Origin of the sequence: Pedobacter sp. UYP1, from assembly GCF_040547305.1 — a bacterium.
Taxonomy (GTDB): domain Bacteria; phylum Bacteroidota; class Bacteroidia; order Sphingobacteriales; family Sphingobacteriaceae; genus Pedobacter.
This window is the reverse complement of sequence record NZ_JBEPPL010000003.1, coordinates 288,358-346,028: the sequence shown is the minus strand read 5'-3', so window position 1 is coordinate 346,028 and position 57,671 is coordinate 288,358. Positions and strand designations below refer to the sequence as shown.

Sequence of the window (57,671 nt, the reverse complement as noted above, 5' to 3'; positions counted from 1 at the left end):
CCAAGAATGAAAATAAGGTCATCTCTTTAATGGAAGGTTTACCGGAATATTCTATGGGTAGTGCGGATGGAGATAATATTCGTTATTTGATAAAAGAAGGGACTAAAATCGGAGATTTTTATACACCAAGTTATACTAAAGTTCCCAGTGGACAGTACGCTGGAGCTGCTTTACTGGATAAAACAGGACACTATATTCGTAATAATGCTGAATATATAAAAGTTGGAAACTATAATCCTGATTTTACCATTGGTTTTAACAATACGTTCAGCTATAAAAACCTGACGCTTAATTTCCTTTTGGACTGGCGAAAAGGTGGCAATTTTTACTCGTATGTAGTTAAAAGTCTCATCAATGCGGGTTTAACGGATAATACCATTGCCGGCAGAGATGAACAAACCGGAGGTTTGCCATGGGTTGATTCGCAGGGTAATAAGCGAAATGACGGAATGATAATTCCTGGTTATATAGCTGGTGCAGATGGTACTTACAATGAAAATAAGGTCATTATTGCAGCATCTGATTTTTACAATAACACTTATAATAAGTATTATGAACGCTTAACCTATTCTGCTTCCTTCCTGAAACTCAGGGAAGCTTCTATAACTTATGTATTTAGTAAAAACGTGTTGGGCAAATTGCCAATAAGCAATCTTTCGATTTCACTGATCGGCAGGAATTTGTATACCTGGACTGCTAATGGCCTGGGATACGATCCTGAAACCACGATGAGTGTAACTGAAGGATTTAAGCTGGGTGTTGGCCATTGGACCTTACCTGGAACACGCTCTTTTGGCTGTAAACTAAGTTGTAATTTTTAATCCGTACCCAAATGAAATTCAGATATAAAACTATCCTGGTATTGTTCATGACCATACTGAGTGCCTGCACTAAAGATTTTGACAAAATCAATACCAATCCAAATTCTCCGGAAACGACCAACACAGAGTTCCTGATGTCTGAGGTCATCTTGTCTACAGCTTATGCTTACCAGGAAAATGCAGTAGGCAGAAGACCTGCTTCAGTGGCAAGGTATCTTACGCTGGTTCGTAATACTGGTTATGACCTGTTTGACTGGGGGCCGGTAGACTGGGACGATGTATATGCCCGTTTATCAGTTAATAAAACTTTGCTGGAAACCGCGCAAAGCCGTTCTGAGAACCAGTATGTTGCGATCAGTAAAATTATGAAAGCTTTTAATTTCGCTTACCTGACCGACTTGTATGGAGATATTCCTTATTCCCAGGCATTGAAATCGAAGGAAAGTAACCTCATTTATCCTGAATATGATCAGCAGCAAGTTATTTATCCTGATTTATTGAGAGAGTTGCAGGAGGCTAACGAACTTCTGAAAGGGAGTACCGGAGAGATTAATGCTAAAGGTGATGCGCTGTTTAACGGCAAGGCATTGCAATGGCGTAAATTTGCCAACACATTGCGTTTAAGGATGTTATTGCGGATTTCTAAAGTATATGGTGCCGCATTTACTGAAATGCAGACCATTGTTAATGACAAGACTACCTGTCCTGTTTTTGAAAGTAGTGCTGACAATGCAGCAGTTGCTTATCTGGGTAATTTAGCTGCATATAGCTGGCCTGGAGGACCACTGGCGATGATTGATTTTGATTATCAAAAGACAAAGGTAAGTAAAGATCTGGTAGACAGGCTTGTCCAAAGAAATGACCCGCGTTTAGGTCTTTGGGTGGAACCGGTTAAAAGTACAACAGGTTCAACTGTAGATCTTAATAAATATGTCGGCGTACCTAATGCGATTGACGCGCCCGCTGCCTACAATGGGGGAGAGGATCATGTTTCTGTTTTCTCTTCTGGTTTCTTTAGAAAAAATGGCGGTTCTTCCAATCCTTTACTGAATGCCAGTCTGATCACCTACACTGAGCAATGTTTTATCCTGGCAGAAGCGATCCAGAAAGGCAAACTCACGGTACCTGGAGAAACTGCTGAATCCATGTATTATAAGGGAATCAAGGAGTCTATGAAAAGCTATGGACTTACGGCTCCCGCAAATTACTTTGACCAGGCTTTGGTTAAATATGATGGTACATTAGAACAATTGATCACTCAGAAATGGATAGCGATGCTGTTTAAAGGATCAGAAGGCTGGTTTGATCAACGCCGGACTGGTTACCCTGCTTTTATTACCGGGCCCTTGGCTGCGGGTAGGGGGATTCCAAAACGTTATATTTTTCCAGATTCTGAAAGTGCTAAAAACAAGGTGAATTACCAGAAGGCTATCGCTGCTTTCGGCCCTGACAAAGAATCCACGCTAATGTGGTACCTGAAATAATTTAAAATTTATCAAATGAACAAATCTATATATACTGCTGCACTGCTTGTTATTGCAGCCTTTACAAATATTCAAGCTCAGGACTTTAGTCCAAAACCTTTTCCAGACCGCGTAATCTTAACCTGGAAAGGCAATACTGCTGTGAGTCAGACAGTAACCTGGCGTACGGATACTACAATTACAGGGGCTAAAGCACAAATTAAAGCCGAAGATTCCAGCCCTGCATTGGAAGAAGCGATTACAGCTTATGACGCAGCCTCCCGTTTATTGTCTGGTGGTCAGAACTATGCGACAGCGAAGTATCACAGTGTTACTTTTAACAACCTGAAACCAGGAACGGTATATGCTTACCGCGTAGGTGCTGGTGAGTATTGGAGTGAGTGGTTTCAATTTACTACTGCATCTGCTGATCAGAATAAGCCTTTTTCTTTCATTTATCTGGGGGATGCACAGAATGATATCCGGTCGAAGTGGTCGCGTGTAATCCGTAAGGCATTTGCTCATGAACCTGACGCACGTTTTATTATCCATACTGGTGACTTGATCAACAGGTCAAACAATGACAAGGAATGGGGTGAATGGCACTATGGTGGTGGTTTTATCAACGGTATGATTCCGAGTATGCCTTCACCAGGAAACCATGAGTATGTTCGTGATGAGAAAAGGAAGCTGATTTTAGACCCGCATTGGGGTGTACAGTATACTTTGCCTGGAAATGGCCCGAAAGGTTTAGAGGAGTCTGTTTATTACATCGATTATCAGAACGTACGTGTCATTTCATTGGATTCTCAAATGATTATCCTGGATGAGGCTTCTGCAAAGGCTGAGTATGAATGGCTGGAGAAAGTTTTAGAGGAAAATACGAAATTATGGACGGTGATCACTTTTCACCATCCTATCTTTTCTACCGCTAAAAGCAGGGACAATAAAGACTTCAGAGAGCGGTTTAAACCTTTATTTGATAAATATCATATAGACCTGGTTTTGCAGGGACATGACCATACTTATAGCCGTGGACAGAATTTACCACGGGGATTATCGGGCAGGGAAGCGAGCGGGCCTGTGTACCTGGTTTCTGTTGCAGGTCCTAAAATGTATAAAGTGGATGGCGCTAAATGGATGAATATTTCTCTGGAAAATACGCAGTTGTTCCAGGTGATTCATGTAGACGGCGAAAACCTGAAGTTTGAAGCGTACAAAACCACCGGAGAATTATTTGATGCTTTTTCTCTGAAAAAATCAAGTAGAGATCATGCGGCGGAATTTACAGATATGAACCCTGCTGCAAAGCAATAATTATTAAATGATGAATTGTAAAACAAACTTACTAGTACTTGTATTCAGCTGTTTTGCTTTGATCACATTTGGGCAGCGGGCGGTAGCTCCGCTTCCCAAATGTAAAAATGGCTTTATTGTAATTGCGCATCGTGGAAGTCATCTGGTCAAACCTGAAAATAGCATAGCTGCAATTGAGGAAGCTATTGAGCTTGGTGCTGATTATGTGGAAATAGACCTGCGTACAACCCGTGATGGTCATCTGGTTTTAATTCACAATGAAACTGTAGACCATACGACTAGTGGCAAAGGCCGGATTCAGGATTTGAGCCTGGACGAGGTGGCGAAGCTGACTTTGAATGCTAAAGATGGTCATTTATATAGCATACCTTCTTTTAGGGAAGCTTTAAAAGTTTGCAAGAACCGGATCAATATTTACCTGGATTTTAAGGAAGCTGATGTAGCACAGGCTTACAAAGAAATTAAGGCTGCAGGAATGGAAAAGCAAGTGCTGGTTTATCTCAATAAAGCCGAGCAATATACTTTATGGAGGGTAGTGGCTCCGCAAATGCCGCTGATGTCTGGTTTGCCTAAGCTGATCAAGAAAGAAGAAATGATCACTTTTCTCGATAAAATGCCATTGGAAGCAACGGATAATATTTCAGATCCGACACTTGTTGCCGCATTGAAGGAAAGCGGGTTGTCTGTGTTTTTAGATGTGCAAATGGCTGATGAAGATCCGGTAAAATGGAAAGCGGCAATGGATAAAGGAGTTCAGGGCGTGCAAACCGACCATCCGGAAGCATTAATCAGGTATTTGAAAACAAATGATTTGCGTGATGGTTTAAAGGTTTCTGGACTTTAGATCTTTCACTGCGAATGAGATTTGAGTCTAATCTCAAATCTCATTTTTATGTTTTTTACTACTCAAATCTTTTGCTTTTGTCTTTCTTCAAGACTGGGCTGCTTAAAGTAAGCAGTGAGTTCTAATGAATAAATCACACTTGTGATCTTCCACTTTCCATCTCTTTTGATCAGGCTCAGATATTTACCGCCCCAATTAGTCATTTTATCATTTGCCCAGAAACTATAATCCATAGTTACTGAGGCTACAGTTCCATCTTCAATGATTTTGATATTATCAAATTTGTCTTCTGTAGATTTATAATGGAACAGGGATTTTAAAAAGCCTTTATAGCTTCCTGAAAAATAACTGCTTCCTACTGCTTTTTTATCTTTTTTCGCTACTTCTCTAGCCTGTGAGCTATCTTTAACAGCAGCACACCAGGTAACATTGCCGTCATTGAACAAACTATAAAATGTAACAGAATCCTTTTCAATGACACTTTTACTGTACTGATTTATAATGTTATTGATCGCTGCTTTATCGTCTGTTTTTTGTTGTGCATATAAATGCTGAGCCGCCAGTAAAAACAGGAATAGCAGTTTTAATTGTCTCATTTTCTGTTAGCTAAGAGGTTTTGTTTTTTGATTATTTATATACTTGTATTCTATAGTTAAACCTTCATAACCATAGGCATCTGCTTTCATCTCCTGAATAGCAGTATAGCTTACCGGATGGATATCACCAAGAATAGCTGTTAATGAGTGATGGACAGCTTCAATATAGCTGGCTTTATCAATTTTTAGATTGGTAGAATCAGAAATCTTAATATGGAGATGGAAACTTTTTGTTTTTAATTCGGCAAGTGATTCTGAATTAACAAACCAGAGCTCATCCGAAATAAAGGAAACATTGACTACTGTGACTTCTGATCTCTTGTTTAAAACATCTTTGGTCAGTTGACTGATGCATTTTGCGAGTTCTTTTGCCAGAACTGGATTTTCCTTACCGCTTACTTGTAAATTGATGAATGGCATACCTCTTGATTTTAATAAATTAATGAGGTACAAAGCTATTGACAAGGCCAGGTCTATTTATTGATGTAGGTTAAGAGTTTGAGTCTGCTTAGCGATTCGGGTTCGATGCCCAGATAAGAAGCAATGTGGTATTGGGAAACACGCTGCTCTATTCCCGGATAAATAGAAGAAAGGTTTTCAAACCTTTCCAGAGCTGAATGTTTTAAAAAGGAAGTTTCCCTTTTACATTTCCTGATGAAATAGGTATCAGAAATATGTTTACTGAGCTTAAGAAAGGCACTGTCATTCGCAATTAAGGCATTGAGCTTTTCATAACTGATTGTATAGATGGTGCTATTTGTTAAGGCTTGTATATTGCAATTAGTAGGCATCTGTGTCAGAAAGCTTGTATAGGCGCTCACCAGGTCATGATCAAGATAAAAATCGTTATTAAATTCTTCTTTTGCATTCTGAACATAGGATCTGAGGGTCCCTGATTCTACAAATCCAATAAATTTACAGACAGCACCTTCGCGAATCAGATATTCCTTTTTCTTAATAGTTTTGAGCTGTAATTCGCCATAAAATGTGTCGAAATGCTTCTTATCTAAGCCTAGCTTTTCGGTGAACAGGGAGATTAATGATTCCATTGCCCTTGCGTATTTGTGAAATATAAGCTAAGGTAAAGCTTATTTGTACTGAAATATTGTTGATTGAGGGTGGATGAGTTATTATTACAAATAATTGTGTAGAATTGATTATAAAAGTTAATACGTGAAAGGTCAGCAAATTGATATTATAAAGTTTCCTCTATCGCCTCTGGCAAAAGCTGGTATCCTGATCAAGAATATGGCGGATAATAGTCATGTTGCTGAACATGATCATTCTAAGCCACATCGTGATGATCATTATCTGCTGATGATCGCTACAGGCGGTCAATTTGTGATTAACATCGACTTTGAGAACCATACAATCATAGCACCGGCTATGCTGCTTATCTTTCCCGGCCAGATTCACCATATTATTTCTGCCAGTAAGCCAGCAGGCTGGGTGCTTAGCATAGACCCGGCATTAATGGACAAAGAATTTCAGCCTATCCTGGAAAAAGGTTTTCGTCTGCCCGTATCATTAGATAAGCAATCTGATTTTTATGAGCATGCGGTTAATTTAACAGCGCAGATTGAAAAATTGCACGCATCCGGAGATAATCTATACACTGTACGAGCCATTCATTCGATATTGGACGCGCTGCTCGGCTTAATTGCGGGTGAAATTGCAACAATCCATCTGGCTGGCAAAACAAAAGCTAACCGGGCAGCTATAATTGAACAGTCCTTTATGCATTTGCTTAAACTACATTATAAGGATTGGAAACAGCCGGCTCTTTATGCTGCTGAACTGCATATCTCAGTTGCGCATTTATACGATACTATTAAGCATACAACTGGTGATTCGGTATCGATTTATATTCAGCAATATTGTATGCTTGAAGCTAAACGATTACTTTGTTTTACCAAACTGACGGTGAAGGAAATCGGTTATCAACTAGGTTATGAAGAACCTGTGTATTTTGGGAAGCTTTTTAAAAAGGTAACAGGGTTAACTCCGCTGCAATTCAGGCAACAATACCACGATTAGGACTATCATTCCAAGGTTTAACTATATTTTGAATTGCTTTTATCCACGTTCTTTGCTGTATAAAATAAGCAAGAATGAATAAGCAGATAAATGTTCAGGCCGTTTTAGATACGGTGAGACAAGCAGGAGACTTGTTTCTTAAACAATATAAGCAAAACACTATCCCAACCAGTAAGGAACAGTTTTTTAAACAATTGGAAGCAATTGACGAACGCTGTATGGCTGTGTTAAAAGCGGGATTAACTCCTGAGTTTCCCGATACTCCCTGGAATACAGTTGATGAATTTGATAACGACGGACAAAAGCAGCCGCTACCATTATCCGAATATTGGTTATGCGACGCAATGGATGGTGCAATACAATATTTGCAGCATATTCCTGGATGGACTATCAACCTGGTACTGATCAGAAATGGGGAATTATATTTTTCGGTGATTTATGATCCGTTATCAAATGAAATGTTCTGGGCTGAGCAGGGGGCGGGTGCGTTTATGAACGGTCAACCTATCCAGCCCTCGGCTAAGATTGATCCTGATATGATGCTTGCCGTTTTTGAATACGGACATCAGGAACCAGCTATACCCGGCTTTAATGAAAAGCACGGCGCTGCGGTGACAACATTGTTAAATAAATTTGGAGTAGTCAGGAATTATGGCCCCCATGGCTTGCAGCTGGCTTATGTTGGTGCTGGCAGGATTGATGTATTTCATCAATTAGGATTGGATACATTCAATTGGCTGGCAGGTATTTTAATTGCAAGGGAGGCTGGTGCAGCTATATTAAATGTTGATGGTGATTGCTGGAAATGGGGTGATGAAAGTCTGGCTGTTTCTGCACCAGGCATTGCAGGTAAGTTCAATAAGTAGAAAATACAAGTTCTCAATTAAACTCATAGACATGAATATTACAATTATAGGGGCATCTGCTGGTGTAGGGCTGGCTACGGTAGGGCAGGCATTAACACAAGGACATAAGGTGACAGCTTTGTCTACCAATACAGCTAGTATACCTCCGCATGCACATTTAACGCTGGTTAACGGCAGTGCGACTTCTGTCAGTGATTTGAAGAAGGTTATGGTTGGTGCCGATGCAGTAATTATTACCATTGGTACTAAAAATAAAAAGCCTAATACTTTGTTCTCTGATACTGCAAATGCGCTGGTTAAAGCTGGTGCAGCCTTGAATTTTAAAGCACCTGTTTTGGTAATTACAGGATTTGGTGCTGGGGATAGTAGCAGGTTTCTAAGTTTTTTTATGCGGATGGTGATCCGGCTTTTTCTGAAACATCAGTATATCAATAAGACACTGATGGAAGAAATCATTGCAAATAGTGAGCTTAACTGGGAAATTGTTCGTCCGGGGATGCTTAGTGACGGTCCTTTAACTAAAAAGTATAAAGCACTGCCGGATCTTTATAAAGGCATTAAAATCGGGAAGATATCAAGGGCCGATGTGGCGTATTTTTTATTGGAGGAAGCAAAAAATCCAACAATGGTTAAGCAGTATCCAGCATTAACTACTTTTGTTTAAAGAAAAAGGCTATGTCTTTCTGCTCTGCCCCAAAATAGTGTCTGATTTTTTGGAGGCAGGGCAGAAAGACGTTGCTCTTTTATGTACTGGTTCTTTAACTTTTACCTAAGTTGATAATTTGCCTTGTCCAATTATTTTCCTCAATAGCATCAAGCAAACATCTTGCACAATCAGCATAGGGTAGCAATTTGAAAGGCATTTTAGTCTTGATTCCTGCTATATATTGTCCTGTCGGCTGGGCGTGGGCTAAACCTGGAGCCCTGACAATAACCCAATTCAATGTGCTTTTTTGAATAGCTGCTTCAGCGATTACTTTGTCTTTGTAAGAATCACTGTAATAAAGACGTAGTATTTTAATGGCCAACCTTGTTAAGAAAGAAAATTCTTCACCATCTGATTGTACAAATCCACTCATAAAAACTAAACGCTTTACTCCTGTTTTTTCACAGGCTTTGACCATGTTAGTTGTTCCCAAAGACATTAAATTACCAACTTTTTTGTGGTTGGAAGGCCCAAAGCAGCTAATTACAAAATCAATGTTTTCGAGTGCTGCTACAAGGCTTTCTAAATCAGTTACATCTCCCTTTATAACTTTTAAGTTTTCCTGGAGTTGCGTAGACCTTGGAGATCTCTCTATAACCGTAACTTTATAGTTCGATTCAAGAGCCAGTCGCACTACCTCTTTGCCAGTGGAACCTGTGCTTCCAATTACTGCTATATGTTTCATTCTAATTGTTCGTTTTAGACTATTGATTTTTGTTTTGACAAAGTTAGACAGTAGTTTTGCTGGATACAACTATAGAGTATAGTCTATACATTAAATAAAGTTATCAACAAATTCAGGAACATGCTAATCAACGAATTATCAAAACGAACAGGGGTTACCATACATACATTGCGATTTTACGAGAATCTTGGTTTGATCAAAGGTAAAACTGATGAAGAGGTAAAATCTAATAAATACAAACAGTATGATGAGTCTCTTATTGAAACTATAAATTGGATTATAGCTTCAAAAAAAGCGGGTTTTACCTTGGCTGAAATCAATATCTTAATACAAGATTGGTTTAATGGAAATCTGACGTTAATTGAAAAGTTAGCAATAGCTAAAAAAAAGATTAATGAAGTTGACCTTAAGATTAAGGAGCTAAAAGAAGTAAGAAGGTTTCTGCTTCAGGCTAAAAAAGATGTGGAGAATGGACTGTGTTTATAATCAATTAGTGAAAGGTAATAGCAATATTTAAGAGGAAATGTAACTGAACTTTAAGCAGCGTGTTTAAGAATTTTATTTAATATTTTTTATATATTAAGTGTCTGTATATCAGCTTTTATTTGTTGTTGAAAAATTAGATGTTTTTGAAATAAATTTGCTGCTGATAAATTATGATTTTGTGCATATTAAACACGATAACCAAATAATAAACTCTTTATGAAAAAACATTCCGTCCTGGCCTGGTCCATGGTTGTAGCTCTTGGTGGCTTTCTGTTTGGGTTTGATACTGCTGTGATTTCTGGTGCAGAAAAATCTATTCAGCAGTTCTGGAATCTTTCTGCTTTCGCCCATGGGCTTACCATCTCTATTGCGCTTATAGGAACAGTAATTGGTTCCCTTATTGGCTCAAAACCCTCAGATCATTTTGGGAGAAAGAATACATTATATTTTGTTGCGGCTGCTTATCTGCTCTCCTCACTGGGAACTGCTTTAGCAGATAACTGGTATATATTTTTGGCATTTAGATTTTTAGGTGGGCTGGGAGTTGGGATTTCTTCAGTTACTGCACCTATCTATATATCTGAAGTTTCTCCTGCGGACCGCAGAGGTCGTTTGGTCGGCTTGTTCCAATTTAACGTTGTACTCGGAATCCTGATCTCTTACCTTTCAAATTACCTGCTGAGCCAGGTAGGAGAAGCATCCTGGAGGTGGATGCTCGGCGTACAGGCATTCCCATCAATTATCTTTTTGGTACTGATCTATTTTATTCCGGAAAGTCCACGGTGGTTAATACTTAAAAGAGGAGCTACAGAAAAAGCGCTGGAAATCCTTAGAATCATCAATCCACTAAATTGCAATGAAGAGCTTGCCTCAATTCAAAAATCTGGTTTAGCTAGTCAGAAGAGTGGATCTTCAGCTGGACTATTTTCTGGCAGGTATAACAAACCAGTGATCCTTGCTGTTTTGTTTGCATTTTTTAACCAGGTGTCGGGTATCAATGCTATTATTTACTATGCTCCAAGAATCTTTGAGATGGCTGGTTTAGGGGCACATTCTTCCCTTCTTTCGACCGTAGGCATTGGTATGGTCAATTTTATCTTTACACTACTAGCCATCAACATTATAGATAAAGTAGGGAGAAGAACCCTGATGTTTATTGGATCTATCGGACTGATCATTTCATTAGGACTTATTGCTTTTACTTTCCTGGGAGCAAAATCCAGTGGTTTTCAGATTCCGCTTTATGTGATGCTTTTTATCGCTTTTTTTGCTTTTTCGCAAGGTGCAGTGATATGGGTTTTTATTGCTGAGATTTTTCCAAATCAAGTCCGGGCAAAAGGGCAGACACTGGGAAGCTCTACACATTGGGTCATGGCTGCATTGATTGCATTTTGTTTCCCTTATCTGGCAGAATCTTTTGGAGGGGCTAACATATTTTTCTTTTTCTGTGCAATGATGGTGCTGCAATTAATATTTGTCTGGAGAATGATGCCTGAAACAAAGGGTCAGTCTTTAGAGCAGATAGAAACTGGAATTCACTAATAAATTAAGATGTTCTGGTTATGAAAATCAAATACATACTACTTCCATTCTTTTTATCTGCTGTAATAATTTCGACCAGATCAATAGCCCAATCTGTTCAACAAGAGAAATACAGACCACAGTTTCATTTCTCCCCAAAAGCACATTGGATGAATGATCCGAACGGAATGGTCTTTTACAATGGGATTTATCATCTTTTCTTTCAATATTATCCTAACGGTACAATATGGGGGCCAATGCATTGGGGGCACGCCACCACGCGTAATTTTTTAAATTGGGATGAAAAACCTATTGCACTTTATCCAGATAGTTTAGGGATGATTTTTTCTGGTAGTGTGATCGTTGATCAGCACAATACCGCGGGCTTTGGAGAAAATGCTTTTGTTGCCATATTTACACACCATAATCAGAAAATTGAGGAAGCTAAAACAGGGCTGCATCAGTATCAAAGTATTGCTTATAGTAATGATGAAGGAAAAAGCTGGACTAAATATAAAGGCAATCCTGTACTGCCGAATCCTGGAATAAGTGACTTTAGAGATCCAAAGGTGATGTGGTACGAGGCTGGTAAAAAATGGATTATGACTTTGGCGACAAAAGACCGGATAACTTTCTATTCCTCAGCAAATTTGAAGAATTGGAAAAGAGAAAGTGACTTTGGTGCAGACCTTGGCGCACATGGAGGGGTTTGGGAATGCCCGGATCTTTTTCCATTGGCACATAATGGCAAAACAGATTGGGTACTTTTAGTCAGTATAAATCCAGGAGGGCCAAATGGAGGTTCCGCAACCCAATATTTTACGGGTGATTTTGATGGCAATAAGTTTACAACAAAATCGAAAGCAGTGAAATGGTTAGACTATGGAACAGACAATTATGCTGGTGTAACCTGGTCTAATACCGGTAAACGTAAAATATTTATTGGTTGGATGAATAATTGGCAATATGCTAATCAGGTACCCACAAAAAAATGGCGTGGAGCCAATACCCTTGCCAGAGACTTGAGTTTAAATGAGGTTAAAGGAGATTTGTTTCTTTGCGCTACTCCGGTAAAGGAAGTATTACCCTTTTTAGAACCAATTTATAAGAAAGCCTTAGTCACATTAAATAAAGAAATAGATCTTTCAACTTATAGTGGCAGTTTAAATGGGAAGCTAAAGCTGGATTTTAATTTTGATAAGGATAAGAGTGTTAAGATCATTTTAAGTAATAAAGAAGCGCAAAAATTGGTTATTGGCTATGATAGTCAAACAGGGTATTACTATATTGATCGTACACAGGCAGGTAAATCTGATTTTGAAAATGGTTTTGCCCAAAAACATATCGCTTTAAGAATAGCCGAAAGCAAAAACATTAAGTTGAGTTTAGTAGTTGACGTTGCATCAGTAGAACTCTTTGCAGATGAAGGATTAACGGTAATGACGGATGTGTTTTTTCCGGAAAGCTTGATGAATGGATTGAAAATTTCATCCGAAAAAAGCGCCAGGCTAAGTGACCTTTCAATCTTCGGTATTAAGAAGGTAAGGTAAGCGTTGATTTTCATCGCAATAAATTAATAATTTATTGCTCTTTATGTATTTATTTATTTTAAAATGAAATGTCTGTGATTTTATTATAGTTATTAAGGAAATTTGATAAAGTGATGTTTTAAAAATATTGCGTGTTCAGGTTAATTTACATAATTTATACAAAACGTTTATCTTTAAAATAAAGTGTTTTTATGTGTGTTTAAACAGCGTTTATCTCCTCGTGTAAAATCTCAGATAAGAAAACAGGTATATATATTCTTGTTCATTTTGTTTTTTTGAGCTCAGTATATTGTTTTTAAGATTTTTATGAAAAAATATGTTAGATTTATTCATACAGAAGAACGCGTAAGAAAAAAAATATAACCATATAAAATATACGTTAATTCCTGCAATTACTATTGTAAATAGACTTTATCTGTTTGATTCAGTCTTTTCTGCACCATACCATCATCACTATTTAAATAACTAACTATGGATACTGTTAACCCAATTTCCCGGCTGTTTGGGAGCGTGCGTAATCTTCAAAAACCACGATGCAGTTCTTATTGCAGAAGAAAGATTCTGCTAAAATATCATCCATAAATCTGATTACCAGAGCGAAATGTAAATTCTGATTATTTCTTTTTAATTAATTCGAGCTGCTTTAAATAGGGGTGCGGCTTTCTTTGCCCCATTTTATAAAGAATAAAATCAAGGCTATGGACAAATACTTATTTAATGAGAATGATTAACCCTGTCTTGTCAAAAAGGATATTTGTTACGTTTTTGACTTTTTTTACTATCATTTGTGTATCGGCTGTTTATCTGGATGACTCTATGCGCAGAAAGCTGAAACATATATCAAAAATATCAGAAAGTGTTAAACTTGACCAATCTGCATCAGATCAGGTTATGTTACGGCTGCACCAGACAGAATTTTTTTTTCAGAAGTCGTTTTTAGATCAGTACGATAATAGAACCGGCCTTAAAATAAAAGTCTATAATGCAAAACTTTTACAAGTTTTTGATGAAATAGATTCAGTGATCAGAAAAAAACCGGAAACGGAGGGACTGTCTACAGAACAAACTAACAAAATGTGGAACTGGTATAGTAGAAAGCTGCAATTGTCAGATCGGTTATATGTACTCAAAAACTCATTAGACCACCTTTTAAGTTCTACTCTGGAAGCAAATTTAAGAAACAGAGTACGCTCGGATACAGACTTAAGGTTTCATTTGCCTAAAAGAAAACCTGAAAATTATGCAGGTATCCTGAAAAAAGTTAAACCAAAAAAAAATAAAGCCTTTTTTGGTAGAATAAAAGATGCCGTTATTAATAAAAATGGTGATAGTGATCGTGCCTTAGTGCTGAATAATAAACGCATATCAGAAGTTGTTGATTCGGTTGTGCGAAAAATCAGTGTAAATGATAAAAATGTCTATGAGAAGAAATTGAAGCAATTGCAGCTGGTCAACTTAAAAGTTATGGGTACTCATAAAAAGTTGATGTCTGTTAATGGTGAAATTATTGATTCACTTGAAAATATTATCAATGATTCCAAAGAAGTCAGTTATAAAATGCAACGCGAGTTTAACTACTCTGCTTTTAAAAGCCTTAAAGAAACGACATTGCTGATCAATAAATTTTTCATTGCAGCTATATTGATGATCTTAATATTTGCTGTTTTGCTAATTGAGTTTTTAATTAAACTTAACCGCTCTGAAGCGATTTTGCTTATGAAAAATGAGCAGTCAATTGTAATGGCGAAACAGAAGATGGATTTGTTGCTTTACATGAGCCATGAGGTACGCCATCCACTTACTGCAATCAAGAGCTTTCTGCATTTATTTGGTAAAGCTGATTTATCACCAGGGCAAATAGAAATGCTCGAATCCATCAGGTTTTCATCAGATATGCTACTGCACACTTTGAGTGATACTTTGGATGCTGCGAAATTGGAAAGCTCAGAAATTAAGGTTAGTCACGCTCCTTTTAATCCTCATGCTTTATTTGGCGAGGTCATGGACGGTTTAAGTTATGGTGCCATTAAAAAGAACCTCAAAATGGATTACCAATTTAAAGGGGACGAACACGCAATTGTACTGGGAGATGCTTTGAGATTAAAACAAGTCTTATATAATTTATTAAGTAACGCTATTAAGTATACTAAGGTTGGAGGTATAAAAATTAAGGCTAACCTATTATCAATTAAGGGTAATTATATCTTATATGTTGATATTATAGATACCGGCGAAGGGATAAGCTTTGAACAGCAGGTAAACTTGTTCTCAAAATACCATCAAACAAATTCGGCCCTTGGAAAGATCGGAACCGGACTTGGCTTATATCTCTGTAAACTGCTGGTCGAGATGCAGGAAGGGAAAATTAATATGACCAGTAGTGTGATTGGTAAGGGGAGTACATTCAGCTTTTATATTCCTTACGAATAAGAAGTTATCATACGCAAAAAAAAATATTCATTTGCCTGGCTGACACATTCAAATAACTGACCCTATAAACTTAATTAATATATTATTATGCCTATAAATTGTTTAGTTGTTGATGATGATGAAATGGCTTTATCCCATCTATGTGATCTTATAAATCAAACACCCTTTTTAAACCTTGTTTCCCATCATAACCATCCGGTTGCTGCATTGAGCGCCTTGGATAGCAATGATCTTCAACTGGTTTTCCTGGATGTTAATATGCCAGATCTTAGCGGTATCGAACTGGCCAGAATAATTAACAGTAAAGGAGAGCGGAATCCACCCCGTATCATACTGACCTCCGGATATGAGCGCTTTGCACTTGACGGATATAAAGTTAATGCTATTGATTACTTACTAAAGCCTGTGGAATATAAAGATTTTATTAACGCAGCTTACCAGGCTAAAAATATAATCGAACAGGAGTCTAATCTTAAAACGCCAAGTAAGGCGGATTATAATGACAATGATTTTGTTTTTCTAAGAGTGGAATACGAACTGGTAAAGGTTTATCTTAAAAACATACTTTATATCGAAGGATTTAAAGATTATGTTAAAATATATACAACAAATACCGATGGTTATATCAAGGCATTGACGACGATGAAAAAAATGGAGGAAAAGTTGCCAGTTAATTCTTTCATCCGTATTCATCGCTCATTTATTGTGTCACTGGATAAGATTGATTCCTTTACCGCTACCACGATAAAAATAAGCAAAGCGATGATACCTGTAAGCACGCAGTACAAGGAGATTTTTAAAAAATTTACTGACCGTTGGTTTTAAACCCTTGATAGTCTTTTTTCAATGCCTTAATTAATTTAAAAATCCGATTAACGGTTTGAATCAACCTTTCATCGGATGAAAACTTAAGCTGAACGGTTCAAACTATCAAATTGTAGGTTATTTAAACGAATGATAAGAACAAATGACTCACATTGTATAATTTATATTTAATTGATTACTTTTTGATTTAATGTTTTGTTTGTCAGGTTTTTATGTTTTTTGTTTGGCGCGCTGTGCCCCTGTGTTTTTAATCCTGTTTTATTTAAATAATTCTAATCATTCTCATTTAGAGAAAATTTTCACTTCAAGGTATTGTGTCTGTTGGTTTGATGTTTCTGTCCGCTCACTTACATCATGTGTCGAAACCATTAGAAGTCGTGAGGTGCATAGTGGTAAATTGTATGTGTAAGAATTTTATTATATGATGATAAATTCTCAGGGTGAATAACCTCGAAAAACTTAGAGTATCAATAAAATAAATCTAACTATGAAAAAACATCTACTTCTGACCTCTGAATCCATCCCTTTTGTCTTAATCCTTACTGCCCGGCAGTGGGTTAAAGACAGGATGGTGAAAAATAACAACTTTCTCAATCAGCTTCCAATTAAAAAAATCCGGCTTACTGAACCTTAAGTAAAAGACTTAGCGCCTGGCGCGATATTCAAATTTTCTTTTTTCCTGGACCTGATGAATTGAACTGATCAATTGCAGGCAAGGGATTTTTTTGCCCCGACTTTTTAAACGCAATATTTCAAAAATTAAATATAACTACCATGGCCACATCATTACGTTCTTTCCGGCTAAAAAACAACAGATTCGCCCGGAATTTGTGTTGCTTGTTTTTTATTTCAATCGGTTTGTTTATTAATCAAAAAGCATCTGCCCAGATTAATTTAGCACTCGGTAAAACAGTAACCTCCTCAAGCACTGCTGCGGGGTCATCAAATAATAACCTGGTAGATGGTAGCTTTTCTACGGTCGCATCTACCAATAATACGCAAACGGGAGCCAATGCCGAATGGTATTTAGTCGATTTAGGTGATGACTACTATATTGAAAATGTAACAATCGGTGCAAATCCAGCAAATCCGGTGGGAGCAAGACGGTTTATGATTGTTTCCTGGTCAAGTGGAGTAGCAGGCCCGGCAGGGCTTGGTATTGTGCCGCCTAATTACCTGACCGGTGGCGCAGCCGGGGGGGGAAGTACTTCCCTTTATAACCGGTTATCTTATCAACTTGGAAGCGCTAATAGCTCAAGCCCGGTATCTAATTTTGATGTCAAACCAGCAGGACAAAATTTAGGTGTTGCATTTACAAATAATAAGTTCGCTTTTAACTTTGGAACTCATAAAGCCAGATATGTATTGCTGCTTAATTTGCAAAGAGCTGCATTTGATATTAGCGAATTACAGGTATTTCAGAGTACAAAAGGTTCGGTAAGGACGTTTACCAATGGTGGATTTGAATCACAAGCCAGTCCGGGGGTAACGCAAACACCTGAAGGAACGGTTGCTGGCTGGAGTTCAACAGAAGTTGTAGGTGCTGTTGTTGATGGAGAACAACCCATAAACGGTGGATTTATAGAAATCTGGCGTGACAATACGGTCAATGGTGGAGCAGGAGTTGTCCGATCACGTACCGGAAATTATTTTGCGGAACTTAACGCGTTTGTGAGTGCTGAGTTAGATCAGGAACCCGTCTGCGTTTTGCAAGGCGAAACATTTACCTGGAGTTTTGCACACAGGGGCAGGCTCGGCGAAGATGTCATGGCTTTAAGGATTGATGATAAGGACGTTGCTACATTCTCTGATAACAATAGCCAGTCAGGTAACCACAACGGAACTTTATTGGCTACCGGCGTGGGTACAACTACCATCAAGGTAGGTGGCAATACACAAGCTACTGCAGGTACTATTGCCGGTAACGCAGACACCAGGGGATGGACACTCTGGACAGGAACATGGGTGAATACCAGTGGTGCCAGCAAAAAAGTTTCATTTGGATTTAGAGCAGTATCGTCTGCCGGAGGACAATTGGGGGCTGGTAATTTTATTGACGATGTAGGGCTAAGCTCACTTTCGGCTTTAGCCTCATTCAATACCTCAACGGCTTTTGGGCCAGAGAGCCAGGCGACTGCAAATCTTCCCAAAATCAGGCTTCAGGGTAATGTAACTCAAGCTAATTCTTCAATTAAACTTAATATTACTGGTGGAACTGCCACAAGAGGGGTAGACTATACCACAAAATTGAATGCAACCGACGCTGATCCAAGCAACACCGGTTTGATTACTATTCCAATACCTATAGGCAATTATGATGGTACCGACGCTACAGCACTCAGTTTAGCTCCATATATTAAAATCTTAACCGACAAAATAAGTCCGGAACCTGATGAAACCATTATAGGTGTTTTGCAAGACGCTGTTGGTTTAGTGGTAATCGGGGATGCAGGAGCATGTACAACTTCTAGTACAGCCGGGAATTTCAATTATACAATTACTGATACTCCGCCAATTGCGATAACCATAACGCCAACGAACGTCAGTTGTTTTGGAAGCAATAATGGGAAAGCAACACCTACTGTAACAGGCGGTACTGGCTCTTATACTTATTCCTGGAATACTACACCAGTACAAACCACAGCAACTGCCATTAACTTAATGCCGGGTACTTATACCTTAACACTAACTGATGCTGTTTCGGGTGAAGTAAATACCGCATCAACAATTATTACCCAACCTTTAGCGGCATTAGCTTCTACTGGTGTAATTACCAATACTACTGCACCAAAAGTCAATGATGGGGCTATAGACCTGACTGTGACCGGGGGCACAGCACCTTATACTTATCTTTGGAGTAATGGGGCTGTCACTGAAGATGTTTCAGGATTAGCTTATGGAACTTACACAGTCAATATAAAAGACGCTAATGGATGCTCGTCCAGTAATTCATTTATTGTAAAGGCTACTCCAAAAGCAACGGACGTTACCAGCGGTACTAAAATTTCCAATGAATCTGCCGGAACTGTAATTTCACCCTTAGCTGGTACTGATGCGGATGGTACAATAGCAAGCTATACGATTACCACCCTTCCACCATCAAATCAAGGAGTTCTGACAATGAGTGATGGGACACCTGTAACAACAAGTACTATTTTAACACCAGCGCAGGCCGCTGAGCTAAAATTTGTACCGAACAGCAGTTACATCGGCACGGTTACTTTCAATTTTACCGTCACAGATAATGACGGTTTAATAGATCCTGCACCAGCAACTTATACGCTGAACGTTGGATCACCTCCGGAAACGAAAGACGTAACCAATCCAACACCAATATCCAATCAGGCAACAGGGACAACCATTGCACCTTTAGAAAGTAGTGATGCTAAAGATGGAGGGACGATCTCCAGTTATACCATCAGTACCTTACCTGCCCCAGCGCAGGGTACGTTAACATTAGCTGACGGGACATTGGTGACCGCCGGGCAGGTTTTAACACCAGCACAGGCATCAGGTTTGAAATTTACAGCGACACCAGGTTATACTGGTCCGGCAACTTTCACTTATACCTCAACAGATAACGATGGTTTTATAGATGCGACTCCGGCAACTTATATTTTAAATGTAGTAAGGCCAACGTCAGATTTAGCGGTTACTAAAACCGCGAGTCCTAAACCGGCTGTAGCAGGGCAAGCCTTAACCTATACCATAACTTTAACCAATAATGGATCAGGTAGTTTGGTGAACAGTGATGCCTTAACCTTAACAGATAATTTGCCAGCTGGATTTACTGCAACAAGTTATCATGCGAGTGCTGGTACTTATACCAGCGCAAATGGCAATTGGACAGGTTTAACTTTAGCCACCGGGCAGTCTGCAACCATCACAGTTGCAGGTAATGTTTCCCCATCAGCTACAGGAACGCTGAATAACTCGGCAACTTTAACTTTACCTCCAAATATAACAGACCCTGCACCAGATAATAATACGGGAACCGATGTTACACCGATAAGCGAAAAACCGGTATTAGTCGTGGAAAAAACCGGCCCTGCCAGTATAACCGCAGGCAATATTGCTCAGTACAAAATTAAAGTGAGCAATACAGGGCCAAGTAATGCAGTAGGGGCGATCATTAGTGATCAGGTTCCAGCTACTTTGACTGGCGTAAGCTGGACAAGTACCGTTGCAGGTAATGCAACAGTAACTACCGGGGCTGTCGGAACAGGAAATAACGTTTCCTTGACAGGGAATATTCCAACCGGAGCTGCCAATTTCATTACCCTTACGGTTACCGGAACGCTGAGCTCAGGTGCTACAGGATCTCTGGTAAATACCGCAACGGCCAAACCAAGTCCGCAGCAACCAAACGGTACAGGTGGTAGTTCTGCATTTACCAGTACGATTAACAATACCACAGGAATTACGATTGCCAAAACGGCGCCGGCAAAGGCCACATCGGGAGGAGCAATCAACTATCAATTGGAAATTGGTAACAATGGGCCAAGTGATGCTGTTGCAGTAAATATTAATGATGCTATATTAGCGCAAATCAGTAATGTAAGCTGGACTACCCAGATAGCTGGAGGTGCTGCCATTATCTCTGGATCATCGGGCAATACAAATACACTAGCCATTGTTGCTAATATTCCAGCAGGATCAACAAACAAAGTTATCGTAAATATTACTGGAAATATAGCTTCATCTTACACAGGCACATTAACCAATACAGCATCAGCTACCCCACAGGGAGGGCCTGCGGTAACAGCAACTGCCACTACAAATGTAACGGCCTTACCAACCTTTGATTTTAGTAAAACAGGGCCTTCCAGTACACTGGCAGGTAGTCAGATTCAGTATATCCTGACTACCAAGAATACAAGTCTGTCTAACAGTACCGCTAGTTTCATTAGTGATGTAGTACCTGCATCCATAACTAATGTAACCTGGACAGCTACTGTGAAATCCGGAACGGCTACCATTACAAATGGTACTACCGGAACCGGGAATAATGTGGCTGTAACTGCAAATACTAATCCTGCCGCAATTATAGAAATTACTATCAATGGAACAATCGATGCTGGCTTTAGCGGGAATGTCTTTAACAGTGCGAAAATTTCGCCAGCAGAAGCAGGAACTATAGAAGTTATCTCTTCAACCAATACCACTGTACAACGTACGCCAAAACTGGCTATTCAGAAAAATGGCCCGGCAAACATAAAAGCAGGTCAGCCTATCACCTATACGATTACTGTAAACAATTCAAGTACAGCCAATGCAATAGGTAGTGTAATTACTGATGCTATTCCGACAGGGATCTTAAATCCAGCCTGGACAAGTACGGTGAATGGCGCAGCAACCATTACAGCAGGTGCCTCTGGAAATTCCAGTAATTTAAGTGTAACCGGAAATATCCCGGCAGGAGCAAGTAACGCTATAGTGATTACGGTAACTGGTATAGTAGATCCATCACAGACTGCTACTTTAGTCAATACCGCTACAGCTACTCCATCCGAACCAGGAAGCACACCTGCAACTTCAACTGCTGTGAATACGCAGGTAACTTTAGCACCTGCTATCAGTCTGAATAAAACCGGCCCTGCCACAATTGCTGCCGGCCAGCAAATTACTTATCAAATTGATGCCATTAATAATGGGCCATCAAACGCAAGTAATCTGGCCATAGCCGACCTGATACCAAATGAACTAACCAATGTGACCTGGACTGCTACTGCTGCCGGAACATCAATCATTAATGGCAATGCAACAGGAACAGGGAACACCCTGAATATCAATGCTGATCTCAAAGCAGGTAACGCCAACAAAGTAAGTATTGTGATTACCGGAGCTATCGCACCAGGGCAAGTTGCCACTGATATTTCGAATACTGCCACAGCAACTCCAGGCGAGCCTGGTATTCCTCCAGTCAATTCAAATACGGTTAACACGGCGATTACTGTGAAAAGCGGACTTTCTGTAGTTAAATCTGGTCCGGCTACTGTAGATGCTGGTGGTCATATTACCTACACCTTATTAGTCGGAAATAACGGGCCGAGTAATGCTGTCGGAGCTTTCCTTCAAGATAAGCTTCCTGCCGGTATTTCTGGTATTACAGCTACCAGCAGTACCAGTGGAACTGCCAGTGTAACCACTCCGGTAAATGTGACTTCTAATTTGTTGACTTTAACAGGAAATATATCCGCAGGAAATGGGAATTCTATTTTAGTCACCATCAACGGGAAAGTAGAAGTGACAATTGCAGCTCCATCAATTACCAATACAGCAACAATAACACCAGCTGGCGGATCGCCAATTCCTTCCAACCCGGTAACCAGTACAATCTCACAAACAGCAGATTTAAAAATCACTAAAACAGGCCCGCAAAAATTGATTGCGGGTGAAAATGTGACCTATACATTGACAGTGAGTAATGCTGGCCCATCAAATGTTACAGGGGCGGCTATTGCAGATGCAGTACCTTCATCAATCATCAATACGACATGGGTGGCAACTGCGACTGCCGGAGCTTCTGTCAGTGCAGCAAATGGTACTGGAAATAACATCAGTATAACAGGTAATTTACCTGCAAGTACCACAGAAAGTATTACTATTACTATTCACGGAAAAGTAGACCCCACCTTTACAGGGACTACAATTGCGAATACAGCAACAGCAACTCCTCCTGCCGGCGTTACCGATCCATCTCCAGCTACTTCTACCGTAACAAGTACAATCACCAGAATTGCCGATGTATCGATGAGTAAATCTGCGCCTGCCAATGCTGGTGCCGGAGAATCAATTATTTATGTATTACATATTACAAATTCGGGTTTAACAACAGCAGTCAATACCCATGTTGTTGATAATTTAGACCCCCGCATTGAATCCGCTACCTGGAATGTGACCAGTATTTCTGCTGGTGCCACTACCACGGTAAACTCAGGGTCAGGTAGTATTGACTTAGCTGCTGATATACCTTTTGGAGGATTTGTAGATATTACCATTAACGGAACTATCGCTGCGGGCGCTTCGGTTGGAGATAATATTCCAAATACTGCTTCTGCTACTGTTGACCCTTCGATTACGGATTCAAACCCCGCTGATAATACCACCACTGTGGGTACCCTGATCAGAGCGAACGCTAACTATAGAATTTCTAAAGCAGGGCCCAGCACTGTAAAAGTTGGCGAGACCATTACTTATACCATTTTAGTTGAAAATACTGGTGTAAGTGATATCACAGGAGCTATTATCAAAGATGATTTGCCAGGAGCGATAATCAATACAACCTGGACAGCCACAGGCGCTAATGGAGCCGTTCCATCAGTAGCGAATGGATCAGGCAATATTGACATCACAGGTAATCTTCCTGCAAATAATGGTAAAATTACCATTGTAGTTACAGGCTTGGTAACCCCTGCGGCCGATATGTCTATCGTCAATGTAGCCACAGTACAAGTTTCTCCGGATCTGCCAATAGAATCTTCTAAAACAACGGCAGTCATTAAATCGGCAGACGTTTCTATTTCGAAAAGCGGGCCGGCAAATGTAGTCTCAGGCGACAATATCACTTATACGCTGGTAGCCGCAAATAACGGCCCGGCAGATGTATCAAACCTGGTTGTCAAAGACGTGATGCCAGCCGCACTGCAAAATGTAACCTGGAGTGTAGTATTAAGTGGAAATTCAAGCTTAGCAGCCGGAGGTACACTGACTGGAAATGGAGATGTCGATCTTCCTTTAAATATTCCAGCAGGAACGTCAAATTTTGTGACCGTCACTATTACTGGAAAAGTCCCTTCTAATACTTCAAACGGTCAATTGGTAAACACTGCAAACATTGATTTAAATGCTGCGGGTGGCATCACAGATTATAATTTAGCAAATAATGCTGCTACAGTAAATACGACAATTACCAGCGATCCAATATTAAATGTTGAAAAAACAGGGCCTGCAAATGCTGATGCTGGAGGTGCAATATTTTATACGATCCGGTTAACAAATAGTGGTTTAAGTGACGCAACAGGTGTTAAGTTATCAGATTTGGTACCAGCACAAGTAAACGTTAGCGGATGGACGACCAGTATGGAAGGAGCCGCAACGATTACTACGGGGGCTACAGGAACCGGAAATGATGTGAACATAACCGGCGATATTCCTGCAGGAAGCGGAAATGCAATTGTTGTAAATATTACAGGCACAATAAACGCCTCATACCGTGGTAATATCAGTAATACAGCCTATGCAGAAACAGCAGATGGGACACCAGTTCCGTCCAATCCTGTAACTACTGTTGTAGGTCTGAAAGCCGGACTAACGATTGTTAAAAATGCACCAGCTCAAATTGCAGCAGGTGAGGCTATAACCTATACTATTCAGGTTAACAATACCGGGCCGAGCGACTTGTCTGCTAACGTAATTACGGATGATGTACCAGCTGCAATAACCAATGTGACCTGGAGTGCCACCGCAAATGGTGGTGCTAAGCTCAATACTGGTGCCACTGGTACAGGTAATACACTCAGCTTAAACGCAGATTTACCTGCAAATAGCGGTGTATTGATAACCATTACTGGTATTGTGCCAGGCAATTATACCGGGACGTTAGAGAACTTTGCAACAATTACACCTCCAACAACCAGTGGTGTACCACCAGTTACTTCAACACCAGCCATTACAACAGTCACTCAGGAATCTAAATTGGTTTTCTCTAAAGGAGCACCAGCAACAATTTCTTCCGGACAAAAAATAGTCTACACTTTAACCCTTGAAAATACAGGGCCATCTGATGCAACAAACAGTATCATTGCCGATGTTGTTCCAAATCAAATATTACCAGCAACCATATCCTGGATAGCGATTGCTACCAATGGCGCAACCATAAACAGTGGAGACAGCGGTAATGGAAGTGCAAATGTGAGCAGCGATGTAAATGTGCCAGTAGGTGGGAAGGTAGAGATCAGAATTGAAGGGACCATAGATCCGGATTATACTGGTAACTTAACTAATACTGCGACCGTTACACCAGACAATGGAACAGGCACACCTATTCCTTCTACAAGTACAACCACTGTAGCTGCCCAGTCAGATCTGGTGATTACAAAATCTGCTCCGGCACAGTTAACAGCAGGGCAGGACATTACTTACAACATTCATGTTAAAAATAATGGGCCAGGTAACGCATCCGGTGTTGATATTTCGGATGTTGTTCCAACTGGTATTGAAAATGTAAACTGGACTGCAAATGCACAAGGACTGGCAACAATTAACGGAGCCAGTACCGGGACAGGAAATGTAACCCTCAATGTGAATATACCAGCAGGTGCAGCTGATGGAATGACGGTGACTATTACCGGAAAAGTGAACGCCGCTTTTTCTGGTGACCTTGTTAACCAGGCCACGGCAGCAGTTTATGGCTTAACACAAACCGCTACGGTAACGACCAGCATTACCCGCAGGCCAGTACTCAGCATCACAAAAACTGGTTCAGCAAGTGTAACCCCAGGTAGTGCCATAACCTATCAGCTTATTGTCAAAAACACGAGCGAAAGTGACGCCTTGCAAGCGGTTATTCTGGATCATATTCCAGCGGGCGTAGAAAATGTAAAATGGATAGCAACTGTTCAGGGATCGGCCAAAATAAACGGGGCTGCCGATGGCACAGGTGATGTAACTGTCAATGCTGATATTCCAGCCGGAGCAGCAAACCTGGTTACTGTTGATATTACAGGCACACTCGCCACTACAGCCACAGGTTATATCGTGAACAGCGCGACTGTTACACCTGCTGAGTCTGCAGGAAAAGATGTCAAAACTTCAACAGAAGTAAATACAGCTGTTAAACCTGCCGGTGAGCCAGATGCAGCGCGGACGCTTACAGCTACTCCTGTAAACATTCCAGTCAAAAGCAATGATGCAAATTCAGACACTTATACTGTAATCAAGGATAGCGATCCTGTACACGGAACAGTAACGGTAAATGCAGACGGTACCATAACATATACACCAGCAGTGGGCTTTACTGGAACTGATAGTTTTACCTATAGGTTGGAGACACCGGAAGGCACACTTTCCGATCCGATAACCGTGGTAGTCACTGTATACAATGCAAGTTTTAGCTTGCAAAAAGTGGCAAGCACAGTTCCAGTGTCCATTGCGAAAGATGTGATTAATTACACTTTAACACTAACGAATACAGGGCAGTCTGTTTTGAATAATATTGCTATAACAGACACTGGCGCAGATGCCGGGTCAATTACGCCAGCGAACATTGCCACACTGGCAATGGGGGCCTCAGCTACAGTAACAGCCAAGCATACTTTGACACAGGCTGAGGTAGACAGTGGAAGCTACAGTAACCAGGCAAGTGGAAATGGTAAAGATGAAGACGGGAACCCTATTTCCTCAAAATCCGACGATCCTTCGACACCTGTAATTGGCGATCCTACCGTGGTCACTATCCAGCAAAAACCTGGACTTACGTTAGTGAAAACAGGCACACAATCAACAAATGGTACTCAAATGGTTTACCAGTTCCTGATTAAGAATACAGGTAATGTTACCCTGAATACTTTTACGCTGAACGATGCCAAACTAGGTATTGCCAATGAAGCGGTCACTATTGATGGAGGATTAGCGCCAGGGGCGAGTACTACAATTAGCAGAACCTACACCCTCACGCAGGCTGATCAGGATTTAGGGACAGTAACCAATACTGCCAGTGTAACTGCTAAAACCCCTTCTGGAGCAGATGTAACTGATATTTCTGGAACTGAAGAAAATAATGATACGCCTACACTAATTAAATTGAAGGCAATACCAGGTGTCTCCATTGTTAAAACAGCCACCTTGTCAACGAATGAAACTCAGCTGGTTTATCAGTTTGTAATTAAGAATACAGGGAATGTTACCCTGAATACTTTTACCCTGACTGATATCAAATTAGGCATCGCCAGCGAGGCGATAATAATTGCGGGTGGACTTGCACCAGGTGCAAGCACTACTTTGAGCAAAACCTACACACTTACACCGGCCGATATTAATTTGGGTACAGTAACCAACACAGCCAGCGTACATGCGAAAAGCCCTGATGGAAAGGATATAAGTGATATCTCCGGAACTGCCGAAAGTAATGATACGCCAACTGTAACTGCCTTGCCATTCCCTGATATCACAGTTCCAAACCTTTTCACCCCAGACGGTGACGGACGGAACGATACATTCGAAATCCGCGGACTGGACAGGTACGAAAAGAATGAGCTTATCATCGTTAATCGTTGGGGAAATGAGGTTTACAAAACCTCTGGTTACAAGAATACCTGGCTGGGAGATGGTTTAAGTGAGGGCACCTACTATTACCTCTTAAAGCTTAAAAAGGATACCAATAGTGAGTGGAAAGTATTGAAAGGGTTCATTACACTAATGAGAAATAAATAAGGACGATGTATAATAAGATTCATATGAAAAAGAGCATATTCATCATTTTGGCAGCTGTGGTACTCATGGGCCATGCTGCCAAAGCCCAGCAAGATGCACAGTACAGCCAGTATATCTTCAATGGGATTTACATTAACCCGGCATACGCAGGATACAAAGAGGTATTAAACCTGCATACTTTTTACAGGAACCAGTGGACAGGTATTGAAGGCTCTCCTAAAACGTTGTCTCTGGCAGTAGATGCGATTGCAAATGATGGAAATGTAGGGCTGGCATTGCAAGTGGTCAATGATAAATTAGGCGCACAAACTAACACTTCTACCTATGCCAGTTATGCTTACCGGTTAAGGATGAATGCCGATGGCAGTTCCAGGCTGGCCTTTGGCTTAAGCGGGGGAATAACGCAATTAGGTTTGGATGCTAGTAAATTGCATCCTAATGACCCGGAATATAGTATAGGAAACGGCAACAATAACGTCATTCTTCCCGATGCCAGGGTAGGTATCTACTTTTCCAACAACCAATTTTTTGCGGGTCTTTCTGCTGATAATCTTATTTCCTCCCGGTATAGTGATTCAAAGTTCAAGGATATTCCTAAGCCGAGCATCCACAGTTACCTGACTGCGGGGATGCTTATTCCTTTGAGTACGGGTATCCAATTGAAGCCGTCTTTCCTTTTTAAAGAGGACTTTAATGGGCCTACCAGCCTTGACCTGAATGCCTTTATGCTATTTGGTGAAAAACTATGGATTGGCGGATCTTATCGGACGGGCGTTAAGCTGTGGGATAAGAAAAACCTGCAAAAAGACCTGAGCAGATTGAATTCTGTGGTGGGGGCGATTGAGGTTTTTCCGACAAGTTCATTGAGAATAGGTTATGCCTACGACTTTAGCGTAGGGCCTTTACAATCTTATAGTGGTGGAACCCATGAAATATCAATTGCCTTTATGTTCCGCAGGGGAGAGATGAGAATGACTACACCAAGGGTATTTTAAGTATTAATCAAATAGAGAACGAACATGAAAAAATATATCATTGCCGCGCTGTTGCTGTTCGCATTCAAGGCACAAGCACAGTATATACTGAAAGAGGCAGACCAGCAATTCAATCTTTATAACTATAGTAAAGCGGTTAAACTATATGCTGCGGCTTATCAAAAGAAACAGACTGCCTACAGCGCTTCTCGTCTGGCAGAAAGTTATCTCAAAGACTTCAATTACACGGAAGCTGAGAAATGGTACACCACCTCGGTGTCTATGCCGGATGCAATATCCGAAAACCGGTTGCAATATGCAAAGATATTGCAGAACAACGGGAAATATGAGGAAGCCAAAGAGCAGTTTAAACAGTATATGTCTACCTCTAATACAACTGATGCTAAACTTTTACAGAATTGGATCGCGTCTTGTGATTCGGCCAAATTGTGGATGCAGCACCCCGCAGATGTGAAAATTAGCAGTGAATCTGGTTTGAACTCTGCTGCCTCAGACTGGGCACCGGTAAGCTATCAGAACGGTATTGTTTTTACATCAGACAGATATTTTACAGCAAGCCATATGGTGGGCAAAAAGCATCGGCCATTCTTGAAGTTTGATGGTAGAATGATCTTACCCAGTGATCAAATTTATTTGTGGACAGGCAGAAACTACAACCACCTTTATTTTAAAGACGAGAATGATAGTTTGACCTTGTTCCCACTTGATCCTGGTACGAATTACCATGTTGGAACTTCGAGCTTTACAGCTGCTGGTGATATGGTTTTCTTCACCTTAACCAGGATACCATCAACAATCAAAAAGTATGAAAAAATAAGAACCATTAATATAGAGATATATTCCAGCCAGAAGGATGGTGCTGGGAAGTGGTCAAAGCCTGTTCCTGTTCCATTCAATAAGGTTTCTGAGTACTCAGTGGGCGACCCGTTTATCACAAAGAAGGGGGATACGCTTTACTTTTCTTCCAATATGCCTGGAGGCCTGGGTGGAACAGATCTTTATAGAGCTATAAAAAGTAGTTCGGGCGATTGGCGTGTGCCACAGAATTTGACTGAACTGAACACGGCTGGCAATGAGCGGAGCCCTGTATTTGATCATTCCGGTAACTTTTATTTTGCGAGTGACGGAAGGGTTGGAATGGGAGGTCTTGACATTTTCAGGTGCAACAATTTTGGCAATGGCAAAAGTCATATAGAGAACCTCAAATATCCGGTCAATTCATCAAAAGATGATTTTGCCTTTTCGGCAGGGAATGACGTTCAATATTTCTCTTCAAATCGGGATGGCGGACTCGGAGCAGACGATATCTATAGCATGAAGATAGCACAGAAGAAACCTGAAGTTGTCATTACACCAGTCATCGTTGCTGACCCGGACCCGAAAATACCAGTAGAGGGGATTGGTGAAGATGAAATCGTACTCAAGCCAATTTATTATAATTTCGACAAATACAATATCAGACCTGAAGCGGCTAAGGAACTGGATAGGTTAGTAGCCATAATGGATGAAAATCCGAATATTGACATTATACTCGGTTCTCATACAGACAGCAGGGGTGTGGATGTGTACAATCTTTGGTTATCACAGAAACGTGCAGAATCGGCGGCGGCTTATCTTGCTTCACATGGTATAGCAAAATCGAGATTAACAGCAAAGGGATATGGGGAGACCAGGTTGGTAAACCGCTGCGCAAATGGGGTGAGCTGTAGTCTAAAAGAGCATCAGGCGAATAGAAGGACTGAATTTAAGATCAGGAAAAAAGACTAAATCAATCATTGCATTTCCATAATTATAGTTTAGTGTTTAAATGAGCAGGCACCGGTTGGTTAGGTGCCTGTTTATTATAAGTACATTAACGAAAAACCAATAGCTAACTAGCTGATGATTTTTTTTAATATAGCCATGAAATAACAGTGTATCTTAAGAAATTGTATTATTGGTGATAATTCCTTCTTTTAAACAGTTATCAACACATCTCATTAGATCATGGTCGTTAAATGGCTTAATCAGATAATTCGTAACGCCCATGGAATTAGCTTTTAGTCTTTCAGAATTTTCTGATTTTGCTGTAGAAAATATAAATGGAATATCTTTTGTTTTTTGTTGTATTCTAAGAGAATCATAAACGGTATAGCCATCCATGTCACACATCACAATATCACAAATCACTAAATCAGGTATATGCAGGTTAGCTAAACTGACACCCATGCCACCGCAAGACGCTGTCAATACATGATAGCCCTCAAGTTCAAGTATTTCTGCGATACTTTCTCTTATATCTTCATTATCCTCAATCAACAAAATTACTTTTTTTGGAATCATGTATTATATTTTAGGAATGAGAAGTTCAGATCTGATAATATTTACGAACTGGATGCGAAATTTTGAAAAGAACAAATTATATGATTCACAAAATAAAGAGGCTGGAAAAAGATAAAGAAGAAGTTACTGATTTTTTATTGAACTAGAAAGAAATGAATCAATTAAAGGCCTGCTTTAGTTGTATTGTACTAATTAAATTAAAATATTGACTATCATTTGTTTATGTGACCGCTGTCATGTTTCTTCTTGTTTTTTTTTCTAAAATTTGTTAGGTGGTTCATAGAAACTAAATAATATATATCATGAAAAAGATCCTGGTACCAACTGATTTTTCTGTGCCAGCCGAAAATGCAGCACGATATGCTGTGCAATTGGCAAAAGCCTTAAATGCTAATATTTTACTGTGTAATGCAATTAAAGCACCTGCTGACACACCTATTGCGGCTCAGGTTACATGGCCTTTAATGGATTACCCTACTTTAAAGGAAGAAGTTACAAGTGATCTGGATGTATTAGTTCAAAAATTATGTGCTTCGACTAATTTGGATAATAATCAAAGTGTATGCCCACGGATAGCTTATGAAAGTGCCAGAGGGAATGTTCATGAGGTAGTAAGTACTTTGGTCAAAGAAAGAGAAATAGATTTGGTGGTGATGGGAATGGCTGGCGCTGGTGGGGTAATTCAATTTCTACTGGGCAGTAATAGCAAGGAAATGATTGAAAAGGCAGATTTCCCTATTTTACTGGTTCCTTATGTAGCTGGTTTTAAGAAAATAAGAAAAATTGTATTTGCGACAAATTTAGATATACATGAATTAGGCCCTTTGAAATCATTGATTAATCTGGCCACATTACTGGATGCTGAAATCACTATTACTCATATCACCTATAGAGAAATTGAGATAGATAGCAAGCAGCAGTATAAAACGGAGGCGTATATGAATGATGTTGTTGCTAAAATAGATCATCCTAAAGTTAAGTATGAGAAAGTTTGGAACACGGATTTTGATAGTGGATTGAACTGGATTATTGATCAGCAGGAAATAGATATGGTAGCTATAGTTCACCATCGGCATCATATTCTGGAAATAATATTTAGCGGAAGTCATACCCAAAGACTTTCGAGGCATACTGAAATACCACTTTTGGTATTTCCGCCAGATGAAGAAAATTAAAAACACTAATTCAAAAATAGATGGAAACACTAATTAAGTTATCCGCGCGTTCGCTTGAATATTACATTAACGCCAAAAGATGGAATGCTGACCTTGAATTTTATAAGGATGAAATTGATTTTCTGAATAAATTACTTAAAGAAAATTTTATACATCTGACAAATTCCAAAAGAAATATTGTAATTATTCACCTGATAGGTAAACTGGCTGAGCTAGTTAATGAGAAACATCAGGTCAAAGAATTACTGGATCATCAACTTAAAGACCTGGAGCTTTTAGCCGAAGATCTGTTTATTGAAAGTAAAGAAGCTATTGCAGGTAAACAAGCTCATTTAGAATATTTGATAAGAGATTTGGTAAATGAATACCGGGAAATAAAAAAAAGCATTTTTGTATTGCTGGATCGAATTCTGACCGAAGACGAGTTAAAAGTTAATTAACTCGTCAAAGATGGGCAGAACAAAGATGCGGCATATAATGTTCTTTGACTTAGTATCTGATATTATGAAAATTACAATGCTATTAACTCTGCTGGTTTTTTCTCCGATATTTTTAATTGGGAAGCCACAAATGGAAAATAACAAGCTAAATCAGGTTAATGGTTCTGTCGAAATAGCAAAACTGATACAAGAGCAGCTCAGGAATAATAAGAATGGCCTGTATTATCCTGAAACTGTAAAAAGGGTTTATGCACAGACTAATTATAGACTTTTATGGGTACTGCCAGATACTGTGAAATATCATACATGGGACGCTATGTTGATGCTGGACTGTGTCTTGCAATTTGGATTAAATCATGCAGATTTTCATCCGGAAAAAATACTATTTGACAAGTTGCATAAGTTGATTGATCATTGATTTATTCTGAAATATGAAAAAGGTAAAAGCCATATCTGAAAAAAACTTCTTAAAGAAGAGCTGGATCGGGAATTTAACCAGGTAAAATTAATAATGGAGATTTTTGGTTTCTGATTAATCTCTTAGCGCTGCCTTCATGAAATAGCTTCCATAAAAAAGAATGTGTTTTATGGACTATTACAAGAAGATCGGCATGGGTTTCTTCTTCAAATTCTATCAGATCCTGAACAATATTCTTTCCCTGTATGTTTTTAAAAGATATTTTTTTGAAGGTCAGCTTGCCCATTTCCTGAATGAATTCAGAGAGATGGTATTCTTCATTAAAATCAATTACGATCGGAGTTGGGGGCGAAATATGACAGACGTGAATATGAAACTTAAACAAATCAGCCTTTTCTGTTAAAAGCTTTAATTGTTTCATGTCTTCAATTTCAAGGTCTGTTGCAAAGATTATGGTTTTTATAGCGTCAGCTAGTATTTTTTCAGAGATCAACAGCACAGGGCAATTACTTTTGTTGACAATAGTATTGATACAGCCACCAAACAGGAATTCGTTACCATGATGTTGACGGCCACCCATAATCACCGCCATTATATTTTTCTCCTTTTTGATTAAAGCTGCTACAGTGGAGAAGGTATGATCTTCATCTGTGATTGTTAAAACTGGTATTCCGGAAACATTAGTGTCCCTTTTTAAAATACACTCAAGTCTTATTTTTTCAATTTCAAGGCTATCGATACTTTGCTGTTTTGTGCTATCGTCATATTCAATTGGAAAAGGGGTTTCTGTTGAAGATAGTATTGTAGGCGTAGGGTAAATATTGCACAAAACAATATCCATCTTCATCTTGATGGCCAGATTCAATGCAGATTCTGCCGCATTTTTAGCGTATTTGGAAAAATCAGTTAAAACTAAAATAGTTTTCTTATTTATCTTTTTCATATTAACTGATAAAATTGCGGTTGTTATTTTGATAATCAGCCCGTATTTTAATTTCTGATTTCTGAGTACCTAGTTCATGAATAAAGCAGGTAAAAACTTTCCTTCCTCTGTTTTCAAACTTACTTGTTGCTAATTGAAAGGGGAAAATTGTGCCGTCTTTTCTTAAACCATTTACTTGAAATGTAATACCTGTGATATCGGGGATTATCCGGGGCAAATAGCGTTGCCTGTAACTCAGACAATCCAATTTATTTGTACAGGGCATAAATGCCGAAATGTTTTTTCCAATTGCTTCTTCCGGTGTATAACCGAAAATCTTGCAGGCCGCTGGATTCACAGATTCAATCTTTCCAATAAAATCTACAGTAATAATGCCATCTATTGCATTATTAAGTATGCTAATTAATGCCAGGTTGTCCATTGTATTTAATTTAAAATATGTTACCGGATATAAAATTATAAGATTATTTAATGTTGTAACATGATGATTATCAGTCATAAAAATGAGTGTCGTCACTTTTTTTTATTCGAAGTAGACCGAGCTTGGTAAGCAGTTAACATGATTATGAAAAGTAAGCTATCCACCTATATTTTATGTTTGAATTCAGGCTCTTCGAGTTTAAAATTTAGCCTTTATCATCTTGTTTCCATGCAAATGGAAGTCAAGGGTGCGATTAGTGCTATAGGAACAGCAAGTGGGTTATTTAAAATCAACGACAGTCGTGGCACTTCACTGAAAAATGAATCCGGGTTGTTTAAGGATATGCATACAGCAGTTGAATCGTTAACCGAATGGCTGGATGAAAATCAAAACAAATATCCGTTAGCCGCTATAGGTCATAGAGTGGTGCAAGGAGGACCAGCTCACAGGGCACCCGAAATGCTGACTGAACAACTATTGGCAACATTAAAGCAGTTCATATTCCTTGCACCTAACCACTTACCAGAGGAGCTTGCGATAATTCATACATTTCTGGAAAAGTTTAGAAATCTGCCACAGGTTATTTGTTTTGATACTTTTTTTCACCGTAATATGCCCTTTTGTGGCCATCACTATGCTTTACCATCAAAGTATACCAGTAAAGACCTGATCCGATATGGATTTCACGGGCTGTCCTATGAATATATTATGCTGAGGCTTAGCGAAAAGCGTTTACCAGTAAAAAGCAAAAAGATTATCATTGCTCATTTAGGGAATGGAGCGAGCCTGGCTGCTGTGAAAAACGGAATTTCTATAGATACTACAATGGGGGTGAGCCCAATGGGAGGACTTGTGATGAGTACCAGGAGTGGAGACCTTGATCCTGGAGCCCTTTTGTTCTTACTCAAAAAAAATAAACTTTCTATAGATGAATTAGAGGAGCTGTTAAGTAAGCAATCTGGATTGAAGGCAATTGCCGGGACAGGTGATATAAAGGAATTATTGGAAGCTGAACATTTTAATAGTGCCGCTGCCAGCGCATTAACCTTATTTTGCTATACCATAAGAAAACAAATAGGAGCATTAACAGCTGCTATGGGTGGCTTGGATATTCTCGTATTTACAGGAGGAATAGGAGAGAATTCGGCTATTATCCGTAGCCGGATTTGTAAAGAGCTTGGTTTTTTCGGAATAGAATTAGACAGCAGGTTAAATCTTTATAGCCGTGAAGTTATTTCCTCAGAAAAAAGCCGGGTTCTGGTTTACGTAATTAAAACAAATGAAGAACTGGTCATTGCCAGGCATGCTCAAAATATGGTCAAACTAAATAACTAATCATCATGAATATAATTTCTGATCAAACCATTGAAAAAATGCATGCCTACTGGCAGGCTGCTAATTTTCTTGCCGCCGGACAAATCTACCTTCAGGATAATCCTTTATTAACAAGCCCATTAAAATCAGAAGATATTAAACCTCGTTTACTCGGTCACTGGGGAACTTCTCCGGGGCTAAACCTCATTTACGTTCATCTCAACAGGTTGATTAAAGAAACAGATGCTGACATCTTGTATGTCTGTGGCCCCGGACACGGAGCTCCTGCGATAGTGGCAAATACTTATCTGGAAGGTACATATACAGAAGTTTATCCAGCAATTACGCAGGATAAAACAGGAATGAAGCAGTTATTCAGGCAATTTTCTACTCCAGGAGGGATTCCAAGTCACGTAAGTGCACACACGCCGGGGTCAATTCATGAAGGTGGAGAGCTGGGTTATGCACTTTCACATTCATTTGGTGCAGCTTTTGACAACCCAGAATTGATTGTAGCTTGTGTGGTGGGTGATGGTGAGGCAGAAACAGGCCCGCTGGCAGGCAGCTGGAGTGGAGCGTCATTTTTGAACCCGATGAGAGATGGAGCGGTATTGCCAATCCTCCATTTAAACGGATATAAGATCTCTGGCCCGACAGTATTGGCCCGTAAAAATAATGAAGCCTTAACTCAGTTATTCAAAGGGCACGGATATGAAGTGTTTTTTGTGGAGGGAAATGATCCTATGACTGTGCATCACCAGTTTGCAGAAGTACTGGATGAGGTATATCGCAAAATTAAGCTCATCCAGCAAAATGCAAGAATCAGGGGGATATTTAACGATATCTATTGGCCGATGATTGTTTTGAGAACTCCAAAAGGCTGGACAGGTCCTAAAGAATGGAATCATGTCCCTATAGAGGATACTTTTCGCGCACATCAGGTTCCTTTGGCTGGTGTTAAAGAAGATCCCGGGAAGTTAAAATTGCTGGAAGAATGGATGCTGAGTTATCAACCCGAAAAGTTATTTGATCAGGATGGCCGGCTTATTCCAGAGCTTGCTGCTTTGGCTCCATCAGGCAATAAAAGAATGAGTGCATCTGCCTATAGCAATGGCGGTCTTTTATTGAAAGAATTAATTTTGCCTGATTTTAAGGATTATGCACTCCCAATTTTAGCACCTGGAAAGATAGAGGCAGAAAGTACCCGGAATTTAGGTCGTTTGATAAGAGACATTTTTAAACTGAATGAGGAAAGAAAAAACTTCAGATTATTCTGCCCGGATGAAACTACTTCTAATCGGTTGGAAGCAGTATTTCAGGTTACTAAGCGATGTTTCATGGAGGAGATTATCGATAAAGATGAAAGTCTCTCCAGGGACGGCCGTGTGATGGAAGTGTTAAGCGAACATCTTTGTGAGGGCTGGCTGGAAGGATATCTATTAACAGGCAGACATGGAGTTTTTCCTTGTTATGAAGCATTTGTGACTATTGTGGATTCGATGTTCAGTCAATATGCCAAATGGATTAAAACTTCAAAGGAATTACCTTGGCGCAAACCAGTGGCTTCATTGAATTACCTGTTAACATCACATGTGTGGAGACAAGATAACAATGGATACAGCCATCAGGGGCCAGGATTTATTGATACTGTGGCGAATAAAAAGAATACAGTGATCCGTATCTATTTACCACCTGACGCAAATACACTTTTATCTGTAATGGATCATTGTTTTCGCAGCAAAGATTTTGTGAATGTAATTATAGCTGGCAAACAACCTGAATTGCAGTGGTTAACAATAGAAGAAGCGGTTGAACATTGTAAAGCAGGGGCATCTGAATGGAAATGGGCTGGTAATGCAGGAAAAGAAGCCCCTGATGTAATATTAGGTTGTGCAGGAGATGTTCCTACGCTTGAAACAGTTGCTGCGGCAAGTCTTTTGCGTGAACATTTGCCAGAATTAAAAGTACGTTTGATTAATGTAGTTGATCTGATGTCTTTATCGCCGGTCGCTTATCATCCTCATGGGATGAGTGAAGAAGTTTTTGAATCACTATTTTCTAATACTACCCCTGTAATTTTTGCTTTTCATGGTTATGTACGTATTATTCATGACCTGGTACATGGACGGCCAGATCCTGCAAGGTTTCATGTTAGAGGGTATATGGAAGAAGGAACGACAACTACGCCATTCGATATGGTCGTGCTGAATCAAATGAGCCGTTATCATCTGGCAATGGAAGCTGTAAAAAGAGTTCCTCATTTCCATCAGCAGGCAGATTCGTTTATTGCTTATTGTGAAGATAAACTAAAAGAACATAAAAACTATATCTGTACTTACCTGGATGATATGCCCGAAATAAAGAATTGGAAATGGAAGGATAAGGTAATTATTGAAAAATAATTCAGCGAACACTAAGTTGTTTTAACACCGAAAAGATAGCCTACAGCAGCGGTCATTAACATCGCTGCTGTTCCCCAGAAACAAATCCGGATAACAGCTTTACTCACAGAAGATCCGCCTGCTTTCGCTGCAACAATTGCAGAAATAGCTAAAAATACGATCGAAAAACTATATTGATAAATGACCATCAGGTGAAGTGGTGCAAAAATAGACACTAGCATTGGGAGCATTCCGCCCGTAATAAATGAACCTGCTGAAGCTAAAGCGGCTTGCATTGGTTTTGCCTGGGTAATCTCATTGATGCCGAGTTCATCCCTCGCATGTGCACCTAAAGCGTCGTGCGCAGTGAGCTGTGTAATCAGCTTCTTTATTTAAGTGAAGGGAATTGGGTACCTGTAGAAGCGGTGATTGATTACCTGATTGAAAAGGATAAGTTCAATGTTCTTCGTTTTAAACCTGTAAGAACTAAAGCATTGAGATTGGAAGTCCATCTTCCTAAAGATAACTCTTCTGGAATTCATGAATGGGTGGTTGAATAACGTAAGGATTTTTTAGTATTTCCAGATAGAACTTGTAACTAGGTTCTGGTACAGTAGTACACCAGAACCAATGGAATAGACAGGTTAATATTAAGATTGATTACATGTCCTGAATGGAAAGTTTGTTTGAAAAGTGAAAGACCGCCCGGATTAATCAGTTCCATAAGTTCACATGATCCAGATCATTATCCGCCGATTCAAAGTTTGTGAAATTTGCAAGTGAGATATCTTTCCTTGATCTAGTCCGAGACTTTTATTAGATTTTTTTTATTGAGCTCCCGCTCCAGAATCATCCCGGGGACGCCTTAATATTTTTCAAGCATTGATTCCATATTAAAATATAAGCAAAAATATTTATATTGGATCAAGCCATCAACTTGTGGGTCAGGGATTAAATTTCAAGTTGGGTTTGATATTTTTTGAGTTCAAAGCAGCTGGTTACGCTTCTTTAATAAGCTGATTACTTCCTGATTTTATAGTTCAATTTATCCTTATTAAACGCTCCTGATTACTTTGATAAGAGATCGGCCAACCCTTCAGCGGAATTCTTAGGGGGAGGAAAGATCCTGATTTTTCCAGGCTTGCTACTTTTACGAAAGTTCTCTGCTGCCTTTCAGTTTCCATTGATTGTTTCATTGTGCCCTTTACAGAACTTTTGAAACAACCTGTACTCCAAACTGCTGCTTTAAAAATGAAATCGTCCAGGATTCCCTTTAAAAATTTACCCGTTAAACTTCCCATAATAAATAAATGCCTTTCCACCAATGTAGGCTATTCGCGTTAAAGATTATCCTGATGCGTAAAAAATGTCCGTAATTGTCCGCAGCTGTCTGCAATTGTCCGCAGTTGTCCGCGGGTTAGTTAAAGGGAAAATTATAATTCCATTAATCTTCATCCGGTTATGATCTGGTTGTGCCTGAGTGGTGGTCGGGGTGAAAGCAGGTTGTAAACAGGCTTTAAGCATAGCAACTCTAAGTCATTTCAACTAGTTGTTTTGACCTGGACTTGCCATGCTCTCGCGTTACTTTAGCACTGCTCTTACCCTAACGAGTACTCGGACAGTACTCAGGCAGTACCCGGGCAGTACCCGGCCGATATAGATCTGTTATTTAGCTGTTTTGAATTTATTTACTAACAGCCCGGCCTTGTTTCCCCTGAGTCATTCCCATGCAAATTGAAAGCTTTCAGCGCAACTTCCAGAGGCATAAGCGCATCAGCGATAGCAAAGACTTTCTGTTTAGCGTGCCAAAATTTATGCTAAAAAAAGAGCCTGCTCCACAAGTTTATAACTTGACCCTGTTTATTTTCTTATTTAATCAGATGTGATTGTGAAGGAGTGGGCAAGGATTGATCCGTTGTCCAAAAATCTTTTTATACAAAAAAAGGCAACGTCTGGAGCAACGTCGCCTTTAATTAAGAGATAAATCTCCTGTACACCCAATAGGATTCGAACCTATGACCTACGGTTTAGAAAACCGTTGCTCTATCCAGCTGAGCTATGGATGCATTTCCCCTTGTTAGGGACGACAAAGGTAAGATTAAAGTACTTTAAACGCAAATCTATTTTAAAATAATTCTAGAATTGCATATATTTTGAGATCTCAATCCGCTGCTGAGGATGGGATTCTGCATGCGCAAGAATCAAATTCAGAATATAATCATTTGACGTATAAGGAACTATACAAGATTTTAGATTTTCCAGATCAGTGATGTCACTGTGAAAAGAAATATAACCCATCCCATAAAATTTACCTTCTTCGACCCATAAACAGCTCTTTTCTTCCTTATTTCTACCCGAATCTATCAAAGCAAAGGAGGGAAGTGCTACTTTTAAATGAGTAATGGCCTCATTAACTCGGACATTATACCCCGCCGGATCTTCAATTCCCAGGCAAGCGCCATGACAATTTCCTTTCTCGTGCGCGGTACAAGCCAGCCTGTTCTTCTGGATAAAACATAACTTCTCACATAAAGTATGTTCATTAATCATTCCCCGTAACATACTTTGTCCAGATAGCAAACTGTTGAAAGTATATAAAGCAGGACTGTTTTTCTTATACTTATCAATTCCCAGGCGGATATAACCCCTCTGGTCTTCGAAATCATATAAGGCATATTTCTGTTCAAAGCGCTTTAAGGCTCTGTTCTTTTCTGGCCAGTGTTTCTGTATTTCTGAAGCTTCCAGGATCAGCGCCATTAACTCAGTACCACAAACAGTAAAATCTACCTCGTGAATTTCTTTCAGGAAATCCTGTCTTTGCTTGTTGATCTTGTTTCCGGAGAAATGAGAATATACCCTTTTCCTGATATTTATAGCTTTACCAACGTAGATGATCTTTCCTTTTTGATCTTTGAAGTAATAGACACCAGGTTGCTCAGGTAAAGCGTCAATACTATCCCTTGATAAGTTTGGTGGCAGAACCTGTTCTTTTGAACTTTTCAATAAAGAAAGTGGAATAGCTCCTGCCACATCTTTGTCCAGTAATAGCTTTAATAATTTAGCTGTTGCTGCGGCATCACCACCAGCACGGTGACGATCATTTAATGGAATACCAAGCGATGCGCAAAGTTTGCCTAAACTATAAGAAGAAAGTCCGGGAATGATTTTTCTGCTCATTCTTACGGTACATAGTTTTTTGGATTGTAACACAAATCCTGAATGTGCAAGCTGATGCCTTACAAAAGAGTAATCGAAGTTTACATTGTGCGCTACAAAAATTTTGTCCTTTAAGAGCTCATAAATTTGAGGAGCTACTTGTTCAAACAGCGGGGCACCGCTAACCATCTCATCACTGATACCGGTTAAGGTTTGGATATAGATCGGTATATCTTGCTGAGGATTAATTAATGTTTCAAAACGGTCTATTACTTTTGAACCATCATGAATCAGGATAGAGATTTCTGTGATCCCGTTACCGGCGGCAAAACCACCGGTAGTTTCAATATCGACTACTGCGTATTTCAACATTTATTAAGCTATAGGTATATACAAATGTGCTAATAAATTTAGTAAAATAGCAAGTTATTCAAAAATTTATGCCAAGGTTGTTTCTATTTGTATAGGATTGCTCAGCATTTTATGAATAGGGCATTTATCTGCGATTTGCATTAACCTGGTTAATTCTGCTTCAGACAGGTCTCCACCAAATTCAATTTTACGTGTAATCTTGGTTGTAGTACTCATCTCTTGCTCATTACAGATAGCCAGATGGATTTTAATGGTGTCCAGCGCCATTTCTTTCCTGTCTGCATACATTCTGATGGTAATTGCAGTACAACTCCCTAAACTGGCTAAAAGTAACGCGCCAGGATTCATCCCTTCGTCAGTTCCACCAACATCTGCAGGTTCGTCTGCATAAATAAAATGTCCGCCTGCATAAACTTTGGTCAGGTAATGTGAACGGTCCAATTCGGTAACTGCGGTGATTTGTTTCTTATCCATAAGGTTTTTTTGTGGTTAAATTTAAGCTTAATATAAGCAGGAACTTAACAGAAAAATGTTGCCGGCTTAAAATTAGTTAAACATTTGATAACCATATTTGTTATGATAGACTAACTAACCAATTATGACCATGTTAAGTAATTATCTCAACTTCCAGTTTGATGTACAAGGCAAACCTGTCAGCGGTTTTTGCCTTCAGATTCAAGACGATTTTCATGAAACCTATGCTGTAATTGTGGAAGGCTATCACTCATTTTGTATCTGGCTTGATCAACCTTCCTCTACCTGGCGCTCTTCCAGATATACCAGTGTAGAACCCGGAATACTGGAAAAAATCATTAACTATCTCAATAGTCATAAATCTGCCTGATTCCAAAGGCTAATGAAAAAATAAGTAAGCTACAAACACAGCTGCAATAATTCCGGCTAAATCTGCAATCAAGCCAAATGGAATTGCATAACGTGTACGCTTAATACCTACTGAACCAAAATATAGTGCTACAATATAAAAAGTAGTATCCGCTGAGCCGTTAAAAACACAAGCTAAACGGCCTACAAATGAATCGGGGCCAAAAGTCTTCATCGTATCAACCATCATTGCTTTTGCACCGCTTCCGCTCAATGGTTTGATCAGCGCTGTGGGCAGGGCAGGCGTAAAGTCAGTATTGACGCCCAGGTGTATAAAACACCAGGTAAAACCATCCACGATATAGCCCAGGACTCCAGAATTTCTTAAGACGCCAATTGCAACCAGCATTCCTACTAAATAAGGAATAATCGTAATACAAGTAGTGAAACCATTTTTTGCCCCTTCAATAAAGGCATCATATACATTCACCTTTTTACGGACAGCGCCCAGAATAAACGCAATGATAATAGAAAAAAGGATAAAATTGGAAGCTACCCGTGAAACCACTTCAATCTGTTCCTTAGTCAGGTAGTTTGTGAAATAATAGATCATTCCTACCAAAAACACGGTAATGCCGCCTAACCAGGAAATGACTACGGTGTTAAACAGGTTAATCTTTTGCTTAATCGCAACAGCGATTAAACCTACTAAAGTGGCTACGTAAGTTGCAATCATGCAGGGAATAAATATATCTGCCGGATCTGCTGCTCCCAGAATTGCCCGCTGAGCCATAATACTCAATGGAATCAGGGTAAGACCTGAAGTATGCAACACCAAAAACATAATCTGCGCATTGCTGGCAGTATCCTTATCAGGATTAATTTCCTGTAAACTTTGCATAGCTTTCAAACCAAAAGGAGTTGCGGCATTATCCAGACCCAGTAAATTGGCAGAGAAGTTCATGACCATATGGCCAGTAGCGGGGTGGTTTTTTGGTACTTCAGGAAAGATACGGCTAAAGAAAGGGCCGATAATACGGGACAGGAAATTGATTGCTCCTGCTTTCTCACCGATATTCATAATGCCCAGCCACAAAGTCATAATACCTACCAGTGGCAGCGCAATATCCATCACACCCACCTTTGCAGATTCAAAGGTACCATCTACAATCAGTTTGAATATTTCTGTATCACCGAAAAAGATTAATCTGATGAGTGCCACAACGAATGCGATAAGAAAAAACGCAATCCATAGATAATTTAATGCCATATTTTAGTTTGAAGCCATGAATGTAAAAAAAAAGGATCTGTATTCATCAGAATACAGATCCTTTTTTATCATCAAAACGAATAATGTGAGTTAAGGCTTGTCGTCGGTCAGCTCAAAACCCCATGTTTTACCTTTTTCTATAGCTGGTATTCCGCCAGTCATCCAAACCGGTGCTTTAGCACCTTTCAGGTAATAATCAAAAAACTGCTGTTCGCGGATTTGAATATCTTTTCTGTTTTGACGCAGTACTAGGTTATGTGCTTCATTGTTATAATTTAATAACCATGCTGGTTTACCTAATCTTTTCAAACCAGTAAACATCTCGATGCCCTGGTACCATGGTACGGCTCCATCTGCATCATTAGACATGATTACTACAGGAGTAGTCACCTTTGGTAAAGAGAAAAGTGGGGAGTTCTCAATGTATAATTCTGGTTTTTCCCATAAAGTTGCACCAATTCTGCTTTGTGTTTTCTCATACTGGAATTGTCTGTTCATTCCAGATTCCCAGCGGATACCGCCATAAGCAGAAGTCATATTAACTACAGGCGCACCAGCCCAGGCAGCAGCATACATGTTGGTCGCTGTAATTAAGTGTGCAACCTGGTAACCACCCCAGCTTTGACCCTGGATACCGATTTTTGTTCCATCAACCCAGCTGTTCTTTTTCAATGCTTCTACACCTGAATTGATATATTCTTCAGCAGATTTTCCTGGGTATCCTTTTTCATAACTAATATCTGGTGCGAATACCAAATAACCATTGCTCACAAAGAATGAAATGTTCAATCTTGATGGCGTAGGGGCAGGGGCCTGGTAATTGTAAAGACCGTCCGTTAGTTTCTCATAGAAATAAGCAATCATCGGGTATTTTTTAGCCGGGTCAAAGTTCTCCGGTTTATATAAAATACCTTCTGCTTTATAACCTTTTGGCGTAGTCCATTTAACCAATTCTGCTGTTCCCCAGTTGTAATTTTGTTGCTGCGGATTGGTATTGCTTAATTTAGTTTCAGTTTTTAAATCAACAGATACATAAACATTAGGTGAAGCTGTATAGCTTGCTTTGTCATAAATAAAACGTTCAGCTGATTTTGCTTTTACTAATGGTGAGTATTTAAACTTAGCCATTACTACCAGCTCCGGGCTTTTAGTATCTCCGGCTTTTGTTTTATAGAATCCTTTTTCTTTAGTGATATTGTTATAAGCGCTCAACCACATGTCATCTTTTTTGCTGATGAACTGCGCAGCTGTATCTAGTTTTTCATAACGGAAAGTAATACCGCTTTGTCTTCCAAATCCATTGGTCATGTTTTTTGGCGCAGATTTTCCATCTGGTGTAAAGCTCCAGATATCATATTTATCGTAGATTAAAATTTGCTTATCTTCTTCAGTCCATCCTGCAAGACCATAAACTCTTGGATCATCAGGTACGTCGTTATCTTCATCAGCAAACTTTACAGTAGTATTGGTATTTAATGCCGTAGTTTTTCCGGTAACTACCGTATAAGCAGACCAGATTCCTGTTTTATTGTTGTAGAACAGCACATAATTTCCACCTGGAGAAACAGAAGCCTGACCATCTAAAGCCGAGATAACTTTCTTTCTTGTACCAGTTTTAGTGTCAACCAGGTAATAATCTTTGAGCGATGAACCAGTCCATTGTGCTTGCAAACGGTTTCCGTAATCTGTAGAAGCCAATACAAAATTAGCATCACCTTCTTTAACGATACTTGCCTCAGGAAGTTTAACGTCTGTTAAAGGAACGATTTTAGGATCGCTGCTAAAGATGTCGATAACCGAAAGATAACTTCTCTTCGCTTCTTTATCTGCGTTTTTTAGCTGAATAGGCTGCAGGTAATCATCTTTATATCCCCAAATGTCTACTTTGGCATGTTCAAAGTCTACCAGGGTAGTGTCTTTCTCTTTTTTAATTGGTGCAATGCCGAAAAACAATTTGTTTCCGTCTTTACTGAAAGTCAGTTTTCCGTCTCCGCTAACAGACCATTTAGCAGGCATACCGTCAATTTCATAATCTACTAAAGCTTGTGCGGTGTCCAGTGTCAGCGTGTTGAAATAGATGCTGTAATCTTTGATCTCTTTTTTCTCTGGAGAAGTTTCCCCTAAAAAGGCTACTTGCTCACTTGCTTCATCAAAAATGAAACTCTTGAAATTGCCTTTAGCACTCACCAATGTTTTAACCGTTCCTTTTTCAGTATTCAATAAGAATACACCAGGTTTTGCTGTTTTATCTTTTTTTGATCCAACACAGTTATAAACCAGTTGTTTACCGTTTTTACTGAATTCATATTCAGTAACATATTTAAAAGTTCTTTCAGCGCCAGTCAACAGGTTTCTTAAAACAAGGTCAGAACCTGCTTTATTAGCGGCGTCCTTTTTCTCATCTTTTGCTAAGAAATCATTTGCTCCGTCTTCTTTTTCTTCAGCAGCAGACTTTGCTTTCTTAGTGGTATCTAAAAGCGCTTCTTTCTGATAAGCCAGGTAATTTCCTGCGTTTGCAGGTATTTTGAATGATTTTATTCTAGGTACTTTAAGAACGGCAGCAGTACTCAGATTGACAAAGCCTAAAGAGTCTTTAGTCATTTCATCTGCTTTTTTCTTTTTAATCTTTTCCTGACGAGTAGTGGCAAATAAAGGTTTAATTAAAAAAGCGGCAAACTTGGAGTCTGCACTAAACATTAGTCTTTCACCTCTTGGTACATGTATTTTAGTGGTATTTGTCAGGTTGTTCAGGTACAGGTTGGCATCGCCTTCTTGTTTAACGATGGAATAAGCAGCCCATTGCCCGTTGTCTGATAACTGTTTAACGCCGGCATTTTCCCATGAATCATAGACCGTATGGTCTAATGGTTTTTTCTGGGCGAAGGCAGCGCTCGCAAAGAATAAGAGAAGAAGAGTAAGGTTTTTCTGCATAATTGAGGGGTTGGGATTTAAATTCAGCCTTAAAAATTGTAATTTTTTACCAATATATGCCATTTGTATATTAAATTTTACATAATTCCTAAACAATGGAGCTTTGCTAAATGGTATTAAAATAGAAATGGCCGCCTTTCTTAAAGAAAAGCGGCCATTTACTGGAATCTTTTGAATACTTATTTATTCTTTTTTTCCTGTGTTTTAACTTGTTGTTGTTGACGCATGTAATCGTCTAAACGAGTCTGGAACTTAGATTTTTTCTTTTGCTCTTCAGGTTTCTTTTTGTTTTCCTTCAGAATATTGTGGATTTTCTCATCGTTAACCATTGACTTGATCAGGAACTGCTGACCGAAGGTTAGCATATTCGCCAGGAAGTAATAGTAGTTCAAACCAGCAGGGTAGCTGTTCAGTACACCTAAGAATACAACCGGCATAATATAACCGATGTATTTCATTTGTCCGGTAGCACCTGATACCTGGTTATTGAAATAAGTATAAATCAGGGTAGAGATCGTCATCAATACACACATTAAACTTAAGTGGTCACCAATAAACGGAATTGTGAATCCAAATTTAATGAAGTCATCATAAGTTGAAAGATCATGCATCCATAAGAAACTTTGTCCTCTTAATTCGAATAAATTCGGGAAGAAGAAGAAGAATGCCATTACGATAGGCAACTGAAGCAGCATCGGTAAACAACCGCCCAGTGGATTTACACCTACCTGCTTATACAGTTTAAGATATTCCTGTTGTAATAAAGTAGCATTGTCTTCACCTACTTTGGCTTTAATCTCATCCATTTCTGGTTTTAAGATTCTCATTTTAGCCATAGAGATATAAGACTTGTAAGTCAATGGTGACAATACAACTTTTAAGGCAATAGTTAAGACTAAGATGATCAGACCGTAATTCCAGCCAAAGCTCTCCAGGAAGTTAAATACTGGCAATACAACAAACCTGTTGATGTATTTCAATGGCCAGTAACCCATTTCTACCAGTTTTTCAATTTCTTGTCCCTGAGCTTTCAGTACTTTGAACTGATTGGTTCCGAAATAGAACTTCATCTTGTAATTCTGCGCATCAAGCTGGTTGAAAGGAAGGTTTACTTTTGCAGCATATCCTTTTACATGACCTGGTTCAGTCAGGATTCTTACCGCAAGGTTAACCTTGTTAAAAGGATCAGCAGGAATCAGCACAGCTGAGAAAAAGTGTTGCTTAAAGGCAATCCACTCAATTTTAGCTTTAGACAAATTCTCTGTTTCATCTTTAGCAATGCTCAGGTGATCAGGGTTTTTTTCTGCATACTTGTAATAAGGTGCAGAATATTGCTGCTCGTTTTTCAACGATTTTTCCTGTTGAAGTAATACAGTTTCCCAGTCCAGTGAGATACTATCTCTCTGAATAACCTGGTTCATCCCTTTTAAGTTGATGTTGAAACCAACATTATGAGATTTAGGCTGTAAATCATAAACAAACTCAATGTATTTATCCGCGCTATAATTAGCGCGCATTACCATTGCATTAGCTGTTTTTGTTGCTGTAAAATAAAGATCATTGGTCTTTACCAATTTACCGCCAACGTTTAAGGTTAAGCCGAAAATGTTTTCGTCACCATCAAACAATACGACTGGTTTATCAAGGTAAGTCTTTTCACCTTTTACTTCTACAGCTTTAATTTTACCACCTTTATTAGTGAAAGTTAATTTTAAAGCTTCATTTTCTAATACGCTGGTTGTAGCAGTACCAGAAATACTGGTTCCGAAAGGACCTTTCAGCGCTGCTGAGTCTAATTGCGGAGCCGGTGCATTTTCAGCAAGAGCAGCAGGTGCATGTTTAACACCAGCTTTACTAGCGGAATCAAGAGAGATCCGCTCCCGTTCTTTCTTCATTTCAGCCTCACTTGGCTTGAAGAAATAGAAGGAACCCGCCAAAACGATCATGATCAGGAACAATCCTGTGAATGTATTTTTATCCATTATTGTTATTTAAACGCGTATTAGTTTGTTTTTTTCTTCGCATACTCCATCGCAGCGGCGACAAATTTAACAAAAAGTGGGTGAGGATTAGCAACTGTTGATTTTAATTCCGGATGAAATTGTCCACCAACGAAAAAAGGATGGTTTTTAAGCTCTACAATTTCCACTAAATGACTGTCAGGATTAGTACCTGATGCGATCATACCAGCTTCTTCATATTGACTTAAATAAGCACTGTTAAACTCATAACGATGTCTGTGACGCTCATTGATGTGCTGTTTACCGTAAGCAGCAAATGCTTTAGTACCTTTTTTAACATCACAAGGGTAAGAACCAAGGCGCATTGTACCACCTTTAGTTGTTACTGTTTTCTGGTCTTCCATCATATTGATCACAGGATCAACGGTTAATTCATCGATTTCAGTCGTATTCGCTGTTTTTAAGCCCAGTACATTACGGCCAAACTCAACAACCGCACACTGCATACCTAAACAAATACCAAAGAAAGGAACGTTGTTTTCACGAACGTAACGAATTGCATCAATTTTTCCTTCAATACCACGGCTACCAAATCCTGGTGCAACTAAAACACCATCTAAATGACCTAGTTTCTCTTTTGCATTTTCTGGATTAACCTCTTCAGAATGGATATATTCTACTCTTACTTTACATTCATTTTTAGCACCTGCATGAATGAAAGCTTCAATAATTGATTTATAAGCATCTGGTAATTCCACATATTTACCTACCAGGCCGATTCTGACTTCAGAAGTTGGATTTTTAAGTCTTCCTAAAAAGTCTTTCCAGCTCTCCATATCCGGCTCGTTTCTCTGTGCCAGTTTAAGTTTGCTCAATACTGTTTTATCTAATTGTTCCTTCATCATTAACAATGGAACAGAATAAATAGAAGAAGCATCGATAGATTCAATAACTGCATTGACGTTGACATTACAGAACAAGGCGATCTTTTTACGGATATCCATGTTAATATGCTGCTCTGTACGGCAAACCAGGATATCTGGCTGAATACCATATTCCAGTAATGCTTTAACTGAATGTTGTGTAGGTTTTGTTTTAAGCTCACCAGCTGCTGCAAGGTAAGGGATCAGTGTTAAGTGGATCACAATCGCGTTATTCGCGCCAGCTTCCCATTTGAATTGTCTTACCGCCTCAATGAAAGGTAGAGACTCGATATCTCCAACAGTTCCACCAAGTTCAGTAATCACGATATCATAGTCACCTGTTTCACCAAGAATACGCATGTTGCGTTTAATCTCATCTGTGATATGCGGAACAACCTGAACAGTTTTTCCCAGATATTCACCCTGACGTTCTTTGTTGATTACATTCTGATAAATACGACCTGTAGTGATATTGTTAGCCTGTGAAGTAGGTACATTTAAGAAACGCTCATAATGACCCAAATCTAAATCAGTTTCAGCACCGTCTTCAGTTACGTAGCATTCACCATGCTCATAGGGATTTAGCGTTCCCGGATCAATGTTGATATACGGATCGAATTTCTGAATGGTTACACGGTAACCTCTTGCTTGTAAAAGTTTGGCCAATGAAGCGGAGATGATGCCCTTACCTAAAGAGGAAGTAACACCGCCCGTAACAAAAATATACTTAGTCATGTTTGTGAGTTTGTGAAATAAAAGCCGCTTTTAAGGGCGTTTTTATTGTTTTTGTACGGGATACAAAGCTACGGAAATATTGTGGAATTGGGAAACTAATTGTGAATCTAATCGAATAACTGTGATTGGATGACGCTATTGCTCAAAAAAAAAGACCAGATAAAATACCCGGCCTTTTTCTATTTTATATTTGGTTAGAATATGCGTAGTTAAATAATGCTAAAACACCAGGCCGTAACACTAAGGTAAATCTAATATTAATTTTAGAAATTAGTATACACATTGGCGAATAAAACGAATTATAATTGTAATCAACTGATTTACAATGAGATTAATTATGTGTGTTATTTTGATTTATCGTTTTAAGATGTGAATATAGCGCCAATCGACAATTTTGAGTTAAAAACCGGGGAGTACGCAATTAATTATTCCTGGCAGTTGTCATACACTAACATTGTCGCGTTATTTGCAGCATTCATAGTAGTTTTTGACCTTTTTTTCCTGCTCAGACCAGGCAATATAAACCTTGCTTTCTTTGCCTAAACGGTATTTGAAACCATTCACACCAGTTTTTTTTAATTCTTCAAAAAAGTTTTTATCGGGTGTATTGTTGTCAGGTTTTTCTGATTCAGTGACCGCAGGTTCAATAAAATTCTCCTCATCAAAGAAAAGGGAAAGTTCTTCTCTCATGAATTGCAGCTGTTCTTTCTTTTTGCCCAAATCGATGCTCTCTTTATAGTTGTCGAGCAGGGCTGTGGCTTTCAGTGTTTTAGCATAAATCTGCTGACCACCCTGTGTGGTAATTGTAAAAACAAGCTCCATATTTTTTGGCTCGTCTCCATTCAGGACAATTTTAAACGTATCCAGTTTCGTGGTATCACTAAAAGAACGCAAAGCAGTCTTTATATGGGATGCACCATCTTTTAAGTGAGCTGGTTCTGAGGAATTACAAGCTGTTAAAAACAGGGCTAAAATTAAAAGGGAACTATAAACGCTTTTCATGCAGAGGTATTTTCTCCCTAAGATAGGGAATTAATTGCCCTTGATCCTAATGATTTTCTCCAGATCTTCGGGTGTATCTACGGCAAATGTCTCTAAATCAGTTACCTTGGTTTTTATTTTGTAGCCGTTTTCCAGCCATCTGAGTTGTTCCAGATTTTCTGCAAGCTCTAGTGAAGAAGGCTCCAGTTGCGTGATTCTTAACAGGGTTTCGGTTGTATAGCCGTAAATTCCTATATGTTTATAGAATTGAAAAGCCTTCAGCCAATCTTGTGGTGCTTTATTTCTTTGGAAAGGGATAGTCTGTCTGCTAAAATAAATGGCTTCCTGATTGGAATTAAGTACGACTTTTGGGGTGTTCTGATTGAATAATTCTTCTTCAGTATATATTTTTTTGATTAGCGTAGCTAGTTCAACCTTCTGATCTTCAAAGCAGGAACTCAATAAATCAATCTGAACCGGATCAATATAGGGTTCATCTCCCTGGATATTGATGATCACGTCAAAACCCGGGAAGTTTTTGGCCACTTCAGCACAACGATCTGTACCACTTTGATGATCAGATCTGGTTAAAGCGTATTCACCGCCAAATCGCTTTATTTCGGTAATAATTCTCTCGTCATCTGTAGCAATGACAACTTGATCAAGGCTTGCAGCGCTGCAAGCCTGTTCATAAACACGCTGAATCATACTTTTACCGTTGATATCGATCAGCGGTTTGCCCGGGAACCGCGTTGATGCATACCGGGCAGGAATAATTCCTAGTTTGGCCATTTTAAAAAAGTCCGTGTATTTCTGCTTCGATAGCTTGTATCACCGTACCCAGATCTTCCGGATTGTTTGTGAAATCTAATTTGTCTTTATCCAGGATCAGCAGTTTACCCAAAGAGTAGTTCTTAATCCAGGCTTCATACTTCTCGTTTAGTTTGGACAAATAATCCAGACGGATACTTGCTTCATAATCACGTCCTCTGCGTTGAATATTGTTCACTAACGTAGGAACTGAAGCACGCAGATAAACCAATAGGTCTGGTGGTTTAATGAAAGAGGTGATGTTCTCAAAAATATCTCTGTAGTTCTGGTGATCTCTTGTAGTCATTAAACCCATTTCATGAAGGTTTTCTGCAAAGATATGTGCATCCTCATAAATGGTCCTGTCTTGTATCACATCCCGTTTATTGGTTTGGATATCTACGATCTGCTGAAAACGATTGTTCAGGAAATAGATTTGCAAATTGAAACTCCAGCGTTTCATATCGCTGTAGAAATCTTCCAGGTAAGGGTTGTTGTCTACTTCTTCGTACAAAGCTTCCCAACCATAATTTTTAGCCAACAGGCTTGTTAAAGTAGTTTTACCGGCGCCTATGTTGCCAACTATTGCTATATGCATATGATCCTCTGATGAGCTTAAATTAATCTAATGTATTAAAATGGTTTGAAACCGATCAGTTCTCTGACATCTTTTATTGTTTTCCTTGCACTTTCTCTTGCTTTCTCTGCACCAAGATTAGCTATTTTTCGCAGATAATCACTGTCTTTAGAGATTTCTTCAATACGTTCGCGGATCGGACTGTTAAATACAATCATATCCTCAGCCAGTTGTTTTTTGAAATCGCCGTAGCGGATCTGGCATTTGTTGTAAAGTTCGTCAAAGTGTGCAATGGTATCTGGTGTGGAAACAATTTTCATCAGGTCAAACAAGTTTTGAATCGCTTCTGGCTTTGGCTGGTTCTCTTCTGTAGGGCCACCATCAGAAACTGCTTTTAATACTTTTTTACGGATGATTTCAGGAGAGTCAGCCAGGTAAATGCAATTCGCATCGCCTTCTGATTTTCCCATTTTTCCTTTTCCATCCAGACCTGGTACCTTAACCAGGTTCGCTGAATAGTTGAAAGCAAAAGCTTCAGGGAAATAATCTGAATTGTATAAACGGTTAAAACGGTTACCAAAAGTACGGGTCATTTCCAGGTGTTGTTCCTGATCTTTACCTACAGGGACTTTAACCCCTTTATGAATCAGGATATCTGCTGCCATTAAAGCAGGGTAGGTTAATAGCCCGGCATTCACGTTATCTGGCTGAGAGCGGACTTTATCTTTAAAAGAAGTACTTCTTTCCAATTCGCCCATATAAGCGTTCATGTTCAGGTACAGATAAAGTTCGGTGACTTCCGGAACATCAGACTGGATATAGATCGTTGCTGTTTCCGGATCGATGCCGCAAGCCAGATATTCTACCAGTACGTTTCTAACGTAGCCATGCAGATCTCCAGGAGTAGGATGTGTAGTTAAGGAGTGTAAATCAGCAATGAAAAAATAACAATTATACTCGTGCTGCATCTTTATAAAGTTGGCTACTGCGCCAAAATAATTGCCAAGGTGTAATTTTCCTGTTGGACGTATACCACTTACTACTGTTTCTTTCATTTTGCTGGATTTTTTTGCTGAAACCTTTATTGATTCATGTTAATTGGCAGCGCTGATTCCTGCCAGTATAGGTTCCTGAAGGTCAAAATTAAGAAAAAACACTCATCCGAAGGTTTAATAATTGATTTTTATGTATGAACAGGCTGTGTATGACCGATATAATGTTTGAAAACCTGCGCTGTATTCCCTTAACTGGTACGACTATATTTTAGCGTGGAATATTGCCTGTAAAAGAGTATTTTTGAATTCCTTTCTGATAAAAAAGGAGGAACAGGTATTAATACGCTTTAAAAGAGATGGACATAGCTAAAGAAACAATTTATAAGGTAGCAGACCTTGCAAGAATAGAGATTGCGGAGCAGGAAGTGGAAACTTTGCAGGTTGATATGAACAAAATTCTGACTTTTATGGAGAAATTAAATGAGTTAGATACTAAAGGTGTGGAGCCGCTTGTCTATATGAATCCTGAAGTGAATGTATGGAGAGAAGATATTGTTCAGCAGGATATTACTGTGAGTGAAGGTTTGAAAAATTCAGCTTTGCACAATGAAGACTTTTTTCTTGTCCCGAAAATACTGGATAAGTAATTTCGTTTTTTGTAACAACAGAACACTGGCGCTGTCTAATCTCCAAAGCTAAACAAGCTTGTCATCGTTAAAACATAGGTACAAATGGAAAAACCGTTAATAGATATCAAGGAAATAGGCCGTAAATATGTGATAGGGACTGAGGTTATCCATGCCTTGAAATCTGTTTCACTAAATATTAATAAAGGTGAATTTGTAGCCCTGATGGGGCCTTCGGGTTCAGGAAAATCAACTTTGATGAATATTTTGGGTTGTCTGGATACGCCAAGTAAAGGTGATTATATCTTAAACGGAATCAATGTAAGTCAAATGACGGATGATGCACTGGCGGAAGTGAGAAACCAGGAAATCGGCTTTGTATTCCAAACCTTTAACCTGTTGCCAAGATCAACTTCATTGGATAATGTTGCTTTACCGCTGATTTATGCTGGTATTACCAAAAAAGAACGCGATAGAAGAGCCACAGTAGCACTGGAGAACGTAGGTTTAGGAAACCGGGTTACACATAAGCCTAATGAACTTTCGGGTGGTCAGCGGCAGCGTGTGGCTGTTGCAAGAGCATTGATTAACAATCCGTCTATTATTCTGGCCGATGAGCCTACGGGTAACCTGGATACCAAGACTTCGGTAGAGATCATGGGCTTGCTGGAAGAAATACATAGCAAAGGAAATACGATCATTCTGGTTACGCACGAAGAAGACATTGCTTTACATGCACACAGGATCGTGAGAATGCGTGATGGACTGATTGAAAATGATTATTTGAACACAGATATCAAGACTGTTTCTCCGCGACTTTCTAAATTAATGGAGGCAGGCGAAGATTTTGAAAAAATGGGACATAATTAATGAAGATATATACCAAGACCGGTGACAAGGGGGAAACCTCATTAATCGGTGGGACACGTGTCCCAAAATTTCATCTGCGTATTGAATGTTATGGTACAGTAGATGAACTTAATTCCTATGTTGGTTTGATCCAATGTCAGGAAATCGATATTCATGCCAGGCAGATACTAAAGGAAATACAGGATCGTTTATTCACCATTGGCGCCTCCCTTGCTGCGGACCCTGAAAAGTCAAGAATGAAAATTCCTGATTTAAATTTAACGGATATTACGCTGCTGGAGATAGAAATGGACAAGATGAATGAAATTCTGCCGGAACTCAAACATTTTGTGTTGCCAGGTGGCAATACTGTGGTTTCTTATTGTCATATTGCAAGATGTATTTGCAGAAGGGCAGAAAGATTAACAGTACATCTGGCCATGGATAGCTTTGTTGAAGATAAGGTCACGATCTATCTGAACAGATTAAGTGATTATCTGTTTGTGCTGGCAAGGAAGCTTGCTTTTGATGATAAAACAGATGAAAGTATCTGGTTACCAAGGTTATAAAATGGTGGAAAAAAAATTTGTTTTCATCAGTATTTTTAATATACTTTTGCAAAATAAATAAGAACAATAAAATAGTATAGAATATGTATTGGACATTAGAATTAGCATCGCATTTGGAAGACGCTCCATGGCCTGCAACAAAAGACGAACTTATTGATTACGGTATCAGATCAGGTGCACCTGTAGAGGTTATTGAAAACCTGCAAGCATTAGAAGATGACGGTGAGCCGTATGAAACTATTGAAGAAATCTGGCCGGATTACCCGACTAAAGATGATTTTTTCTTTAATGAAGACGAATATTAGATTTACTTGAAATTTAAAGTTATTCTTAAATACGCATAATTGAAAGCTCCTTTAACGGGGCTTTCTTTTTTTGGAACGATGATTGTTTATGAAATGTCAGGAGTTGTCTCAACTTTTTTAATCATTTAATTAACGAACCAAAAATTACAATTATGGGAAATTTACTTTATTTAGTTGCAGTAGTGTTAATCATTCTATGGGTAATAGGCTTCTTCTTTCATGGATTCGGAGATGTAGGAGGTCTGATTCACGTATTATTGGTGATTGCAGTAATTGCAATTATCTTGAAAATAATCAACAGAGCTGCTTAACAGATCCACATAGCGAAAAATATGCATAGAGGCTCCTGAGAAATCAGGAGCCTTTCTTTTTTAACAGAAAGGAAGCAAGTTCCAGGTCTTGTGTATAAGTTATTTTAATATTATCACGTTCTCCCTGAAGCAAATGGATGCTGAATCCCGCTCTTTCAACCACTGAAGCGTCATCTGTGAATTCATTCCGGTACGGTTGAAGATAAGCCTTTTTTAGCTGCTCGATCTGGAAGGTTTGTGGCGTCTGAATCAGGTAGAGTTCATCTCTGTTCAAAGCTTCAGAATCTTGTCCTTCACGCTTTATTCTAATAGAATCAACAGGCTGTATTGCAGTAATTGCATTCCCTTTTTCTGCTGCCATCTGGTAAGATTGCAGGATTACTTCTGCTGTAATTAAAGGACGTACAGCATCATGTATGGCCACAATAGCTTTCCCTTTGATTACTTTCAGTCCATTTTTAACAGAATCAAAGCGTTCTTGTCCTCCTTTAATAACCTGGTGTGGTATTTTAAAGTCATGTTTGCTACATAATTCTTCCCAAAACTGGTGTTGGTGAATGTTCAGAACTAAAATAATTTCGGGATTTAGGACACATTGATGGAAGGCTTCCAGTGTGTGCATTAAAATAGGCTTGCCATCCAGTTCTAAAAATTGTTTCGCGACGGCCAGATTCATCCTGTTACCTTTACCACCTGCAACAATTATAGCATAATATTTCATCTATCTAATTTAATAAAGTCAGGAGTTTTTCTGTTATTAAAGCCTTTAGTTTCTGCTTAATCAGAAGCATAGGGTTAAATTTATAAATTTTTAACAGATTCCAAGTCAAAAAAAATAGGAGAGACCGAAAGATCCTCCTATTTTTTTTATGGTTTGTTTACCGCAATTAGATGATTAACATGGCATCACCGTAGCTGTAGAAACGATATTTTTCTTTCAATGCAACTTCATAAGCATGTCTAACGTAGTCATAACCTCCAAATGCACTAACCATCATCAGTAAAGTTGATTCAGGTGTGTGGAAGTTGGTGATCATTGAATTTGCGATACTGAAGTCATATGGAGGGAAAATGAACTTACTTGTCCAGTCATTTGCTGGTTTAAGCATTCTTCCTGAAGAAACAGCCGATTCAATTGCGCGCATAGAAGTAGTACCTACAGCGCAGATACGTCTTTTTTCGTTCAATGCTTTGTTGACGATATTAGCCTGTGATTCTTCAATAATGAATTGCTCTGAATCCATTTTGTGTTTGGTTAAATCTTCAACTTCAACAGATCTGAATGTACCTAATCCTACGTGAAGAGTTACTTCTGCAAAATTAATTCCTTTCAGCTCCAGACGTTTCATTAACTCACGGCTAAAGTGCATACCTGCAGTTGGAGCGGCAACAGCACCTTCGTGTTTAGCGAAAATAGTCTGGTAACGTTCTTTATCTTGTGCAGTAGCTTTACGTTTAATATATTTTGGAAGTGGAGTTTCTCCAAGGA

The 57,671-nt window shown here is 39.2% G+C and carries 49 protein-coding genes and 1 tRNA gene (2 of these 50 only partly in view); 28 read left to right on the top strand and 22 right to left on the bottom strand.

Going from position 1 to position 57,671, the window contains the following annotated elements; all coding sequences use genetic code 11:
• The 4 genes in view from ABIB30_RS09330 to ABIB30_RS09315 are tightly spaced (at most 15 nt apart) and all read left to right on the top strand, a layout consistent with a single transcriptional unit that may run on beyond the window.
• A protein-coding gene (locus tag ABIB30_RS09330; protein WP_354301339.1) for a SusC/RagA family TonB-linked outer membrane protein crosses the window boundary here: on the top strand, positions 1-821 show its 3' end. It extends 2,635 nt beyond the left edge of the window; only the last 821 of its 3,456 coding nucleotides appear in the window; its start codon lies off the left edge, out of view; it ends in the stop codon at positions 819-821.
• An 11-nt stretch (positions 822-832) separates the two neighbouring features.
• Complete coding sequence (locus ABIB30_RS09325) at positions 833-2,305, top strand: SusD/RagB family nutrient-binding outer membrane lipoprotein (protein ID WP_354301338.1); 1,473 nt, start codon at positions 833-835, stop codon at positions 2,303-2,305.
• A gap of 15 nt (positions 2,306-2,320) precedes the next feature.
• The gene (locus tag ABIB30_RS09320; protein WP_354301336.1) at positions 2,321-3,601 is read left to right on the top strand and encodes a purple acid phosphatase family protein; all 1,281 of its coding nucleotides are present in this window, start codon (positions 2,321-2,323) and stop codon (positions 3,599-3,601) included.
• Positions 3,602-3,608: 7 nt separating this feature from the next.
• Positions 3,609-4,445 (top strand): glycerophosphodiester phosphodiesterase family protein, encoded by an 837-nt coding sequence (locus tag ABIB30_RS09315; RefSeq protein ID WP_354301334.1) that lies wholly within the window; start codon positions 3,609-3,611, stop codon positions 4,443-4,445.
• Between the two features lie 62 nt (positions 4,446-4,507).
• On the opposite strand, the gene ABIB30_RS09310 is transcribed toward ABIB30_RS09315, so the two are convergent.
• Genes ABIB30_RS09310 through ABIB30_RS09300 form a run of 3 tightly spaced genes read right to left on the bottom strand, consistent with a single transcriptional unit; the run spans position 4,508 to position 6,090 of the window.
• Entirely contained in the window at positions 4,508-5,041 is a 534-nt protein-coding gene (locus tag ABIB30_RS09310) for a hypothetical protein (protein ID WP_354301332.1), read from the bottom strand.
• Positions 5,042-5,047: 6 nt separating this feature from the next.
• Positions 5,048-5,461 carry a tautomerase family protein gene (locus ABIB30_RS09305; protein ID WP_354301330.1) on the bottom strand — a complete coding sequence of 138 codons (414 nt, stop codon included), beginning with the start codon at positions 5,459-5,461 and terminating at the stop codon, positions 5,048-5,050.
• Between the two features lie 53 nt (positions 5,462-5,514).
• Positions 5,515-6,090, bottom strand: a complete 576-nt coding sequence (locus ABIB30_RS09300) for a Crp/Fnr family transcriptional regulator (protein ID WP_354301328.1) — start codon at positions 6,088-6,090, stop codon at positions 5,515-5,517.
• 124 nt (positions 6,091-6,214) lie between these two features.
• On the opposite strand from ABIB30_RS09300, the gene ABIB30_RS09295 reads away from it, so the two are divergent.
• From ABIB30_RS09295 to ABIB30_RS09285, 3 genes are all read left to right on the top strand, one after another.
• Positions 6,215-7,078: a helix-turn-helix domain-containing protein gene (locus ABIB30_RS09295; RefSeq protein ID WP_354301326.1), complete on the top strand. Its 864-nt coding sequence runs from the start codon at positions 6,215-6,217 to the stop codon at positions 7,076-7,078.
• 74 nt (positions 7,079-7,152) lie between these two features.
• Positions 7,153-7,944, top strand: coding sequence for an inositol monophosphatase family protein (locus ABIB30_RS09290; RefSeq protein WP_354301324.1), 792 nt, complete (start codon positions 7,153-7,155; stop codon positions 7,942-7,944).
• A gap of 31 nt (positions 7,945-7,975) precedes the next feature.
• A complete protein-coding gene (locus ABIB30_RS09285) occupies positions 7,976-8,608 on the top strand; it encodes an NAD(P)-dependent oxidoreductase (RefSeq protein WP_354301322.1) in 633 nt (210 codons plus the stop codon).
• 94 nt (positions 8,609-8,702) lie between these two features.
• Here ABIB30_RS09285 and ABIB30_RS09280 read toward each other — a convergent pair whose 3' ends face one another.
• A complete protein-coding gene (locus ABIB30_RS09280) occupies positions 8,703-9,335 on the bottom strand; it encodes an NAD(P)-dependent oxidoreductase (RefSeq protein ID WP_354301320.1) in 633 nt (210 codons plus the stop codon).
• Positions 9,336-9,455: 120 nt separating this feature from the next.
• On the opposite strand from ABIB30_RS09280, the gene ABIB30_RS09275 reads away from it, so the two are divergent.
• The 9 genes from ABIB30_RS09275 (at position 9,456) to ABIB30_RS09235 (ending at position 30,342) form a co-directional block, all read left to right on the top strand.
• Complete coding sequence (locus tag ABIB30_RS09275; RefSeq protein ID WP_354301318.1) at positions 9,456-9,821, top strand: MerR family transcriptional regulator; 366 nt, start codon at positions 9,456-9,458, stop codon at positions 9,819-9,821.
• Between the two features lie 216 nt (positions 9,822-10,037).
• The gene (locus ABIB30_RS09270) at positions 10,038-11,363 is read left to right on the top strand and encodes a sugar porter family MFS transporter (RefSeq protein ID WP_354301317.1); all 1,326 of its coding nucleotides are present in this window, start codon (positions 10,038-10,040) and stop codon (positions 11,361-11,363) included.
• Positions 11,364-11,383: 20 nt separating this feature from the next.
• Positions 11,384-12,892 (top strand): glycoside hydrolase family 32 protein, encoded by a 1,509-nt coding sequence (locus tag ABIB30_RS09265; RefSeq protein WP_354301316.1) that lies wholly within the window; start codon positions 11,384-11,386, stop codon positions 12,890-12,892.
• A gap of 717 nt (positions 12,893-13,609) precedes the next feature.
• Complete coding sequence (locus tag ABIB30_RS09260) at positions 13,610-15,322, top strand: sensor histidine kinase (RefSeq protein WP_354301315.1); 1,713 nt, start codon at positions 13,610-13,612, stop codon at positions 15,320-15,322.
• A gap of 87 nt (positions 15,323-15,409) precedes the next feature.
• Positions 15,410-16,147 carry a LytR/AlgR family response regulator transcription factor gene (locus tag ABIB30_RS09255; protein WP_354301314.1) on the top strand — a complete coding sequence of 246 codons (738 nt, stop codon included), beginning with the start codon at positions 15,410-15,412 and terminating at the stop codon, positions 16,145-16,147.
• A 487-nt stretch (positions 16,148-16,634) separates the two neighbouring features.
• Complete coding sequence (locus ABIB30_RS09250; RefSeq protein WP_354301313.1) at positions 16,635-16,781, top strand: hypothetical protein; 147 nt, start codon at positions 16,635-16,637, stop codon at positions 16,779-16,781.
• 140 nt (positions 16,782-16,921) lie between these two features.
• Positions 16,922-27,580, top strand: a complete 10,659-nt coding sequence (locus tag ABIB30_RS09245) for a CLIPPER-2 domain-containing protein (protein WP_354301311.1) — start codon at positions 16,922-16,924, stop codon at positions 27,578-27,580.
• A gap of 23 nt (positions 27,581-27,603) precedes the next feature.
• Entirely contained in the window at positions 27,604-28,575 is a 972-nt protein-coding gene (locus ABIB30_RS09240; protein WP_354301309.1) for a PorP/SprF family type IX secretion system membrane protein, read from the top strand.
• A 24-nt stretch (positions 28,576-28,599) separates the two neighbouring features.
• Positions 28,600-30,342, top strand: a complete 1,743-nt coding sequence (locus ABIB30_RS09235; protein WP_354301307.1) for an OmpA family protein — start codon at positions 28,600-28,602, stop codon at positions 30,340-30,342.
• Positions 30,343-30,495: 153 nt separating this feature from the next.
• Here ABIB30_RS09235 and ABIB30_RS09230 read toward each other — a convergent pair whose 3' ends face one another.
• Positions 30,496-30,897 carry a response regulator gene (locus ABIB30_RS09230; protein WP_354301305.1) on the bottom strand — a complete coding sequence of 134 codons (402 nt, stop codon included), beginning with the start codon at positions 30,895-30,897 and terminating at the stop codon, positions 30,496-30,498.
• A gap of 302 nt (positions 30,898-31,199) precedes the next feature.
• Here ABIB30_RS09230 and ABIB30_RS09225 point away from each other — a divergent pair, with 302 nt between their 5' ends.
• The 3 genes from ABIB30_RS09225 (at position 31,200) to ABIB30_RS09215 (ending at position 32,930) form a co-directional block, all read left to right on the top strand.
• Positions 31,200-32,072, top strand: coding sequence for a universal stress protein (locus tag ABIB30_RS09225; RefSeq protein ID WP_354301303.1), 873 nt, complete (start codon positions 31,200-31,202; stop codon positions 32,070-32,072).
• A 20-nt stretch (positions 32,073-32,092) separates the two neighbouring features.
• Positions 32,093-32,512: a hypothetical protein gene (locus ABIB30_RS09220; RefSeq protein WP_354301300.1), complete on the top strand. Its 420-nt coding sequence runs from the start codon at positions 32,093-32,095 to the stop codon at positions 32,510-32,512.
• A gap of 130 nt (positions 32,513-32,642) precedes the next feature.
• On the top strand, positions 32,643-32,930 hold the full coding sequence (locus ABIB30_RS09215) for a hypothetical protein (protein ID WP_354301298.1): 288 nt from the start codon (positions 32,643-32,645) through the stop codon (positions 32,928-32,930).
• Positions 32,931-33,003: 73 nt separating this feature from the next.
• Here the strand turns inward: ABIB30_RS09215 and ABIB30_RS09210 are convergent, their stop codons facing one another.
• Positions 33,004-33,873 carry a universal stress protein gene (locus ABIB30_RS09210; protein WP_354301296.1) on the bottom strand — a complete coding sequence of 290 codons (870 nt, stop codon included), beginning with the start codon at positions 33,871-33,873 and terminating at the stop codon, positions 33,004-33,006.
• Position 33,874: 1 nt separating this feature from the next.
• Positions 33,875-34,294, bottom strand: a complete 420-nt coding sequence (locus ABIB30_RS09205) for a PAS domain S-box protein (RefSeq protein ID WP_354301294.1) — start codon at positions 34,292-34,294, stop codon at positions 33,875-33,877.
• A gap of 144 nt (positions 34,295-34,438) precedes the next feature.
• Between ABIB30_RS09205 and ABIB30_RS09200 the strand changes: the two genes are divergently transcribed.
• Both ABIB30_RS09200 and ABIB30_RS09195 read left to right on the top strand, forming a co-directional pair.
• Complete coding sequence (locus tag ABIB30_RS09200; RefSeq protein ID WP_354301292.1) at positions 34,439-35,629, top strand: acetate/propionate family kinase; 1,191 nt, start codon at positions 34,439-34,441, stop codon at positions 35,627-35,629.
• Between the two features lie 5 nt (positions 35,630-35,634).
• Entirely contained in the window at positions 35,635-38,010 is a 2,376-nt protein-coding gene (locus ABIB30_RS09195; RefSeq protein ID WP_354301290.1) for a phosphoketolase family protein, read from the top strand.
• Between the two features lie 11 nt (positions 38,011-38,021).
• Here the strand turns inward: ABIB30_RS09195 and ABIB30_RS09190 are convergent, their stop codons facing one another.
• Positions 38,022-38,312, bottom strand: a complete 291-nt coding sequence (locus tag ABIB30_RS09190) for a VIT1/CCC1 transporter family protein (RefSeq protein WP_354301623.1) — start codon at positions 38,310-38,312, stop codon at positions 38,022-38,024.
• A 36-nt stretch (positions 38,313-38,348) separates the two neighbouring features.
• Between ABIB30_RS09190 and ABIB30_RS09185 the strand changes: the two genes are divergently transcribed.
• The gene (locus ABIB30_RS09185; RefSeq protein WP_354301286.1) at positions 38,349-38,549 is read left to right on the top strand and encodes a hypothetical protein; all 201 of its coding nucleotides are present in this window, start codon (positions 38,349-38,351) and stop codon (positions 38,547-38,549) included.
• A gap of 480 nt (positions 38,550-39,029) precedes the next feature.
• Here ABIB30_RS09185 and ABIB30_RS09180 read toward each other — a convergent pair whose 3' ends face one another.
• From ABIB30_RS09180 to ABIB30_RS09165, 4 genes are all read right to left on the bottom strand, one after another.
• Positions 39,030-39,290: a hypothetical protein gene (locus ABIB30_RS09180; protein ID WP_354301283.1), complete on the bottom strand. Its 261-nt coding sequence runs from the start codon at positions 39,288-39,290 to the stop codon at positions 39,030-39,032.
• Positions 39,291-39,981: 691 nt separating this feature from the next.
• A tRNA-Arg gene (locus ABIB30_RS09175) sits at positions 39,982-40,055 on the bottom strand.
• 70 nt (positions 40,056-40,125) lie between these two features.
• Positions 40,126-41,517 (bottom strand): exonuclease domain-containing protein, encoded by a 1,392-nt coding sequence (locus ABIB30_RS09170; protein WP_354301281.1) that lies wholly within the window; start codon positions 41,515-41,517, stop codon positions 40,126-40,128.
• A gap of 66 nt (positions 41,518-41,583) precedes the next feature.
• The gene (locus ABIB30_RS09165) at positions 41,584-41,991 is read right to left on the bottom strand and encodes an OsmC family protein (protein WP_354301279.1); all 408 of its coding nucleotides are present in this window, start codon (positions 41,989-41,991) and stop codon (positions 41,584-41,586) included.
• 130 nt (positions 41,992-42,121) lie between these two features.
• Here ABIB30_RS09165 and ABIB30_RS09160 point away from each other — a divergent pair, with 130 nt between their 5' ends.
• Entirely contained in the window at positions 42,122-42,361 is a 240-nt protein-coding gene (locus ABIB30_RS09160; RefSeq protein ID WP_183866411.1) for a hypothetical protein, read from the top strand.
• A gap of 9 nt (positions 42,362-42,370) precedes the next feature.
• Here ABIB30_RS09160 and ABIB30_RS09155 read toward each other — a convergent pair whose 3' ends face one another.
• From ABIB30_RS09155 to trpS, 8 genes are all read right to left on the bottom strand, one after another.
• On the bottom strand, positions 42,371-43,609 hold the full coding sequence (locus tag ABIB30_RS09155) for a spore maturation protein (protein ID WP_354301277.1): 1,239 nt from the start codon (positions 43,607-43,609) through the stop codon (positions 42,371-42,373).
• Between the two features lie 90 nt (positions 43,610-43,699).
• Positions 43,700-46,540, bottom strand: coding sequence for a S9 family peptidase (locus ABIB30_RS09150; protein WP_354301275.1), 2,841 nt, complete (start codon positions 46,538-46,540; stop codon positions 43,700-43,702).
• 179 nt (positions 46,541-46,719) lie between these two features.
• On the bottom strand, positions 46,720-48,522 hold the full coding sequence (gene yidC / locus ABIB30_RS09145; protein ID WP_354301273.1) for a membrane protein insertase YidC: 1,803 nt from the start codon (positions 48,520-48,522) through the stop codon (positions 46,720-46,722).
• Between the two features lie 20 nt (positions 48,523-48,542).
• Positions 48,543-50,159: a CTP synthase gene (pyrG, locus tag ABIB30_RS09140; RefSeq protein WP_354301271.1), complete on the bottom strand. Its 1,617-nt coding sequence runs from the start codon at positions 50,157-50,159 to the stop codon at positions 48,543-48,545.
• Between the two features lie 462 nt (positions 50,160-50,621).
• Positions 50,622-51,161 carry a hypothetical protein gene (locus ABIB30_RS09135; protein ID WP_354301269.1) on the bottom strand — a complete coding sequence of 180 codons (540 nt, stop codon included), beginning with the start codon at positions 51,159-51,161 and terminating at the stop codon, positions 50,622-50,624.
• A 30-nt stretch (positions 51,162-51,191) separates the two neighbouring features.
• Complete coding sequence (gene kdsB / locus ABIB30_RS09130) at positions 51,192-51,932, bottom strand: 3-deoxy-manno-octulosonate cytidylyltransferase (protein WP_354301267.1); 741 nt, start codon at positions 51,930-51,932, stop codon at positions 51,192-51,194.
• Position 51,933: 1 nt separating this feature from the next.
• The gene (locus ABIB30_RS09125) at positions 51,934-52,548 is read right to left on the bottom strand and encodes a deoxynucleoside kinase (protein WP_183866417.1); all 615 of its coding nucleotides are present in this window, start codon (positions 52,546-52,548) and stop codon (positions 51,934-51,936) included.
• A gap of 35 nt (positions 52,549-52,583) precedes the next feature.
• The gene (trpS, locus tag ABIB30_RS09120; protein WP_354301265.1) at positions 52,584-53,582 is read right to left on the bottom strand and encodes a tryptophan--tRNA ligase; all 999 of its coding nucleotides are present in this window, start codon (positions 53,580-53,582) and stop codon (positions 52,584-52,586) included.
• Positions 53,583-53,878: 296 nt separating this feature from the next.
• Between trpS and gatC the strand changes: the two genes are divergently transcribed.
• From gatC to ABIB30_RS09095, 5 genes are all read left to right on the top strand, one after another.
• The gene (gatC, locus tag ABIB30_RS09115) at positions 53,879-54,169 is read left to right on the top strand and encodes an Asp-tRNA(Asn)/Glu-tRNA(Gln) amidotransferase subunit GatC (RefSeq protein ID WP_354301263.1); all 291 of its coding nucleotides are present in this window, start codon (positions 53,879-53,881) and stop codon (positions 54,167-54,169) included.
• 84 nt (positions 54,170-54,253) lie between these two features.
• Positions 54,254-55,018 (top strand): ABC transporter ATP-binding protein, encoded by a 765-nt coding sequence (locus tag ABIB30_RS09110; protein ID WP_068396348.1) that lies wholly within the window; start codon positions 54,254-54,256, stop codon positions 55,016-55,018.
• Complete coding sequence (locus ABIB30_RS09105; RefSeq protein ID WP_354301261.1) at positions 55,018-55,566, top strand: cob(I)yrinic acid a,c-diamide adenosyltransferase; 549 nt, start codon at positions 55,018-55,020, stop codon at positions 55,564-55,566. The genes ABIB30_RS09110 and ABIB30_RS09105 overlap by 1 nt, the downstream gene beginning before the upstream one ends.
• Positions 55,567-55,649: 83 nt before the next feature.
• Positions 55,650-55,871 carry a DUF2795 domain-containing protein gene (locus ABIB30_RS09100; RefSeq protein WP_008240955.1) on the top strand — a complete coding sequence of 74 codons (222 nt, stop codon included), beginning with the start codon at positions 55,650-55,652 and terminating at the stop codon, positions 55,869-55,871.
• Between the two features lie 152 nt (positions 55,872-56,023).
• Positions 56,024-56,182, top strand: a complete 159-nt coding sequence (locus ABIB30_RS09095; protein WP_111632538.1) for a lmo0937 family membrane protein — start codon at positions 56,024-56,026, stop codon at positions 56,180-56,182.
• Between the two features lie 43 nt (positions 56,183-56,225).
• On the opposite strand, the gene ABIB30_RS09090 is transcribed toward ABIB30_RS09095, so the two are convergent.
• Together ABIB30_RS09090 and queA are read right to left on the bottom strand one after the other, a co-directional pair.
• Positions 56,226-56,903, bottom strand: coding sequence for a 2-C-methyl-D-erythritol 4-phosphate cytidylyltransferase (locus ABIB30_RS09090; RefSeq protein ID WP_354301259.1), 678 nt, complete (start codon positions 56,901-56,903; stop codon positions 56,226-56,228).
• Positions 56,904-57,069: 166 nt separating this feature from the next.
• A protein-coding gene (queA, locus tag ABIB30_RS09085) for a tRNA preQ1(34) S-adenosylmethionine ribosyltransferase-isomerase QueA (protein ID WP_354301257.1) crosses the window boundary here: on the bottom strand, positions 57,070-57,671 show its 3' portion. It continues 448 nt past the right edge of the window; 602 of the gene's 1,050 nt are visible here — the last part of the coding sequence; the start codon falls outside the window, past its right edge; it ends in the stop codon at positions 57,070-57,072.

Bases quoted from the DNA above. Each gene is read 5' to 3' on its own strand.
- ABIB30_RS09300 (WP_354301328.1), bottom strand. From the start codon at position 6,090: ATGGAATCATTAATCTCCCTGTTCACCGAAAAGCTAGGCTTAGATAAG.
- ABIB30_RS09315 (WP_354301334.1), top strand. From the start codon at position 3,609: ATGATGAATTGTAAAACAAACTTACTAGTACTTGTATTCAGCTGTTTT.
- ABIB30_RS09285 (WP_354301322.1), top strand. From the start codon at position 7,976: ATGAATATTACAATTATAGGGGCATCTGCTGGTGTAGGGCTGGCTACG.
- ABIB30_RS09165 (WP_354301279.1), bottom strand. From the start codon at position 41,991: ATGGATAAGAAACAAATCACCGCAGTTACCGAATTGGACCGTTCACAT.
- ABIB30_RS09240 (WP_354301309.1), top strand. From the start codon at position 27,604: ATGAAAAAGAGCATATTCATCATTTTGGCAGCTGTGGTACTCATGGGC.
- ABIB30_RS09180 (WP_354301283.1), bottom strand. From the start codon at position 39,290: ATGGGAAGTTTAACGGGTAAATTTTTAAAGGGAATCCTGGACGATTTC.
- ABIB30_RS09100 (WP_008240955.1), top strand. From the start codon at position 55,650: ATGTATTGGACATTAGAATTAGCATCGCATTTGGAAGACGCTCCATGG.
- ABIB30_RS09245 (WP_354301311.1), top strand. From the start codon at position 16,922: ATGGCCACATCATTACGTTCTTTCCGGCTAAAAAACAACAGATTCGCC.
- ABIB30_RS09305 (WP_354301330.1), bottom strand. From the start codon at position 5,461: ATGCCATTCATCAATTTACAAGTAAGCGGTAAGGAAAATCCAGTTCTG.
- ABIB30_RS09220 (WP_354301300.1), top strand. From the start codon at position 32,093: ATGGAAACACTAATTAAGTTATCCGCGCGTTCGCTTGAATATTACATT.
- ABIB30_RS09090 (WP_354301259.1), bottom strand. From the start codon at position 56,903: ATGAAATATTATGCTATAATTGTTGCAGGTGGTAAAGGTAACAGGATG.
- ABIB30_RS09250 (WP_354301313.1), top strand. From the start codon at position 16,635: ATGAAAAAACATCTACTTCTGACCTCTGAATCCATCCCTTTTGTCTTA.
- ABIB30_RS09275 (WP_354301318.1), top strand. From the start codon at position 9,456: ATGCTAATCAACGAATTATCAAAACGAACAGGGGTTACCATACATACA.
- ABIB30_RS09270 (WP_354301317.1), top strand. From the start codon at position 10,038: ATGAAAAAACATTCCGTCCTGGCCTGGTCCATGGTTGTAGCTCTTGGT.
- ABIB30_RS09235 (WP_354301307.1), top strand. From the start codon at position 28,600: ATGAAAAAATATATCATTGCCGCGCTGTTGCTGTTCGCATTCAAGGCA.
- ABIB30_RS09170 (WP_354301281.1), bottom strand. From the start codon at position 41,517: ATGTTGAAATACGCAGTAGTCGATATTGAAACTACCGGTGGTTTTGCC.
- ABIB30_RS09210 (WP_354301296.1), bottom strand. From the start codon at position 33,873: ATGAAAAAGATAAATAAGAAAACTATTTTAGTTTTAACTGATTTTTCC.
- pyrG (WP_354301271.1), bottom strand. From the start codon at position 50,159: ATGACTAAGTATATTTTTGTTACGGGCGGTGTTACTTCCTCTTTAGGT.
- ABIB30_RS09310 (WP_354301332.1), bottom strand. From the start codon at position 5,041: ATGAGACAATTAAAACTGCTATTCCTGTTTTTACTGGCGGCTCAGCAT.
- kdsB (WP_354301267.1), bottom strand. From the start codon at position 51,932: ATGGCCAAACTAGGAATTATTCCTGCCCGGTATGCATCAACGCGGTTC.
- ABIB30_RS09105 (WP_354301261.1), top strand. From the start codon at position 55,018: ATGAAGATATATACCAAGACCGGTGACAAGGGGGAAACCTCATTAATC.
- gatC (WP_354301263.1), top strand. From the start codon at position 53,879: ATGGACATAGCTAAAGAAACAATTTATAAGGTAGCAGACCTTGCAAGA.
- ABIB30_RS09135 (WP_354301269.1), bottom strand. From the start codon at position 51,161: ATGAAAAGCGTTTATAGTTCCCTTTTAATTTTAGCCCTGTTTTTAACA.
- ABIB30_RS09325 (WP_354301338.1), top strand. From the start codon at position 833: ATGAAATTCAGATATAAAACTATCCTGGTATTGTTCATGACCATACTG.
- ABIB30_RS09280 (WP_354301320.1), bottom strand. From the start codon at position 9,335: ATGAAACATATAGCAGTAATTGGAAGCACAGGTTCCACTGGCAAAGAG.
- yidC (WP_354301273.1), bottom strand. From the start codon at position 48,522: ATGGATAAAAATACATTCACAGGATTGTTCCTGATCATGATCGTTTTG.
- ABIB30_RS09260 (WP_354301315.1), top strand. From the start codon at position 13,610: ATGAGAATGATTAACCCTGTCTTGTCAAAAAGGATATTTGTTACGTTT.
- ABIB30_RS09320 (WP_354301336.1), top strand. From the start codon at position 2,321: ATGAACAAATCTATATATACTGCTGCACTGCTTGTTATTGCAGCCTTT.
- ABIB30_RS09160 (WP_183866411.1), top strand. From the start codon at position 42,122: ATGTTAAGTAATTATCTCAACTTCCAGTTTGATGTACAAGGCAAACCT.
- ABIB30_RS09265 (WP_354301316.1), top strand. From the start codon at position 11,384: ATGAAAATCAAATACATACTACTTCCATTCTTTTTATCTGCTGTAATA.
- ABIB30_RS09195 (WP_354301290.1), top strand. From the start codon at position 35,635: ATGAATATAATTTCTGATCAAACCATTGAAAAAATGCATGCCTACTGG.
- ABIB30_RS09095 (WP_111632538.1), top strand. From the start codon at position 56,024: ATGGGAAATTTACTTTATTTAGTTGCAGTAGTGTTAATCATTCTATGG.
- trpS (WP_354301265.1), bottom strand. From the start codon at position 53,582: ATGAAAGAAACAGTAGTAAGTGGTATACGTCCAACAGGAAAATTACAC.
- ABIB30_RS09125 (WP_183866417.1), bottom strand. From the start codon at position 52,548: ATGCATATAGCAATAGTTGGCAACATAGGCGCCGGTAAAACTACTTTA.
- ABIB30_RS09150 (WP_354301275.1), bottom strand. From the start codon at position 46,540: ATGCAGAAAAACCTTACTCTTCTTCTCTTATTCTTTGCGAGCGCTGCC.
- ABIB30_RS09155 (WP_354301277.1), bottom strand. From the start codon at position 43,609: ATGGCATTAAATTATCTATGGATTGCGTTTTTTCTTATCGCATTCGTT.
- ABIB30_RS09200 (WP_354301292.1), top strand. From the start codon at position 34,439: ATGAAAAGTAAGCTATCCACCTATATTTTATGTTTGAATTCAGGCTCT.
- ABIB30_RS09225 (WP_354301303.1), top strand. From the start codon at position 31,200: ATGAAAAAGATCCTGGTACCAACTGATTTTTCTGTGCCAGCCGAAAAT.
- ABIB30_RS09290 (WP_354301324.1), top strand. From the start codon at position 7,153: ATGAATAAGCAGATAAATGTTCAGGCCGTTTTAGATACGGTGAGACAA.
- ABIB30_RS09255 (WP_354301314.1), top strand. From the start codon at position 15,410: ATGCCTATAAATTGTTTAGTTGTTGATGATGATGAAATGGCTTTATCC.
- ABIB30_RS09230 (WP_354301305.1), bottom strand. From the start codon at position 30,897: ATGATTCCAAAAAAAGTAATTTTGTTGATTGAGGATAATGAAGATATA.
- ABIB30_RS09110 (WP_068396348.1), top strand. From the start codon at position 54,254: ATGGAAAAACCGTTAATAGATATCAAGGAAATAGGCCGTAAATATGTG.
- ABIB30_RS09205 (WP_354301294.1), bottom strand. From the start codon at position 34,294: ATGGACAACCTGGCATTAATTAGCATACTTAATAATGCAATAGATGGC.
- ABIB30_RS09215 (WP_354301298.1), top strand. From the start codon at position 32,643: ATGGAAAATAACAAGCTAAATCAGGTTAATGGTTCTGTCGAAATAGCA.